A 56,277-nucleotide genomic window follows, 5' to 3' on the forward strand; every position below is an offset into this window, starting at 1 on the left:
GCGCGACGATCGTCCAGGCGGCGAGACCGACCGCGGTCCAGGCCATGGCGTGGGTGCGTTCGTAGGCGGAGCCGAGTCCGCTCATGCACAGACAGTAGGCCAGGCCCGCGATCAGGTTGTTGATCGCCAGCGAGCTGAGCCCGCTGAATCCGGCGATCCACGGCGAGGCGGCGATGTACAGGCCCGTCATCAGGGCCAGCGCCTCGACGATCTGGGCACTCGGAGTGCTGGTGACCCGCTCGAACCGCGAGCGCATCTCAGCGAGGTCGGGGTGGTGTTCGATTCTCGGTTGAGTGGTCATGGCGGGCTGCCTCCTATGAGAAGCTCCTTTTGCCCTTTTGCCCTTTATATTCCACTTACATGCCATTCGGGTCAACGCGAAAATCTCAGAGCACGCCGACCGCCCGCAGCGCGAGGACCTGGGCCGGGTTCGGCCGGATCGGACCGTAGAGGTAGCAGACGCCTCCGGTGCCGGAGACGACCTTGCCGGCCGCGTTGTGGCGCTTGGTCCGGAGCCAGTTGTTTTCAAACTGACGGCGTGCGTAGACGCGGCGCACGGCCGTGTTGTCGGCCGAGTTCGGGTCGTTGGCGATCACGTCGCCCGAGGCGGTGAAGCCGATGACGGTCATCAGATGGCCGGCCGTGCCGTAGCCCGCGCCCGTGAGTTCCTCGGCCGTGAAGGACTGCGAGGTGATGACCGGGACTCCGGCCCGCACCAGGGTCTCCAGGTCTGCGAGGGAGCCGAGGCGGGTGACGACGCCGGCCATCTGCCGGTAGGTGGCGGCGTAGGCGGCGTTGAAGGGCCAGTTTCCGCAGCCCTTGTACGCGGCGTCGTAGGTGGAGCGGGCGGCGTGGCAGACCTGAGGGTCCGCGTAGTCTTTCTTCACCCAGGCCACGGAGGAGGCGCTGGCCCTGCGGCCCCAGAACTCGATGATCATCTGCGAGGAGGTGGGGCTGCACCAGGCCTCGCCGCCGTTGTCGTACTCGGGGTACTGGCCCGCGTGCGTCTCCTGCGAGTACCGCGGCACCTTCAGCTCGTGGGCCCCGCCGGCGGTGGTGGAGGCCGGGACGGTGAACCGGTCCGGGACGTCCGAGGCCATGGCGCCGGCCAGCCACACCGTGGGACCGCGGCTGGCACCGGGCTTGCGGTACAGGGTCAGGCGCAGCCGCCAGTCCTTGATCCGCAGCCCGCTCGCGGGGGCGTCCACGGCCAGGGTGTCGGTCCAGACGGTGGACTTGCCGTCGGTCTGCCCGTCCACGGAGGTGCGCCGGATGTCCCCGTCGCCGGAGGCCCAGCGGCCCATCACGTACCAGGGGGTGGCGGCGCCGTCGGTGTAGGTGCCGCGCAGTTCGGCCTGGATCCAGGTGCCGGCCGGGGTGCGGGCGTTCCAGGAGGCGATGGCCTCCGTGGCGGGGACGGTCGAGGTGTGGACCGGGGAGGTCCAGGTGGCGTACTCCCAGGTGCTCTTCTTGGCGGTGTGCGGGTCCGTGTACTCGGTGCGGCCCGTCGGGGTCTTGATCTCCAGGCCGGGACGGGCGCCGCCGATGGCGGTGGTGCCCTGGTGCTGGCCGGCGGTCCAGTGGGCGTACGAGTACCAGAACCGGTTGTCCACCGTCTTACGGGTGGCTCCGGCGGTGGCCTGCCCCGGGCCGCCGGTGGCGGGCTTCGGCCCCGCGGCGGAGGCTCGGCCGCCGGGGACGGCGGCGGCGGTGGCTGCCGCCAGGGCTACCGCCAGGAGGGCGCGGCGGGGTGTGGGTGCGGTCATCGGCGTGGCCCCCAGGGGTCGGTGCGGCGGGTCGGCTCCCGCCCACCCTTCCAGTTCCCGCGTGCGGGGCCGTGAAGCCGGGGCGCCGTGTCGGGGTGACGGGGCGCGGGCCCCGCTCCCCGGGGCGGACCCTGCGGGGCTGTCCCCTACCCGCCCTTCCACCGTTCCCTGGGGCTCCGCCCCAGACCCCGCGCCTCAAACGCCGGCGAGGCTGAATTTTCCGGCGCAGCCGGAAAACCCAGCCCGTCCGGCGTTTGAGGACCGGGTCCGGGCGGAGCCCGGGGAACGGGCGAAGGACGGGTAGGGGACTCCGCCCCGCAGGGCCGGGCCCGCGCGCGGGGGCGGAGGTCATACGGTGGGGGCGTGGAACATCAGTCGCCGCTTCAGCCCCTCGTGAGCGAGATCCTCGCCCTGCCGCCCGCCCTCGGGCCCGTCCGCCTCGTCGGGATCGACGGGCACGCCGGGTCCGGGAAGAGCACCTTCGCCGGGGTGCTCGCCGAGGCCCTGGGCGGGGCTCCCGTCCTGCATCTGGACGACGTGGCCAGTCACGAGGAGCTGTTCGAGTGGGTCGGGCGGCTGCGCGCGCAGGTGCTGGAGCCGCTCGCCGCGGGGCGGGCCGCGCACTGGGCCCCGTACGACTGGGTCGAGCGGCGGTTCGGGCCGGAGCGGGTGCTGGAGCCCGGTCCGGTGCTGCTCGTCGAGGGGGTTGGTGCCGGGCGGCGCGCCCTGCGCCCGTACCTGGCGCGGCTGCTGTGGATGGAGACTCCGCGTGCGAAGTCCTGGGGGCGCGGGCGCAACCGGGACGGGCGCGAACTTTCCGACTTCTGGGACGGATGGGAGCGCGCGGAGCTCGCGCACTTCTCGGATGATCCTTCGCGCCCCTTCGCCGACACCCTGGTGCGGCAGAGCAGTACGGGATACGAGTGGACTTCCGGGGCGGCCGGGGCGGCGGGAACCGGCGTCGGCGTGACGGAGGGTGACGAGACCCCCCAGGCCTGAAGGGCGGGGGAAAGGCCCTCTCCGCGGGTGCCTCCCGGCCGCTTGACCCGGGGGCCGGGACGGCCTTACGTTCTGAAGAAGCGGCCCTCACCGGCCGCCGCGGACACGAAGCCCCCGATTGTTCCCCCGTGATCGGGGGCTTCGTTCTGTCCCCCAACCCCCCGCGCATCCCCGTCCGGCACTCCTCCGTCACGGCGTCGCACGGGGCACATCCCGGCCGTTTTCTCACCCTGCGTCACCGTGGACCGTCCGGATCCGCGCCCGGCAGGTCTTCGACGCACCCTACGTAAGGTGCGTAACCGCAGGTACGATGCACCCCTGATTTCATCGGCGCAGGAACAACTCGCGGATGCATCGCGGGGGTTGCTGGGCACCACGGGGGCAGGCTTGTGGGGGATGTGATGGACTTCGCCGCGCACGGAAGCAGCGCGCACGCCCCGGCCGAACTCGCCTGGCTGCGAGGAGTGGACGCCTGCACGATGGGCGCCTACCCGCAGGCCGAGGAAGAGTTCCGGGCGGCCGTACGACTCGATCCCGGGATGGCCGATGCCTGGCTGGGCCTGCACGCGCTCCGCGTCGACACCACCAACGCGTTATTGCGCATGTACGCCCACCGGGACCGGTTCGGGGAGCAGCGGGCCCGCCACCGGCGGACGCTGAACTCCTGGTACTGGCTGGGCTGGTGGGTGCAGCCGGTACTGGAGACCCGGCGGGACCTGTTGCTGGCGCACGCCTCGCACTGGCTGGACGGGCGCCACGTCCCCGAGCTGGACCAGGCGCTGGCGGCCCTGCCGCCCGTGGACACCGACCCCCAGGTGCGCTTCCTGCACGCCTGCCGGGCGTACTTGGTCAAGGACTGGGAGCAGTTGGTGCGCTCCACCGAATCACTGGTCGACGATCCGCTCCTGGGCATCGAGGCGGGCCTGTTCGGCGGGATGGCCCGGGTCCGGCTGGAGATGTACGGGCAGGCCGAGCCGCTGCTGGCGGCCTCGTTGATGCGCTGCCGCAGCGAGCAGCCCCAGCGCAAGGAGCTGCGGTACTGGCTGGCGCGGGCGCACGAGGGGACCGGGCGCAGCGCGGCGGCCCTGCCGCTGTACCGGGCGGTGCACCGGGTGGACCCGGCGTTCATGGACACGGCGGCCCGGCTGACGGCGATCGAGGACAGCGAGGACGCCGACGGCCTGGCCGGGTACGCGAGCGGCGCGGGCTACGAGGCCTTCGGCGGGCACGGACCGGCCCCGTCGGGCGGTGACTTCGCGGCGGTGGCGCTGGGCGGCGGCGGTCCGGTCCAGGGGATCGCCGCCGACGGGCAGCCGGATCCGGACCCGCTGACGGCGGCCGACCCTCCGGAACCGCGGCACGGCCCGGGGGCGCCGGGGCCCGGGTCGGGTCTGCCGGCCGGGGTGCGGCACAAGGCCTCGCTGCCCGCACAGCCGGGGCCGGTGGACCTGCCGGCCGGGCCGGCGGATCCGGCGGCGCTGGCCGAGGCGCTGGCGGAGCTGGAGCGGATGGTGGGCCTGGAGCCGGTCAAACGGCAGGTGAAGGCGCTCTCCGCGCAGCTGCACATGGCCAGGCTGCGGACGGGACAGGGGCTGCCGGTGCAGCCGCCGAAACGGCACTTCGTCTTCTCCGGGCCGTCGGGCACGGGGAAGACCACGGTGGCGCGGATCCTGGGCCGGGTCTTCTACGCGCTGGGCCTGCTCGGAGGCGACCATCTCGTGGAGGCCGGGCGCGCCGACCTGGTCGGCGAGTTCCTCGGGCAGACCGCGGTGAAGGCGAACGAGCTGATCGACTCGGCGATCGGCGGGGTGTTGTTCGTGGACGAGGCGTACAGCCTCTCCAACTCCGGCTACAGCAAGGGCGACGCGTACGGCGACGAGGCCCTGCAGGTGCTCCTGAAGCGGGCGGAGGACAACCGCGACCACCTGGTGGTGATCCTCGCGGGCTATCCGGCGGGGATGGACCGGCTGCTCGCCACGAATCCGGGGCTGTCCTCGCGGTTCACCACACGGGTGGACTTCCCCAGCTACCGGCCGCTGGAACTCACGTCGATCGGCGGGGTGCTGGCGGACGCCAACGGCGACCGGTGGGACGAGGAGGCGCTGGAGGAGCTGCGGAGCATCAGCGGGCACGTGGTGGAGCAGGGGTGGATCGACGAGCTGGGCAACGGGCGGTTCCTGCGCACGCTGTACGAGAAGAGCTGCGCGTACCGGGACCTGCGGCTCTCGGGCTTCGCCGGTGATCCGTCCCGGGAGGATCTGTCCACCCTGCGGCTGGCGGACCTGATGCAGGCGTACGGGGAGGTCCTGTCGGGCCGCGGACCGCAGGAGCGCCCGGAGCCCCCGCCGCTGTGAGGACGGCCCGGGGAATCTAGGGGATCTCCGGCGGCGGGCCGGAGCAGGCCGCGAAGGCGGAGAGGACCAGGAAGGCGACGGCCGCGGCGATCAGGAACCAGCCCGCCCAGAGGGGCCGTCCGCCGTACTGCTCGGCCCACCGCTCGTCCGCCCCGCCGTCGCCCAGCCTGCCCTGCAGCAGCGCCCGGACCCGGTCCGCGAACTCCGGGTCCGCCGCCGCGCGTTCCCTCACGACGGATTCGAGGGCCAGGGCCGCGGCCGGTGCGTGGGGTTCGCGCTCGAAGGCGGCGACGGCGCCGACCCGTTCGGCCGGCAGCCCGTCGAGGAGCACCTCGCGCAGCCGGCGCGCCACCGGGGAGGGTGCGTCGGGGTCCTCCCGCAACAGCTCCAGCGCCTCGCGGGCCGTGTCCCGGAAGTCCGGGTCCCCGTCGTCGTGTTCACCGGATCGCATGAACGCCCCCTCGCGCCGCTCCCGCCGCCTCCTCACGAGTATGGCGGCCCGACGCCGTGGCCGGACCCGTCGCGCGACGGGTCCGGCAGCGGGCGTCAGCCGGTGAGCGCCCCCTCCGAGCGGAGTTCGGACGTGCGGGCGTGCGGTGCCGTGCGGTGCGCGGGGTCGCGCACCTCGCCCACCAGCGTTTCCAGTACGTCCTCCATGGCGACCAGGCCGAGGACCCTGCCCGAGGGGTCGGCGACCTGCGCCAGGTGCGTCGCGTCGCGGCGCATCACCGTCAGGGCGTCGTCCAGCGGGAGGGTGGAGCAGACCGTGGTCATCCGGCGCCAGACCCGCTGGGGCACGGCCCGTTCCCGGTCTTCCAGGTCCAGGACGTCCTTCACGTGCAGGTAGCCCATGAAGGCACCGCTGTCGGCGCGGACGGGGAACCGGGAGTATCCGGTGCGGACCGTCAGCTGCTCGATCTGGCGCGGGGTGACGGCCGGTCCGACCGTGACCAGCCGGTCCGGGGCGAGGAGGACGTCGGTGACCGGGCGGCTGCCCAGTTCCAGCGCGTCCTCCAGGCGCTCCTGTTCGACCGGCTCCAGCAGGCCGGCCTGCCGGGAGTCCTTGAGCAGGCGGCCGAGCTGGGCGGAGGTGTAGACGGCCTCGACCTCGTCCTTGGGCTCCACCTTGAAGAGCCGCAGGATCAGCGTGGCGCAGGCGCCGAGGGCCGTGGTGACCGGTCCGCAGATCCGTGCGAAGGCGACCAGTCCGGGGCTGAACCACAGGGCCGTCTTCTCGGGGGCGGCCATGGCGAGGTTCTTGGGGACCATCTCGCCGATGACCAGGTGGAGGAAGATCACCGCGGTGAGGGCCACCGCGTAGCCCAGCGGATGGATCAGCCCCTCGGGCACGTGGGCGGCGTGGAAGAGGGGCTCCAGGAGCCGGGCCACGGTGGGTTCGGCCACGGCGCCGAGGGTGAGCGAGCACATGGTGATGCCGAACTGTGCGGCGGCCATCATGCGCGGCAGGTTCTCCAGGCCGTGGAGCACCTGGCGGGCCCGCTTGGAATCGGCGGCCAGGGGTTCGATCTGGCTGCGGCGGACGGAGACGAGGGCGAACTCGGCGCCGACGAAGAAGCCGTTGGCCAGGACGAGGAGCAGGGCGAACAGCAGTTGGAGCGCGTTCACCGGCCACCCACCTGCGCCAGCTCGGCGGGGGCGGCGGCGTCCGGGCCCAACCCGTAGGAGCCCTGCCCGTAGAAGCCCTGCCCGTCGGAGCCCGGTGTGCCGGGGCCCGCGGGAGCGGTGCGCACGAGGCGGACGCGCTCGGCGCGGTAGCGGCGGACCTGGCGCACGGAGAGCTTCCAGCCGGGGAGTTCGGCGCGGTCCCCGGGGGCGGGGATCCGGCCGAGCAGGTCGGCGACGAGGCCGGCGACGGTCTCGTACGGTCCTTCGGGGACCTCCAGGCCTATCCGGCGCAGGGTCTGCACGCGGCAGCTGCCGTCGGCCTCCCAGGAGGGGCGGCCGTCCTCGGCGGGTACGGCGGCCAGTTCGGGGCTGCCGTCCTCCGCGAGGTCGTGCTCGTCGCGGACTTCGCCGACGAGCTCCTCCACGATGTCCTCCAGGGTGACGACGCCGGCGGTGCCGCCGTACTCGTCGACGACCACCGCCATGGGCTGTTCGCTGCGCAGCCGTTCCAGCAGCGGCTGGACCGGCAGGGAGCCGGGGACCAGCAGGGGGGCCACGCAGATCCCGCTGACGCTGGTGCGGGCGCGCTCGGACTCGGGCACGGCGAGGGCGTCCTTGAGGTGGACGACCCCGGTGATCTCGTCGATGCGCTCGCGGTAGACGGGGAAGCGGGACAGGCCCGTGGCGCGGGTGAGGTTGAGCACGTCGGCCGCGGTGGCCGTGTGCTGGAGGGCGCTGACCTTGACCCGGGGGGTCATGACCAGCTGCGCCGTGAGCTCGCCCAGGGACAGGGTTCGTACGAAGAGGTCGGCGGTGTCCTGTTCCAGGGCTCCGGCCTGGGCCGAATGGCGGACCAGGGAGACCAGTTCGCCGGGGGTGCGGGCGGAGGCCATCTCTTCGGTGGGCTCCACGCCGAGCGCCCGGACGAGCCGGTTGGCGACGGCGTTGAGGCCCGCGATGACGGGCCGGAAGACCCGGGAGAAGACGTGCTGCGGGCCGGCCACGAAGCGGGCCACCTGGAGCGGCCGGGAGACGGCCCAGTTCTTCGGGACGAGCTCGCCGACGACCATCTGGACGGCGGAGGCGAGCAGCATGCCGATGACGACCGCCACGCCGGGTACGGCGCCCTTGGGGAGGCCGGTCGCTTCGATCGGCCCGGCCAGCAGGGCGGCGAGGGCGGGCTCGGCGAGCATGCCGACCACGAGGGAGGTGATGGTGATGCCGAGCTGGGTGCCGGAGAGCTGGAAGGACAGCTCCCTCAGGGCTGCGACGACCGTGCGGGCACGGCGGTCGCCCTCGGCCGCGGCGCGTTCGGCCTCGGGTCTCTCGACGGTGACGAGGCCGAATTCGGCTGCCACGAAGAAACCGTTGGCGAGGATCAGGGCGAATGCCGCCACGAGCAGAAGTAGCGGGATGGTCATGCCGCCGCCTCCGTGGGGAGGGCGGCGCGTGTACTACCGGACGATCCGTCCATTGCTGGAGGGAGTCACTCCTCGAGTCGCAGGTGCCCACGGGCCTCGGGGTCCCGGGGCCGGTGGGAGGGCGCACGGTCGCGCCCCCACACCAGGTTAGTCATTGAGATCGCCGCCGCAATGGGACGCAGCGACGAGGTCGGACGGGCTCAGTCGTTCTTTGAGCCGGTTCCGCGGGCTTCGGCCAGGGCGCGCAGGGCGCGCGCGTCGCCGATCGCCTGGGCCTTGGCGACCCCGGGCTGGATGCCCAGGGCGGGCAGGCTGGTGCCGTCGCTCAGGTCGAGGAACACCCAGGCGTCGCCGGGGCGGAGGTTGACGCGCACGATCTGCGCCCACTCCAGGCGGCGGGTGGTGGTGAGGTTGACGACCGTGACCCCGGTCTCGTCGGCGACCACCTTGGGGCGGCTGAGCAGGACGAGGACCGAGGAGAGCAGGACGGCGACGAAGACGAAGCTGATCCGCTCGCCCGGCTGCAGGCGCTCCAGCATCACGGCGATCGTCGTGATGGTGAGGAACATGGCGGCGCCCGCGCCCATCAGGACGGCCCGGGTACGGGTCGGCCGGAAGGTGACCGGCAGGGCGGGCGGTGCGGGCTGGGCGGTGGCGTCGGCCATGTTCGTCAGGTGCCTTCGGGTGGTGCCGGGTGGTGAGCCCGATGGTGAGGGATGCGCGTGCGGCGGGGTGCCGTCGTACGCGTCAGAGGCGGCAGGCGTGGATCGAGGTGGTGAGGATCGCGCGCGCGCCGAGCTCGTACAGGTCGTCCATGATCCGCTGGGCCTCCTTGGCGGGGACCATGGCGCGGACGGCGACCCAGCCCTCGTTGTGCAGCGGGGAGACGGTCGGCGACTCCAGGCCCGGGGTGAGGGCGACCGCGCGCTCCAGGTGCTCGGCGCGGCAGTCGTAGTCCATCATCACGTAGCTGCGGGCGACCAGGACGCCCTGGAGGCGGCGCAGGAACTGCTGGGCCCGGGGGTCCTCGGGGTCGGTGCCGTTGCCGCGGATGACGACGGCCTCGGAGGTCATGATCGGCTCGCCGATGACCTCCAGGCCGGCGTTGCGCAGGCTGGTGCCGGTCTCGACGACGTCGGCGATGATCTGGGCGACGCCGAGTTGGATGGCGGTCTCGACCGCACCGTCGAGGTGGACGACGGAGGCTTCGATGCCCTTGTCGGCGAGGTGCTTCGCGACGATTCCCTCGTACGAGGTCGCGATGGTCATCCCGTGGAAGTCCTCGGGGCCCTTCGCGGTGCCGGGGATGGTGGCGTAGCGGAAGGTGGAGCGGCCGAAGTTCAGCGGCAGGATCTCCTCGGCGCTGGCGCCGGAGTCGAGCAGCAGGTCGCGGCCGGTGATGCCGATGTCGAGCTTGCCGGAGGACACGTAGATCGCGATGTCCTTGGGGCGGAGGTAGAAGAACTCCACCTCGTTCTCGGGGTCGACGACCACGAGCTCCTTGGACTCCTTGCGCATCCGGTAGCCGGCCTCATGGAGCATCGCCGACGCCGGTCCGGAGAGTGAACCCTTGTTGGGGACGGCGATGCGCAGCATGGGGCTTCCTTTGGTGCGTAGGTGCGAAAGGGTGTGCTGGTACGGGTACCGGGCGCGCGGACGCCCCGGCAGTGTGTGCCGGGGCCCGCGCGGAACTGCTGGGGTCCGAGGACCGCGGCCTAGAGGTGCGCGTAGACGTCGTCGAGGGAGATCCCGCGCGCCACCATCATCACCTGGACGTGGTAGAGCAGCTGGGAGATTTCCTCGGCGGCGGCTTCCTTGCTCTCGTACTCGGCGGCCATCCAGACCTCGGCGGCCTCCTCGACGACCTTCTTGCCGATGGCATGGACGCCCTTGCCGACCAGCTCGGCGGTGCGGGAGGTGCTGGGGTCGCCGTTGGCGGCCTTGAGCTGGAGCTCGGTGAAGAGCTCTTCGAAACTCTTGGAGGGTGTGTTCGCCATGATGTCCCTAGGGTACGGGCTCACCCCGGTGCCCCAGCGCCTGGGTTCACCCCTTGGACTGGCGCCAGGGTTCGCTGACGGTCCGCAGGGTCATGGCGGTGGAGACGGCGGCGGTGACCGCTTCGTGCCCCTTGTCCTCGTTCGACCCCTCGAGCCCGGCGCGGTCCAGCGCCTGCTCGTCGTTGTCGCAGGTCAGTACGCCGAAGCCGACGGGGACTCCGGTGTCGATCGACACCTGTACCAGGCCCTGGGTGACGCCCTGGCAGACGTAGTCGAAGTGCGGGGTGCCGCCGCGGATGACCACGCCGAGGGCGACGATGGCATCGTAACCGCGACCTGCCAGTACCTTCGCCACGACCGGGAGCTCGAAGCTGCCCGGGACGCGCAGCAGGGTGGGCTCGTCGATCCCCAGCTCGTGCAGGGCCCGCAGGGCGCCGTCCACCAGGCCGTCCATGACCTTCTCGTGCCACTGGGCCGCGATCACTGCGACACGCAGGTCTCCGCAGTTCTTCACGCTCAGTTCGGGTGCGCCCTTGCCGCTCACAGCTCTGCTCCTCGGTGCGATTCGTGTGGTGTGGGGTGATGTCGTGTGGTGTGGGGTGGTGCTTGGGGGTGGTGCTACTGGTTCACCGGCTACCGGCTACTGGTTGCCGCAGGCGGACGTGGTCACTGCCCCTTCGAGCCAGGGCAGGTCGTGGCCCATCCGGTCCCGCTTGGTGCGGAGGTAGCGCAGGTTGTGCTCGCCCGCCTCCATGGGCATCGGCTCCCGGTCGGAAACCTTGATGCCGTGGCTGATGAGGGCTTCCGCCTTCTCGGGGTTGTTGGTCAGCAGCCGGACGCTGTGGACGCCGAGGTCGGCGAGCATCTGGGCGCCGGCCCCGTAGTCGCGGGCGTCGGCCGGCAGACCCAGTTCGAGGTTGGCGTCGAGGGTGTCGCGGCCGCGCTCCTGGAGCTCGTACGCGCGCAGCTTGGACAGCAGACCGATGCCGCGGCCTTCATGACCGCGCAGGTAGACGATCACACCGCGGCCGGCGGCCTGGACCCGCTCCATGGCGGTGTGCAGCTGGGGGCCGCAGTCGCAGCGCTGCGACTGGAAGATGTCCCCGGTCAGGCATTCGGAGTGCATGCGGACCAGGACGTCCTCGCCGTCGCCGATCTCGCCGTGGACGAGGGCGACGTGCTCGACGCCGTCGACGGTGGAGCGGAACCCGTACGCGGTGAAGTGGCCGAAGGAGGTCGGCAGGCTGACCTGGGCCTCGCGGCGCACGGTCGGCTCGGCGGAGCGGCGGTAGGCGATCAGGTCCTCGATGGAGATGATCGTCAGGCCGTGCTTGCGGGCGAAGGGGATCAGCTCGGGCAGTCGCAGCATCACCCCGTCCTCGCCGGCGATCTCCACGATGGCGCCGGCGGGGCGCAGGCCCGCGAGGCGGGCGAGGTCGACCGCGGCCTCGGTGTGGCCGTTGCGGACCAGGACGCCGCCGGGCTTGGCGCGCAGCGGGAAGATGTGCCCGGGGCGGACGAAGTCGGCGGGGCCCGAGACCCCGTCGGCCAGCAGCCGCAGGGTGGTGGCGCGGTCGGCGGCGGAGATGCCGGTGGTGACGCCGTGGGCGCCGCTCGCGTCGACCGACACGGTGAAGGCGGTCTGCATCGACTCGGTGTTGTGCTGGACCATCTGCGGGAGTTCGAGGCGCTCCAGCTCGTCGCCCTCCATCGGGGCGCAGATCAGGCCGCGGCACTCGCTCATCATGAACGCGATGATCTCGGGGGTGGCCTTCTCGGCCGCGATGACGAGGTCGCCCTCGTTCTCGCGGTCCTCGTCGTCGACGACGACCACGGGACGGCCGGCCGCGATGTCGCGGATGGCCTGCTCGACGGGGTCGAGGCGGAACGTCTCCAGCTCGACGTCGGGCACGGGCTTCAGGACAGGGTTCGGGGTCATGCCGTTGCTCCTTCCAGAGCCGGGGCGGTGGTGGTGGTGCGCGAACGCTGGTACCAGTCGTAGGCGCCCCAGACGACGAGGGCGAAGTACACGACGTAGACGAGGCCGGAGAAGGCCAGTCCGCTGTTGAAGGCGAGGGGGACGCCGACCAGGTCGACGAGGAGCCAGGCGAACCAGAACTCGACCAGGCCGCGGGCCTGGGCGACCATCGCGACGATGGTGCCGACGAAGATGTAGGCGTCGGCCCACGGGCTCCACGACAGGCTCGGGTAGAGGGTGAACAGTCCGCCGACGGCCAGGGTCCCGGCGGCCGCGCCGGCCAGCAGGAGCCCGCGCTCCTTCCAGGAGGCGGTGCGGACGGCGATGGAGCCGTCCTGGGCGTCCTGCTTGCCGCGCTGCCAGGCGCGCCAGCCCCACACGGCCACGCCGATGACGAGGAGCTGCTTGCCGACCCCGCCCGCGAGGTGGGCGGAGGCGTAGGCGCCGACGAGGATCAGGCCGGAGAGGAGCTGGGCGGGCCAGGTCCATATGGAGCGCCGCCAGCCGAGCGCGAGGGCGCCCAGGCCGATCAGGTTGCCGATCATGTCGGACCAGATGACCTTCTGGCCGAAGACCTCGAAGGCCTCGGTGTTGAGCCAGGTCAGGGCGCTCACTGGGCCGTCTCCTGAGGGTGCAGCGGGTCGACGCCGGCGGCCAGCAGCCGCTCCACGTACTTCGCCAGGACGTCGACCTCGAGGTTGACCGGGTCGCCGGGCTTCTTGATGCCCAGGGTGGTCAGCGCGAGGGTGGTGGGGATGAGGCTGATGGTGAACCAGTCGGCGGCGGCCTCGACCACGGTGAGGCTGACGCCGTCGACCGTGATGGAGCCCTTCTCGACCACGTAGCGGGAGAGGTTCGCCGGGAGGGCGACCTTGACGATCTCCCAGTGCTCGGAGGGGGTCCGCGAGAGGATCTCGCCGGTTCCGTCCACGTGCCCCTGGACCAGGTGGCCGCCGAGCCGTCCGCCGAGCGCCATCGGGCGCTCCAGGTTGACCCGGGAGCCCTGGGTGAGGGCGCCGAGGCTGGAGCGGTTCAGGGTCTCCTGCATGACGTCGGCGGTGAACTCGCCGTCACCGGTCTCCACGACCGTCAGGCAGACGCCGTTCACGGCGATGGAGTCGCCGTGCTTGGCGTCGTCGGTGACGACCGGGCCGCGCAGGCGGAAGCGGGAGGCTTCGGCGAGCTCCTCGACGGCGACGACCTCGCCCAGTTCTTCGACGATTCCGGTGAACACTCAGTGCTCCTTGAGGGCTGTGGGGGCGGTGGGGGCCGACGCGGGGACGGCGGTGACGCGGATGTCCGTGCCGATGCGGACGGTTTCGGTGATCCGGAGGCGGAGCGCATCGGCGAGGGTGCCGATGCCGGCGTCGGCGAGGGCGAGGGGGCCCGCGCCGAGGAGGACGGGGGCGAGGTAGCCGACGACCTTGTCGACGGCCCCGGCGGCGACGAAGGCGCCGGCCAGGGTGGGGCCGCCCTCGAGGAGGACGGAGCGGATGCCGCGTCCGTACAGCTCGCGCAGCAGGGCGTCCACGGAGATCCCGTACTTGTCGTACGGGAGCCGGGCCAGCTCCACTCCGGCGAGGTGGCGGGTGTCGGCATCCTCGGCGACGGCGATCAGGGTGGGCGCGGCCTCGTCCAGGACCCGGGCGGTGGGCCGGATCGTGGCGTGGGTGTCCAGGACCACGCGCAGCGGCTGGTCGGCGGCGGTGAAGCCGTCGATCCCGCGTACGGCGAGGTGCGGGTCGTCGGCGCGCAGGGTGCCGGATCCGACGACGACGGCGTCGGACTCGGCGCGCAGCCGGTGGACGTCGGCGCGGGACTCGGGGGAGCTGATCCAGCGGCTGGTGCCGTCGGCGGCCGCGATGCGGCCGTCGAGGGTCGCGGCGTACTTCCACAGGATGTACGGGCGGCCCAGGCGCACGGAGGTCAGCCAGGCGGCTTTGCCCGCCTCGGCCTCCTCGCAGAGCAGTCCGGCCGCGGTGTCGATCCCGGCGGCGCGCAGGGTGGCGCCGCCGCCGCTGGCCTGCGGGTTCGGGTCGGAGACCGCGTAGACCACGCGGGTGATCCCGGCGGCGATGAGTGCCTGCGCGCAGGGTCCCGTACGGCCGGTGTGGTTGCAGGGTTCGAGGGTGACGTAGGCGGTGCCGCCACGGGCTGCCGCGCCTGCCGCGTTCAGGGCGTGGATCTCGGCGTGCGGGCCGCCGGCCCGCTCGTGCCAGCCTTCGCCCACGATGGCGCCCGAGGCGTCGGTGATGACGCAGCCGACGACGGGGTTGGGGCTGGTGGAGCCGAGTCCGCGGGCGGCGAGCTCGATGGCTCGGCGCATGGCGCGGGTGCCCGCGTCGGGTGCTGCGTGCGCGGCGTGTGTCGCCACCGGGTCCTCCTGCCTCATCGGGCACGGACTCCGGGGCCTGTCGGGATACGACAGATGAAGCGGGTAGCACACGCGGGGACGCCGAAGCCGGAAAAACGGTCCGCTGGACGGCACGTCCCGAAGGATGTGCCCGTGGACCGCCGACGGCGGCGTACCGGTGACTGGCCCGCCGCGCACTGCCTCCCATCCGGACTTTAACCGTCGGTCCAGGAATTTCACCTGGTCAACCGGCCGCTGGCTGCGGACGGGTCGCGGACTATAACCGCCGGTTCGGAATTACACCGACCCCGGAGTGCGCTGCTACTGGTACTGAAGCCAGTGTGCCACGGTGATCGGCGGCCATACAGGTGAGTCAATGTGGCCTGGGTCACACATCCGGTCACTCTCGAGCGCGCCGATTGCGCCGTTCGGCCGATTCGCTCCTCTATGCACAGTCGCGGCTACGGAGGGGTGCGAGCCCTGACGGAACGCGCGCCGAGCCTTGCCGGAACGCGCACTTTGGTCCAGACCTATTGACGGGTTGGTCTAGTCCTCTTAACGTTCCCTTCATCTTCCCCGGGAGACAGCCCGTCAGATGTGCGCACGTCACGGGCCAACACGCACCACGTTTCAGCCTGTTGTGTCCTGCCATCCTCCCCTCCCCAGGAGGCACAATGCTGTCCCCCACCAAGACGAGGGCCATGCTCCTGACGTCCGGCGCCGCAATCGCCGGGCTGTTGGTCGCGGGGCTCTCGGCGGGCGTCTCGCACGCCGCCGACAACGAGTCCTGTCGCCCCGACGGTCTGTACAAGACCGCGGGCGTCGACGTCCCGTACTGCTCGGTCTACGACACCGAGGGCCGCGAGAAGATGGGCGCCGACCACCAGCGCCGCGTCATCGGCTACTTCACGGGCTGGCGCACGGGCAAGGACGGCACGCCCGCCTACCTGCCCAACAACATCCCGTGGTCCAAGGTCACCCACCTGAACTACGCCTTCGCCCACGTCGACGGCAACAACAAGATCTCGGTCGGCTCGGACAACGCGAACAACTCCGCCACCGGGATGACCTGGCCGGGCGTCGCGGGTGCCGAGATGGACCCCGCCCTCCCTTACAAGGGCAACTTCAATCTCCTGAACAAATTCAAGAAGCAGTACCCGAACGTCAAGACGCTGATCTCGGTCGGCGGCTGGGCGGAGACCGGCGGCTACTTCGGCGACGACGGCAACCGCGTCGCGTCGGGCGGCTTCTACTCGATGGCCACCAACGCCGACGGCTCGGTCAACACGGCCGGCATCAACACCTTCGCGGACTCCTCGGTCGAGTTCATCCGCAAGTACGGGTTCAACGGCGTCGACATCGACTACGAGTACCCGACCACGATGAAGGACGCGGGCAACCCGCTGGACTGGCAGCTGTCCAACGCCCGCCGGGCCGGACTGGTCCAGGGCTACGACGTCCTGATGAAGTCCCTGCGCGAGAAGCTCGACAAGGCCGGCGCCGCCGACGGCAAGCACTACCTGCTGACCGTCGCCGCCCCCTCCTCCGGCTACCTGCTGCGCGGCATGGAGACCTTCCAGATGCAGAAGTATCTGGACTACGTCAACATCATGTCCTACGACCTGCACGGCGCCTGGAACGAGTACGTCGGCCCCAACGCCTCGCTCTTCGACGACGGCAAGGACGCCGAGCTGGCGTCCGCCAACGTCTACGGCAGCTCGCAGTACGGAGGCATCGGTTACCTCAACACCGACTGGGCCTACCACTACTTCCGCGGCTCCATGCCGGCCGGCCGCATCAACATCGGCCTGCCCTACTACACCCGCGGCTTCAAGAACGTCCAGGGCGGCACCGACGGCCTGTGGGGCAAGGCGGCCGCGACCACCTGCCCGGCCGGCGCGGGTCTGACCAAGTGCGGTGACGGCGCGGTCGGCATCGACAACCTGTGGCACGACAAGGACACCAACGGGGTCGAGTCCCCCGCCGGTTCCAACCCGATGTGGCACGCCAAGAACCTCGAGAAGGGGATCGTCGGCGACTACGTCACCAAGTACGGCTTCCCGGCGAACACCACGCTGACCGGCACCTACGTCCGCAAGTACGACGCGAACCTGGTCGCCCCGTGGCTGTGGAACGCGCAGAAGAAGGTCTTCCTCTCCACGGAGGACGAGCAGTCGGTGGCGGCCAAGGCCGACTACGTGGTCAACCGCGGCATCGGCGGCACCATGGTCTGGGAGATGGCCGGCGACTACGGCTGGAACGCCGCGAAGGGCCAGTACGAGATCGGCGACACGCTGACCTCCGTGATGTACGACAAGTTCAAGGCGGCCACCCCGTACGGCGCCAAGAAGTCCAACACCGCGCTGCCGACCCAGGCCGTGGACATCAAGACGGAGTTCAACGAGTTCAAGCTCGGCGACTCCAACTACCCGATCACCCCGAAGCTCAAGATCACCAACAACACGAACGCGACGCTTCCGGGCGGCACGGAGTTCCAGTTCGACTACTCGACGGCGGCTCCGGCCAACGCCTCCGACCAGTCGGGCTTCGGCACCAAGGTGATCAAGAGCGACCACACCGGCAGCAACGTCGGCGGTCTGAAGGGCGACTTCCACCGGGTCTCGCTGAAGCTCCCGGCGTGGCAGACGCTCGCCCCGGGCGCCTCGGTCGACCTGGCCTTCAACTACTACCTGCCGGTCTCGACGCCCTCCAACTGGACGGTGAACATCTCCGGCACCACGTACGCGCTCGCCGGTGACCTGGCGCGCGGCACGACGGTGGTCCAGCCGGGCAGCACCACGCCGCCCACCACCCCGCCGACGACGCCGCCGACCACCCCGCCGACGACTCCCCCGACCACGCCGCCGACCACCCCGCCCACGACCCCTCCGGGCGGCACGTGCACCAACCCGGCGTACGTGGCGGGCACGATCTACAACAGCGGCAACGTCGTCTCGCACCAGGGCCGCAACTGGAAGGCCCAGTGGTGGACGCAGAACGAGACGCCCGGCACCACGGGCGAGTGGGGCGTCTGGAAGGACCAGGGCGCCTGCTGACAGCCCGCGCGGTGACCGCGTAGGTGAAGGAACGTGAGGACCCGGTGGCCCGGCGGCCACCGGGTCCTCGCGTTCCCGTTCCCGTTCCCGTTCCCGTTCCCGTTCCCGTTCCCGTTCCCCGGACGATCCGGTGATCTTGCCGGGTACCGCCGACTTCCGCGCGGAGCCGGCCGAGGGCGGCCGGCCGTCCCGGGTCAGGCCGTGAAGAGGACCGCCTGGGCCGACTCGCGGGCGGCGAGCCGCGCGCCCGTGAGCACCGCCGCGCCGCCAAGGGCCCCGGCGCGGACCTCGGTCGGGACGGGGCTCAGGGTGGTGAGGCGGCGGGCGACCCGGGCCGCCAGGGCGGGGCCTCCCGCGCAGCCGAGTTCCCCGCCGAGCACGACGCAGCCCGGGTCCAGGATCGCCGCGACGGCCGCCGCCCCGAGGGCGAGGCGCTCGGCCAGGGCGTCGAGGAACTCCGGCCCGGCCGCGCCCGCGACGGCCTCCTCGACCGGCCCGTCGTAGCCGTGGGACCGGGCGAGCGCGGCCACCGCGGACCGCCCGGTGAGCTGGTGGAAGCCGCCGTCGCAGTTCGTGGCCGACGGGAGGCCGCCCGTCCCGGGCACCGGCAGGAAGCCGATCTCGCCCGCTCCGCCGGAGGCACCCCGGCGCAGCCGCCCGTCCAGGACCACGGCGGCGCCGACCCCTTCGCCGAGCCAGAGCAGCACGAAGGAGTCCAGGTCCCGGGCCGCGCCGACCCGCTGTTCGGCCAGGGCGGCCAGGTTGGTCTCGTTCTCCACCACGACCACCGCGGGCAGCCGCCGCTGTACGGCAGCCACCAGGTCCCGGTGCCAGGCGGGCAGGCCGGCGGTGTCGCGGAGCTCCCCGGTGCCCGGGGCCACCAGCCCCGGCGCTCCGATCACCACCGTGTGGAGCCGGTCGGCGCCCGCTTCCCGGACGAGCTCCTCCAGCCGGTCCACCGCTTCCTCCACCGCGTCCACCGGCAGGGCCGCCTGGGCCAGCGGCCGGCCGAGGAGGTCGGCGACGACCGCCGTGGCGCTGTCCGTCCGGACGTCGAGCGCGGCGAGGTACGCCCGCCGCGCGACGATCCCGTAGAGCTTGGCGTTGGGTCCGCGCCGCTGTTCGCCGGATTCCCCGACGACCTCGATCAGTCCGGCGCCGGTGAGCCGTTCCACCAGGTCGGCCACGGAGGGCCGGGACAGGCCGGTCAGCTCCTTGAGCTGGGGCGCCGTCAGGGGTCCCTCCTCCTGGAGGAGTTCGAGGGCGAGCCGGTCGTTGATGGCCCGGGCCGTGCTCGGCGAGGCGGGGGACGGAGCGGAGGACGCGGCGCGGGCGGTGGCGGCGGTGGCGGTGGCGGTCAGGGCCTTGGCAAGGGTCACGACGCCCATCCTAGGAGTTCCGGGGGCTAACTATCAGGCAGGGTCCCTGATAGTTTACGAGTCATGACCGGGGAAACCGACCTCAGCCCGGCGCGACTGCGCCATGCCCGCTTCGCCATCGCCGGCGCCTTCTGCGCGCACGGCGCCGTCACCGGCTCCTTCGCGACCCGCATCCCCTGGATCCAGGACCACGCGCAGCTCAGCGCGGGAGCCCTGGGCCTGGCCCTCGCCTTCCCCGCGCTCGGCGCGGCCTTCACGATGCCGCTGGCCGGCCGCATCAACCACCGGTTCGGCGCACGCACCGCCCTGCGGATGCTGCTGTCCCTCTGGACGCTCGCCCTCGTCCTGCCGAGCCTGGCCCCGAACCTGTGGACGCTCTGCTTCGTGCTCTTCGTCTACGGAGCCACCGCCGGCATGTCGGACGTGGCGATGAACGCTCTGGGCGTGGAGACCGAGAACCGGCTCGGGCGCTCGATCATGTCCTCCCTGCACGGCATGTGGAGCGTGGGCGCCCTCATCGGCTCGGCCGCCGGCACGCTCGCCGCGCACTCCGGCGTCGACGCCCGACTGCACCACCTGGTGGCCGCGCTCACCCTGACGCTGGTCGCGCTGTTCGTCGTACGGCGCGTCCTGGACCTGCGGACCGACACCGGCGGGGAGGAGGCTCCGCCGCACTTCGCGCTGCCGCCGAAGTCCGCCCTGTTCATCGGCGCGATCGGCTTCTGCGCGGTGTTCGCGGAGGGTGCGAGCCTGGACTGGTCCGCGGTGTACCTGCGGGACGTGCTGGACACGGACGCCGGTCTCGCCGCCGCCTCGACCACGGCCTTCGCGCTGACGATGGCGCTCGCCCGGCTGGCCGGGGACAAGGTCGTGGACCGGTTCGGGGCCGTGCGCACGGTCCGCGCGGGCGGCGCACTGGCCACGGCGGGCGGGCTGCTCGTGGTCCTGGTCCACCATCCGGCCGCGGCCCTGGCCGGGTTCGGGCTGATCGGGCTCGGCATCGCGGTGGTGGTCCCGCTGGCCTTCGCGGCGGCCGCGCGCAGCGGGCCGGCCCCGGCGCAGGCCATCGCCGGTGTCGCGACGATCACGTACACCTCCGGGCTGGTCGCTCCCTCGGCGATCGGAGCGGTGGCCGACGCGACCTCGCTGGTGGTGTCGTTCGGGCTGGTCACGCTGCTGTCGTTCGCGCTGATCGCGGGGGCGACCGTACTGCGGCAGCGGCCGGTGACGGCCGGGGTCCCGGCCACCAACCGGGACGAACCTGCCCCTATCCGGCCGTAATATATCGCCTGGTCACCTACGACCTCGTAGCGTGGCCACGCTTCCGACGAACGACGCAGAACGAACGAAAAGCGGTGGAACATGGGCCTCGGCGTGCGCTGGACCCTGCACGGAGACGGGCGGACCCCCGCCCCCGGCGCGGTGGTGCGGCCGGACGAGCGGCTGTCGTGGCCGCGGACCGCCGGGCTGGGTGCCCAGCACGTCGTGGCGATGTTCGGGGCGAGCTTCGTGGCCCCGGTCCTGATGGGGCTGGACCCGAACCTCGCCATCATGATGTCGGGCGTCGCCACCGTCATCTTCCTGCTGGCGACCCGCGGACGGGTGCCCTCCTATCTGGGCTGCTCGCTCTCCTTTGTGGGGGTCGCGGCGGCGATCCGGGCGAGCGGCGGGGACAGCGCGACGGTCACGGGCGCGGTCTTCGTCGTCGGTGCGGCGCTGTTCCTGGCGGGACTGGCGGTCCAGCGGTTCGGGGCCCGGATCATCCACGCGGCGATGCCGCCGGTGGTGACGGGCGCGGTCGTGATGCTGATCGGCTTCAACCTGGCGCCGGTGACGGCGTCCACGTACTGGCCGCAGGACCAGTGGACGGCCCTGCTGACGATGCTGTTCACCGGGCTGGCCGTGGTCTGCCTGCGGGGCTTCTGGTCGCGGATCGCGATCTTCCTCGGCCTGATCTTCGGGTACGGCATCTCCTGGGTCTTCGACCTCGTCTTCGGCAAGATCCACTCGACGATGGGCGGCCCCGAGGCCGTGGACCACTGGCGGCTCGACCTGTCGGGGGTCGCCAAGGCCGACTGGATCGGGCTGCCGACCTTCCACGCGCCGCAGTTCGAATGGTCGGCGATCCTGATCGCGCTGCCGGTGGTCATCGCGCTGATCGCGGAGAACGCCGGACACATCAAGGCCGTCGGCGAGATGACGGGCGACCCGCTCGACGACAAGCTGGGCACGGCCATCGCGGCCGACGGCGCCGCGTCGATGCTGTCCACGGCGGTGGGCGGCCCGCCGAACACCACCTACTCCGAGAACATCGGCGTCATGGCCGCCACCCGCGTCTACTCCACGGCGGCCTACTGGGCTGCGGCCGGCTTCGCCCTCCTCTTCGGCCTGTGCCCGAAGTTCGGCGCGGTCGTCGCCGCGATCCCCGGCGGGGTGCTGGGCGGGATCACCGTGATCCTGTACGGCATGATCGGCCTGCTCGGCGCGCAGATCTGGATCAGCGGCCGGGTGGACCTGCGCAATCCGCTGAACCTGGTGCCGGCCGCGGCGGGCATCATCATCGGCGTCGGCGGGGTCAAGCTGAACATCACCGACAGCTTCGAGCTCGGCGGGATCGCGCTCGGCACGATCGTCGTGATCACGGGCTACCACGCCCTGCGGTACTTCGCGCCGGCGCACCTGAAGCAGCAGGAACCGCTGCTGGACTCGGGCACGTCCGCGTACGACGAAACGGCCGCCGGGGAGCCCGGGGACAAGCGGGGTTGACGGAGTTTCGCCCGAACCGGGGAAGCGTACGGCCAAGTTCCCCTGATCCCGGCCCGCGGCTGCGACGCTGCGTCCCATGGTCCCCATGGAATCGGTGCTGGCGCGGATGCGCGCCCTGGACGAGCGGCTCCCCGAGCGGGACGGCGTCGCCGTCTTCAACCGGGTGTACCTCACGGTGACGCAGACCCTGCACGAGGGGATCGCGCACGGCGCGTTCCCCTCGCCCCGCCGGGCGGAGGCGCTCAGCGTCCGCTTCGCCGAGCGCTACCTGACCGCGGTGGAGGCCGACCGGGCCCCGGCGTGCTGGCGGCCGCTCCTCCAGTACCGCCGCCACCCCGGGATCCGGCCGCTCCAGCACGCGCTGGCCGGGATCAACGCGCACATCGGCCACGACCTGGCCCTGGCGGTGGTCGCCACCTGCCGCTCGCTCGACTGCGAACCGGCCGCGCTCGAGGCGGACTTCGACCGGGTCGGAGACACCCTGGTCTCCCTGGAGGAGCACATCCGGGAGGATCTGATGCCGGGCCCGGACCTGCTGGAGATCGCGGACCCGCTGACGCACCTGCTGGGCGCCTGGAGCCTGGACCGGGCCCGCGCGGGGGCCTGGGCGTCGGCCCGCCTGCTCTGGTCGCTGCGCCGCTCCCCCGACCTGGCGGAGGAGTTCACCGAGTCCCTCGACGCGGGCGTCGGCCTGGTCGGCCGCTGCCTGCTGACTCCGACGGGCTGAAGCCCGGGCGGCGCGGGCCGGGCACATCCGAAAGGGACGGCCTAGCCTGGTGGCATGGCAACGGTGCAGGCCGGCGGGGTCGAGGTCGCCTACACGCGCACGGGGCACGGCCCTCCCCTGGTCCTCGTGCACGGAGCAGGCCTGGACGGCCGCATGTGGCAGCCGCAGCTGGCGGACCTGGACGACGAGTTCACCGTGGTGGCCTGGGACGAGCCGGGCACGGGGCGTTCCTCCGATCTGCCGGCGGGCTTCGGCCTGAGGGACTTCGCGCACTGCCTCGCCGCCGTGATCGAGGCACTGCGGCTCGGCACGGCCCACGTGGCCGGGCTCTCCTGGGGCGGAACGGTCGTACTGGAGCTGTACCGCCACCGTCCGGAGCTGGTCAGGACCCTGCTCCTGGTCGACACGTACGCGGGGTGGAAGGGCTCGCTGCCGCCGGAGGAGGTGGCGGCCCGGGTCGAGGGGGCCGAGCGGATGCTCGCGGCGCCCCGGGAGCAGTTCGATCCGACACTGCCGGGGCTGTTCGCCGGTGACCCTCCCGCCGCGTTCGTGCCCTTGCTCGACACCATGGCGGGCGAGGTGCGGCCGGAGACCATGGGAGCGGAGCTGTTCATGATGGCCGAGGCCGACCAGCGCGACCTGCTGCCCACGATCGCGGTGCCGACCCTGCTCCTCTGGGGGGAGCTCGACGTGCGGTCGCCCTTGAGCGTCGCCCATGCGTTCGAGGACGCGATCCCGGACGCCGAGCTCGTGGTGCTCCCCGGCGCGGGGCACGTCAGCAACCTCGAGACACCGGAGCCGTTCAACCACGCCGTCCGCACGTTCTGCCGCGCCCACGCGTGAGCGCGGCGACGCGGAGTGGGACAGGCCCGGCGCGGTGAGCCCTCCGCTGCTGACCCGGGCGGACCGGGCGGCGGGGCCCCGGGCATGAGGACGGGCCGCCCCCGTGCTCGCGCGCACGGGGGCGGCCCGGGTCACGGGGCCGGGAGGGTCAGTCCTCCGGGAGTTCGACCGGGGCTATCTCGTCGTAGACGTCGCCCGGGCCGGGGTTGGTGGAGTCCGTGGAGCCGCCGAGGTGGTGCATGACGCCCCAGACGGCGTTGAGGGCCGTCTGGACCGCGCCCTCCGCCCAGCCCGCCGTCCAGGAGATGTCATCGCCCGCGAGGAAGATGCCGCGCTTGTCCTCGGGGAGGCGGTCCTGCATGAAGTGGGTGAACAGGCGGCGCTGGTAGCGGTAGTGGCCCGGCAGGTTGGCCTTGAACGCGCCCATGAAGTAGGGCTCGTTCTCCCAGGACACGGTCACCGGGTTGCCGATGATGTGGCGGCGGATGTCGACCTTGGGGTAGATCTCGCCGAGGGACTTCAGCATGACCTCCATCCGCTCGTTCGCGGACAGCGGCAGCCACTTCAGGCTGTCGTCGCACCAGGTGTAGGAGAGGCAGATGACGGCCGGCTTGTCGGGGCCGTTGTCCAGGAGGTACGTGCCGCGGGTCATGCGGTCCGTGAGGGTCATCGACATGACGTCGCGGCCCGTCTCCTCGTCCTTGTCCAGCCAGAAGGGGCGGTCCACCGGGATGAAGAGCTTCGAGGACTCCATGTAGTGAGTGCGCTCGATCGCCGTCCAGTGGTCGATCGGGAAGAGCGTGTCGTCGCACGCGATCTTCGAGAGCAGCATCCAGGACTGGGCCGTGAAGATCGCGGCGCGGTACGTGCGGATGTCGCCGGTGGAGTCCGTGACCGTGATGCGGTTGCCCGCCGTGCGGTGCAGGCGGGTGACCGCCGGACGCGGGGCGCCCCCGTGCAGGGAGGAGAGGGAGGTGCCCTGGGCCCAGTGCACGATCTTCTCCGGCTCGCGGTCCCACATGCGCAGCGGGAGCTGCTGTGAGCCGCCCACGATGCCGCGGTGGTGGTCGTCGGCCTCGGTGTAGACGACGCGCAGGATCTCGAGGATCGAGTTCGGGAAGTCGGTGTCCCAGCCGCCCGTGCCGAAGCCGACCTGGCCGAAGATCTCGCGCTTGCGGAAGGACTTGAAGGCCTCGGACTTGCAGAGGAACCCGTAGAAGGTCTCGTCGTCGAGCTTCTCGACGAGCTTCGCCCAGATCTCCCGGATGCGCGGAACGTCCCGCTCGCGCATAGCGGTGTTCATGTCGGAGAAGTCGGCGCCCTCGTCCAGGCAGGCGTTCCACGCGGCGGACACGTCGCGGTAGACCTGCGGGAGGTCGGCGATGGTCTCGGCGTAGTGGGTCTCGCCCTTGAGGTCGACCACCGTCGAGGGGGTGGCCTCGGCGAGCGGGTTCGGGAAGGGCTCGGTGACCAGGCCGACGAGGTCGATGTAGTGCTGGAGGGCCGTGGAGGACGGCGGGAAGCGCATGGCGCCCATCTCCGCGGTCAGCTCCTCGGTGCCCGCGCCCTCGAAGCCCACCGTGCGCAGCCGGCCGCCGATCTGGTCGGCCTCGTAGACGACGGGCTTGAGGCCCATCTTCATCAGCTCGTACGCGGAGATGATGCCGGACAGCCCGCCGCCGATGACGGCGACCTCGGTGCCGTGCTCGGTCGCCGGTATCTGGCCGAGGCCCGCCGGGTGGGCCAGGAAGTCGTCGTACGCGTAGGGGAAGTCCGGGCCGAACATCGTGATCGGCATCTGACCGTCGCTGTGCGGGACGGCGGTGGTGGGCACCGTGGACGTCATGGGGTACGACTCCTAGCGGGGTGGGGCAGGGGGGAAGGGCAAGCGGGGGGGAGGGCGCCGGCGGGCGAGGGCCGCGGGGCCGCGGTCAGACGAGCGAGGCGTACAGACCGGGGCGGCGGTCGCGCAGGTACGGGTTGGTCTCGCGCGAGACGCGCAGCAGCTCGGGGTCGGCCTCGCCGAACACCAGCTCCTCGCCGCGGCCGGCCCGGGTCCGGGTGACCCCGTCGGGGCTCGCCAGGCAGCTGAGGCCGACGAACTCGAACTCGCCTTCCGGTCCGGTGCGGTTGACGTACGCGATGTACATCTGGTTCTCGAAGGCCCGTACGGGGACCAGCTGTTCGGCGACGAACTGGAACGGGTGCATCTGCGCGGTCGGCACCAGGAGGAGGTCGGTGCCGGCGAGCGCGTGCGCCCGGACGTTCTCGGGGAACTCCACGTCGTAGCAGATCATCACGCCGACGCGGAGGCCGCCGAGGTCCGCCTGGACCACCGGGATGTCGCCCGGGGTGAAGGCGGCCTGCTCGAAGCAGCCGAAGAGGTGGGTCTTGCGGTAGTTCGCGAGCCGTTCCCCGTCGGGGCCGACGAGCTGCGCCGCGTTGTAGACGGCGTCCCCGTCCCGCTCGGGGTAGCCGTAGAGCACGGCCACCCCGTGGCGGCGGGCGATCTCGCCGATCGCGCGGGCGGACATGCCGTCGGCCGGTTCGGCGAGCCGGGCGATGTCCTCGATCTCCAGCGCGTAGCCGGTCAGGAACATCTCCGAGGTCACGAGGAGCCCGGCCCCCGCCTGTGCGGCGCGTGCCGCGGCCTCTTCGAGCGCCTTCAGGTTGTCGGCGGTGTCGCCGAGCCGTCCGGAACTCTGGAGGAGGGCGGTGCGCAGCGGGGGCATGGGCGTACCTCTGTGGCAGGAGGGGTGGGGGTCCATAAACGGTACGTTCGCGCGTTCGACCGGGACAAGCCGTGACCGTTGCGCTCCGCGCATCGATTCGTTGCGTGTTGGCGGGAGGAAGCGGCGATTCGTTGCGCGAAGGCCCTGCGAACGGTCCGAAGGCTCGTTTCGGGTGGTCTACGGGGCCGGGCGGAAGGCCGGGTGCACGCTCAGCCTGCGCAGGTCTTCCAGGATGTCGGGCGCGTGGTTCGAGACCACCCGGCCGCTCCAGCCGTCGCAGAGGGCGGGGACCGTGAGCGTGCCGTCGTGGTCGTGGCCGGCGGCCTCGTAGGCGCGGCGGAGCGCGTCGTGCCCCGCCGGGTCGGAGCCGGGCCGCAGGACGGTCAGGGCCACGGTGTCCCGCAGGCCCAGGTCGGCGAAGGCGGCGGTGACGCCGAGGCAGCTCGGACAGTCGTCGGCGGCGACGTACAGCCGGTACCGGTGCGGCACGGGCGAGAACCCGGTCCCGATGCGTCCGCGGAGGACGGCGGCCGCGGCCGGGGCCGGGGCGAGGCTCCGGGCGGGCGCCGGGACGTGGCTCTGGGAAGGCGCCGGGACAGGGGTCTGGACGTGCGCCCGGTCAGGGGTCTGGACGTGCGTCTGGACATGGGTCTGGACATGGGTCTGGGGCATGGCTCTCCTCGGTCTGTGTGCGTACGCGCGTGCTCGGCGGGGCCTCAGGAGGCCGGGGCCGTGGCACTGCAGACGCGGAGGAGATCTATGTGCAGCCGGCGGGTGAGCCAGGAGCGGCGCAGCGGGGTGGTGACGGAGGAGGGTGTGGTGCCGGAGGGTGCGGTGAGCTGGTCCACCGGGCCCCCCTTCCTGTCCGCCACCCCCATTAGGCTGGCGTTCGCAGTCTCATGGCACCGCCAGGGGCCGTCAAGACCGCCCGCACGAGTCCGTACAACTGCTCGTACGGGTGCCCGTACAGCGGCCCGCACACGTGACCGTACGCGTGCCTGCGCCCGATGGAAGGAAGCTCCCCCTCATGTCCCGTGAGTCCCGGCCCGGTGCGGTCCTCGACAATCCCGTCTGGGCCGCGCTCGACGGCCCGCACCGGGGCTTCGCCGAGACCGGCCCCGCCGGGCTCGCCGCCCGTTACCCGGCCGGGGTGTCGCCCTTCGCCGCGCTCTGCGACCCGGAGGATCCGCGGGCCTGGGCGGACCTGGCCGAGCTCGCCGGGCCCGGCCAGGAGGTCTGGGTGACCGGGCTGCCGACCCCGCCCGCGGGCTGGGAGACCCTGATGTCGATACCGGGCGTACAGCTGGACGGCCGGGCGGTACGGGGCAAGGAGGAGCCGGAGGCGGTCCTGCTGGGGCCGGCCGACGTGCCCGAGATGCTGGAGCTGGTCGAGCTGACCCGGCCGGGCCCGTTCGGGGAGCGCACCGTCGAGCTGGGCACGTACCTCGGGATCCGCCGCGGCGGCCGGCTCGTCGCGATGGCGGGCGAGCGGATGCGGCCGCCGGGCTGGTCGGAGATCAGCGCCGTCTGCACGCACCCCGGCCACCGGGGCGAGGGGCTCGCCGGGCGGCTGATCCGCGCGGTCGCGGCCGCCGTGGAGGAGCGCGGGGACTCCCCGTTCCTGCACGCCGCGGCGGAGAACACCGGGGCCGTGGGGCTGTACCTCTCGATGGGGTTCACCCTGCGCCGCGAGCCGGTCTTCATCGGGCTTCGCACGCCCGACACGAAGGCTTAACACGGATTGACATTCCATCCGTTGTGGCCCGGTCCCTCCTGATCTAGCGTCGGAAGCACGACCGGGGACCGACGAGCGAAGGGGGTGGGCCGGCATGACCGTACGAACCGCCGCTGCCGCCCTCACCCCGCGCCGTGCCGTCCGTCTGCACTCCCGCGCGCACATCGACCTGCTGCGCGTCGCCGGCTCCCTCTGTCGTTCCTGATCAGCGTTTCGCGATCCGCTCCGTCCTTCGCCGCGCCGCCCGATCAGGAGGCAGTTCCGCCATGCCCGTGCACCCTTCCCCCTCCCCGGCCCCCTCCCCGCCGTCCCGTCCCGCGCTCCACCTCGCCGTGGCCCTCGACGGCGCCGGCTGGCATCCCGCCGCCTGGCGCGAACCGGGTGCGGACGCCGACCGGCTCTTCACCGCCGGCTACTGGGCCGCGCTCGTCGCCGAGGCCGAGGCCGGGCTGCTGGACTTCGTCACCTTCGAGGACTCGCTGAGCCTGCAGTCCACCGATCCGGCCGGGCCCGACGGCCGCACCGATCTGGTGCGGGGCCGGCTCGACGCGGTGCTGGTCGCCGCCCGGGTGGCGCCGCTGAGCCGGCACATCGGGCTGGTGCCGAGCGTGGTGGCCACCCACACGGAGCCGTTCCACGTCTCCAAGGCGCTCGCGACCCTGGACTACGTGAGCCGCGGGCGCGCCGGGCTGCGCATCCAGATCTCCGAACGGCCCGACGAGGTACGCCACTTCGGGCGTCGTACGGCGCCACTGGACCCGGCCGAGCTGTACGGGGAGGCCGCCGACCACGTCGAGGTGGTGCGGCGGCTGTGGGACAGCTGGGAGGACGACGCCGAGATCCGCGACGTGGCCACCGGACGGTTCATCGACCGCGCCAAGCTGCACTACATCGACTTCGAGGGCCCCCGGTTCAGCGTGAAGGGCCCCTCGATCACCCCGCGGCCGCCGCAGGGGCTGCCCCCGGTGAGCGCGCTGGCCTCGGACGCCGCCGTGTACCCCTTCCTCGCCCGGTCGGCCGACATCGGCTACGTGCCCGCGCACGATGCCGGCGAGATCCGCGCCGCCGTGGCCGCGCTCCCCGGCACCCCGCACCTGTTCGGCGAGCTGACGGTCTTCCTCGACGAGCAGCCGGCCGCGGCGGAGCGGCGGCTCCAGCGGCTGGACGCCGCGCACGGGGCCGCGTACACGAGTGACGCCCCCGTCTTCGCGGGGACTCCGGCGCACCTCGCCGACCTGCTGCTGGAGCGGCGGGAGGCCGGGCTGACCGGCTTCCGGCTGCGGCCGGGGGTGCTCGCCCACGACCTGCCGGCGATCACCCGTGGCCTGGTGCCGGAGCTCCAGCGGCGCGGGGCGTTCCGGCGGGCCTACGAGGCCTCCTCGCTCCGCGGCCTGCTGGGGCTGCCGCGCCCGGCGAACCGGTACGCCGCCGGCCGGCCGGCTCCCGCCGCTTCCCCCGCCTCCACTGCTTCCTCCCCCGCCGCCTGATCGCCAGGAAGGACCGACAGCACCCATGAGCAAGCCGCTCAAGCAGATCCATCTCGCGGCGCACTTCCCCGGGGTCAACAGCACGACCGTGTGGAGCGACCCGGCCGCCGGGAGCCAGATCGACTTCGATTCCTTCGTCCATTTCGCGCGGACCGCCGAGCGCGCGAAGTTCGATTTCCTCTTCCTCGCCGAGGGCCTGCGCCTGCGCGAACAGGGCGGCGAGATCTACGACCTGGACGTGGTGGGCCGCCCGGACACCTTCACCGTGCTGGCGGCGCTCGCCGCCGTCACCGAACACCTCGGGCTGACCGGCACCATCAATTCCACCTTCAACGAACCGTACGAGGTGGCCCGCCAGTTCGCCTCCCTCGACCACCTGTCGGGCGGCCGGGCCGCCTGGAACGTGGTCACCTCCTGGGACGCCTTCACCGGGGAGAACTTCCGGCGCGGCGGTTTCCTGCCGCGCGAGGAACGCTACGAGCGGGCAAGGGAGTTCCTGGACACCGCCCACGAGCTCTTCGACTCCTGGGACGGCGGCGAGATCCTCGCCGACCCGGTCTCCGGGGAGTTCCTGCGGGACGCGGGCCCCGGCGCCTTCGCCCACCGGGGCGAGCAGTTCGACATCTCCGGGCACTTCAACGTGCCGCGCAGCCCCCAGGGCCGGCCGGTGATCTTCCAGGCGGGCGATTCGGACGAGGGGCGGGAGTTCGCCGCGGCCTCCGCGGACGCCATCTTCGGCCGGTACGGCACGCTGGACGAGGGCCGCGCCTTCTACGCGGACGTCAAGGGGCGCCTGTCCCGGTACGGGCGCACCCCCGACGAGCTGAAGATCCTCCCGGCGGCGACCTTCGTGCTCGGCGACACGGACGCGGAGGCGCGGGAGCTGGCCCACGAGGTGCGGCGCCTGCAGGTCAGCGGGGCGACCGCGATCAAGTACCTGGAACACGTGTGGAACCGGGACCTGTCGGGCTACGACCCGGACGGGCCGCTGCCGGACGTGGATCCCGAGCCCGGGGAGAACACCATCGCGCTGGGCCGGGCGAGCGTGCGGATGAACCGCGATCCGGTGGCCGTCGCGCGGGAGTGGCGGGAGCGGGCGGCCGCCGGGGGCCTGTCGATCCGGGAGCTGGTGATCGAGACGACCGCCCGGCAGTCCTTCGTGGGCTCGCCGCTGACCGTCGCCCAGGCCATCGACGCCCTGGTCCAGGCGGACGCGGCCGACGGATTCATCCTGGTCCCGCACCTGACCCCGGGCGGGCTCGACGCCTTCGCGGACACCGTCGTCCCGCTGCTCCAGGAGCGCGGGGTGTTCCGCCGGGAGTACGACGGCCCGACGCTGCGCGACCACCTGGGGCTGGCCGCGCCCCGCGCGCTCGCCCCCGTGCGCGGCTGACCCCGGCCCCCGCAGGACCCCATCCGAAGCCCGTCCCACAGAAGGGGGAACACCATGCCCGGTATCCCGCTCGGGGTCCTCGACCTCGTCCCGATCCCGTCCGGCTCCACGGCGGCCGAGGCCCTGCGCGGCAGCGTCGACCTGGCCCGGCAGACCGAACGGTTCGGCTACGTCCGCTACTGGTTCGCCGAGCACCACCTGAATCCGGGGGTCGCGGGGACCTCGCCCGCCGTCGTGCTGGCGCTGACCGCCTCGGCCACCTCCACGATCCGGATCGGCTCGGGGGCGGTCCAGCTCGGGCACCGCACGGCCCTGTCGACGGTCGAGGAGTTCGGCCTGCTGGACGCGGTGCACCCGGGGCGGATCGACCTGGGCCTGGGGCGCTCGGCGGGCGGCCCGCCGGCGCGCCGTGCCGGGGCCGAGCCGCCGGTGGCGTACACCACGGCGAACGGCCTGTGCATACCGAAGCCCTTCTCCTTCGCCCACCTGCGCGACCATCCGCGGATCGCGCTCCAGCAGCGGCTGTTGCAGCTGCCGGGGGCCACGGCGCAGGAGTACTCCGAGCAAGTGGGCGACGTACTGGCCCTGTTGCGCGGGGAGTACCGCTCGCCGGACGGGGTGGAAGCGCATGCCGTGCCCGGGGAGGGCGCCGAGGTGCAGGTGTGGGTGCTGGGGAGCAGCGCGGGGGTGAGCGCGGAGACGGCCGGTGCCAACGGGCTCCGGTTCGCGGCGAACTACCACGTCAGCCCGGCGAGCGTGCTGGAGGCGGCCGAGGCCTACCGGGCGGCCTTCAAGCCCTCGGCCGGGCCGGGCGGGCTGGACCGGCCGCACCTGACCGTGTCCGCCGATGTCGTGGTGGCCCCGGACGACGCCGAGGCGCAGGAGCTGGCCGCCGGGTACGCGCCGTGGGTGCACAGCATCCGGTCCGGTGAGGGTGCGATCCCCTTCCCTTCGCCGGAGGAGGCCCGCGCGCTGACCCGGGGCTGGTCCGCGGCGGAGCACGCGCTGGTCGCGGACCGGGTGGAGACCCAGTTCGCCGGTTCGCCGGCCACCGTCGCCGACCAGCTGGAGCGGCTGCGGGACGCGACCGGTGCGGACGAGCTGCTGATCACCACGATCACGCACGGGCACGCCGACCGGGTGCGCTCGTACCGGCTGCTCGCCGGGGAGTGGGCGCGGCGGGGGCATCTGCACTGGTAGGCCGGGCCGTTGCCGGGATGTCCGCGGGCGGGTTTGGCACGGAGCGGAGCGGTCACACGCGGGGAGGACAGTCTGCGACCTCACCGCGAAGGGAACCGTCATGAACCGCAGCCCCTCCAGGACGGCCACGTCCACCGCGTCCACCCCGTCCACCGCACCTCCCGCGGCTCCCCGCGTCCCGGCGGCCCGCGTGGCCCGGCTGCCCGGGTCCGCCGGACACCACTGGCAGTGGCAGTCGCGGGCCGCCTGCCGCGAGCTCGGCTCGACGCGGTTCTTCCATCCCGCGGACGAGCGGGGCGAGGACCGGGAGCAGCGCGACGAGGCCGCGAAGCAGGTCTGCGCCGGATGCCCGGTGCGCGCGGCGTGCCTGGAGCACGCCCTGCGCACGCGGGAGCCGTACGGGGTGTGGGGCGGTCTGACCGAGGAGGAGCGCCGCGAGCTGCTGCGCAAGCGCGGGAAGCGGGCGGCGGGGACGGCGGGGACCCCTACGCAGGCGCGCCGGAGGTGAAACGGCGCAGGAGCGGGGAGAGGACGAGGACGGACTTGGTGCGCTCCACGAAGGGCTCGCCCGCGATCCGCTCCAGGACCCGCTCGAAGTGCCGCATGTCCGAGGCGAAGATCTGGACGAGGGCGTCCGCGTCGCCGGTGACGGTCGACGCGGACACCACCTCGGGGTAGCGCTCCAGCCCCCGCCGGATGTCGTCCGGCGAGGTGTTGTGGCGGCAGTACATCTCGATGAAGCCCTCGGTCTCCCAGCCCATCGAGGCGGGGTCCACGCGGACGGTGAAGCCGGTGATGGCTCCTTCGGCGCGCAGCCGGTCCACACGCCGTTTGACGGCGGGGGCCGAGAGTCCGACCTCGGAGCCGATGTCCGCGAAGGAGCGGCGGGCGTCCTTGGCCAGGGCGTGCACGATGCGTTCGTCGAGATCGTTCAGTCGCACTACGGGTGGATCACTTCTCTGCTGCGGCCGGTTCTGCAGTGGCCAGTCGGGAGCGGCGGATGCCGTACTGGAAGTAGACCACGAGGCCAACGGCCATCCAGCCACCGAAGACGATCCAGGTGGCGGTGTCCAGGCTGAACATCATGTAGCCGCAGGCGAGCAGGCCCAGGATCGGCGTGATCGGGAAGAGCGCCACCTTGAAGGTGCGCGGCATGTCCGGGCGGGTCTTGCGCAGGATCACGACGGCGACGTTGACGAGGCCGAAGGCGAAGAGGGTGCCGATGCTGGTGGCGTCCGCCAGCTTGCCGAGCGGGATGAAGGCCGCGAGCGTTCCGCAGAAGAGGGAGACGATCACCACGTTGGCGCGGGGGGCGCCGCTCTTCGCGTCGACCCGGGCGAAGACCTTGGGCACGAGGCCGTCGCGGGACATGGCGAAGAGGATGCGGGTCTGGCCGTAGAGGACGGCGAAGACGACGGAGGCGATGGCCACGACGGCGCCGGCGGCCAGGACGACACCCCAGAAGGTGTGGCCGGAGACGTCGGTCATGATCTGGGCGAGCGCGGCCTCGGTGCCCTCGAAGTCCTGCCACGGCATGGCGCCGACGGCGACGAAGGCGACGAGGACGTAGAGCACGGTCACGATCAGCAGCGAGAGCATGATCGCGCGGGGCAGGTCGCGCTTGGGGTTCTTCGCCTCTTCACCGGCGGTGGAGGCGGCGTCGAAGCCGATGTACGAGAAGAAGAGCGTGGCGGCGCCGGCGCTGATGCCGGTGATGCCGAGCGGCGCGAGCGGGGCGTAGTTGCCGGCCTTGATGCCCATGAAGCCGATGCCGATGAAGAGCAGCAGGGTGACGATCTTCACGCCGACCATGATCGAGTTGATCCGGGCGCTCTCCTTGGCGCCGCGCATCAGGAAGACCATGGCGAGCAGGACGACGACCAGCGCCGGCAGGTTGATGAAGCCGCCTTCACCCAGCGGGGCCGAGACGCCGTCGGGGATGGTGACGCCTATGGTCCCGTCGAGGAGCTCGTTCAGGTACTCGCCCCAGCCGACGGCGACGGCCGCGACGGAGACCCCGTACTCCAGGACCAGGCACCAGCCGCAGACCCAGGCGACGAGCTCGCCCATGGTGGCGTACGAGTACGAGTACGAGGATCCGGAGACCGGCACCGATCCGGCCAGCTCCGCGTAGGAGAGGGCCGAGAACAGGGCGGTCAGGCCCGCGATGACGAAGGAGATCGTGACGGCGGGGCCGGCCTTGGGGGCCGCGGTGCCCAGGACGACGAAGATGCCGGTGCCGAGCGTCGCGCCGATGCTGATCATGGTCAGCTGCCACATGGTGAGCGAGCGGCGCAGGATGCCGCCCTCACCCTGGCCGCCCTCGGCGACCAGCTGCTCCACCGGCTTGCGGCGCAGGAGCGGGTGGGCGGGCTTGCGCGGCGCCTGGGGGGCGGGGGCGAGCGGGGGCGCCTGGCCGTGGTCGAGCACGAGGGGACTCCTTTGTCACTGCGGGTGGGGTTGAGGCGTCGACCGCAGCGGTCCGGAGCAGGAGCAGGCCGAGAGGGCCTGGGCATGGGGGACCGCCGAGCAGGCGGTCCACGCCACTCCACGTACAGCGAGTGAGCCTACGAGCTGAGTGATACCGCCCGTAATGCACCATCCTTGCACATAGGCGACTGATCGTTGCGCGGATCCGTCCTGGATGGTCCTTTGTTGCGCGGGGATGATCGATCAATGCGCGGACGATCCCGACCCACATTCTTGACACTTCGTCAGATCTGCCGCAGCGTGCCGCCATGGACCTGGACGTGCTCTACGAGATCGACGTGCCGCGGCCCTGGCGGGGAGCCCACCCGCACGGCCAGCGGGCCGCTGAGCAGCGCGCCTACCGGGAGGCGGTGGAACAGATCCGGCTCGCCGACCGGATGGGCTTCCGTACCGTCTGGGCGGTCGAACACCACTTCCGCGAGGGCCGCTCGCACTGCCCGGCCCCCGAGGTGCTCCTCGGGCACCTGGCCGGACTCACCGAGCGGATCCGGCTGGGCTTCGGCGTGACCCTGACCCCCTTCGCCTTCACCCCGCCGCAGCGCATCGCGGAGAAGGTCGCCACCGTCGACGTGCTCTCCGGCGGCCGGGTCGAGTGGGGCACCGGCCGGTCCACGCCCATGGAGCAGGCGGCCTTCGGGGTGGACCGGGAGAAGTCCCGCGACGACTGGCGCGAGGCCATCGAGATCGTGACCGGAATGTGGCGCGAGGAGTACTTCGCGTACGAGTCGGAGCGTTTCGCCTTCCCCCGCCGCATGGTCACCCCCAAGCCGGTGCAGGATCCGCACCCGCCCGCCTGGATGGCGGCCACCTCCCCCGGCTCCGCGGAGGTCGCGGGCGCGCACGGCCTCGGGCTGCTGTCCTTCTCGATCATGCAGCCGCTGGAGGCGATGGCCGCCCAGGTGGCCGCCTACCGGGCCGCTGCCGCCGCCCCGAGCCCCCTCACCGACGTCACCACGGACCGGGTCGCCGCCTACACCCTGGTCCACGCCACCCCGCCGCGCACCGACCCGGGTCCCCGGGTCTGGGAGTCGGTCGCCTGGTGGTACTCCAACCTGGCGCAGTTCACCCTGGAGTGGGAGCTGCCACACCTGGGCCCCGAGGAGCGGGAGCGGACCTTCCCGCTGCTCGCGCCGATCCTCGAAGGGAACGTACCCGTACGGGAGTTCAGCGACGGGGACATGATCCTCATCGGGGACGCGGAGACGATCGTTGCCAAGGCCAAGCGGTACGCGGACCTCGGCGTCGACCAGCTCATCTGCTACGTCCAGTGGGGGTACCTGGAGCACCGGGAGATCCTGCGGACCCTGGAGATCCTGGGCAAGGAAGTCATCCCGGAACTGGCCCGGTACACGCCGCGGAAGGCCTCCGCGTGAGCGACGGGCCCGACACGATCACCGACGGCTCCCCCGACGTCCCCTCCGTCCCCGACGTCCCCTCCGCCCCCTCCGCCCCCGACACCTCGCCCGTCCCCGACTACGCCGCCCTGCTCCGGCTCGACGGCCGGGCCCTGGTCCTGCTCGGCGCGGGCAACGGCATCGGCCGCCAGACCGCACACGCGCTCGCCGCGGGCGGAGCCCGCGTGCTGTGCGTGGACGCGGACGAGGAGCGGGCCCGGGCGGTCGCCGCCGAGACCGGGGGCGTCCCGTACGTCGCCGACGTCACGCGGCGCGAGGCCGTACGGGAGCTCTTCGCCGCGGCGCCGGAGCTGCTCGGGGGGCGCCCGGTCGGCGGGGTCGTCGACATCGTCGGCATGGCCCGGTACGCCGCGCTGCCCGAGCTGGACGACGAGGACTGGGACTGGCACTTCGACCTGGTGCTGCGGCACGCCTGGCTGGCCGTCCAGTACGGCGGCGAGGCCGTCGCCGCGGCCGGCGGCGGACCGCTGGTCTTCGTCGCCTCCGTCTCCGGGCTCACCGCCGCCCCGCTGCACGCCGCGTACGGGGCCGCGAAGGCCGGCCTGATCTCCTTGGTGCGCTCGGCGGCGGTAGAGCTGGGCCCGCGCGGGGTACGGGTCAACGCGGTGGCACCGGGGGTGGTGTGGACCCCGCGGGTGGCCGCCCTGCTGGGTCCCGAGGGGCGCAGGCTGAACGCGGCGAACGCCCCGCTGGGCCGGGTCGCGGAGACCCGGGACATCGCGGCCGCGCTGTACTTCCTGGCTTCGCCGCAGTCCTCGTACATGACGGGCCAGACGCTGGTCGTGGACGGCGGCGTCGGCGTGAAGTTCCCGTACCCGACGGTCGGAGGCGCACGATGAGCACACGGGAAGCCGGGCCGGACACAGGCTCGGACATAGGCGCGGAGGCCGGGCCGTGGCTGGACGCGGGGCCCTTCCTGCGCGGCGTTGCCTGGCTGGACGGGGGCCGGCCCGTGCGGGCCGATCCGGCCGACACCATGCGGCTGCCCTGGGACACCGGCGAGCGGGCCACCCTGCCCATCGGGGTGCGCCTGGAGTTCACCGCGCCGGGCACCCGGGCGGTGGACATCCACTACCGGGCGACCGTGCCCGGCCCCACCGACGCGCTGCGCGACCTCGCGCACGGGTTCGCCCTGTGGGACCGGCACGGGGTGGTCGCCGAGCTGTACACCGAGCCGGCCTCCGAGGCCGTCGTACGCCTCGAACTGCCGGGCGGCGCCGGACCGTTCACCATCCACCCGCCCGAGACCCAGTCCCCGCTGATCCTCGGCCTGCGCGGGATCGGCGGCCCGCTCGCCCCCGCACCGCCCGCCACCCGCTGGGTGGTGCACGGCGACTCCATCACCGAGGGCTGGTGGTCCACCCGGCCCGCGCACGGCTGGCCCGCGGTGGCCGGGCGGACGCTCGGCTGGGACACCGTCAACCTCGGCTACGCGGGCGCCGCGCGCGGGGAGCTGGCCTGCGCCGAGCAGCTCGCCGGACTCCCCGCGGACGTCCTCACCCTCGCCTTCGGCACCAACTGCTGGTCCCGCGTGCCCTTTTCGGCCCCCCTGCTGTACGAGACCACCCGCGCCTTCCTCGAACTGGTCCGCCAGGGTCACCCCCGGACACCGCTGCTCCTCCTCTCCCCCGTGCTGCGCCCGGACGCGGAGCGCACCCCGAACAAGCTGGGCGCCACCCTGGGCGCCCTGCGCGACGCGATGGAGCGCGCCACCCGGGAGCGGATCGCCGCCGGGGACGAGCGGCTGGTGCTGCTGCCGGGGCGGGAGCTGCTGGGCCCCGAGCACTTGGCGGACGGGCTGCATCCCAACGACGCCGGACACCGCACGCTCGGCCTCGCTGTGGCCACGGCCATGAAGCGGGCCGGGTTCGACCTGGGGTGAGTGAAACAGCCCACATCGGAGGAATTGAACAGACCGGCCCCGCGAGGGCGTGTCCTGCACAAGTTGCCGCCGCTCCACTCCGCTCCGCTCCGCTCGGACGGACGGATGGATGGATGCGACGGCGCAGGCAAGGACACACACGTGGGAGAGATCACGATGGGCATCAAGCGCGGAACCACCCTGGCGGCCGTGGCGGTCGTCGTCGCACTCACCGCGACCGCGTGCGGCGGGAGCGACCCGGCGGGCGACAACGCCAAGCCGGCCGGAGCGGTCGCCGCTCCCTCCCAGGCCCCGTCCTCGGGCGACGGCGACGGCTACGGCTCGGGCTCCGACGCCGACACGGCCGGCGCCGCCAAGCCCGGCGGCCAGCTGGCCATCGCCCAGGACGAGAAGCTCGGCTCCGTCCTCGCGGACAGCGCGGGCTTCACCCTCTACCGCTTCGACAAGGACACCGCGAAGCCGTCCAAGTCCTCCTGCGACGGGGACTGCGCGAAGGTCTGGCCGGTGGTCGCGGCCGGCGACGCCACCGCCGCGGCGGGCATGGACCCGGCGCTGCTGGGCGAGGTGGTCCGTACCGACGGCAGCAAGCAGCTGACGGTGGCGGGCTGGCCCGTGTACCGGTACAGCAAGGACACCAAGGCGGGCGACACCAACGGGCAGGGCGTCGGCGGCACCTGGTTCGCGGCGGCTCCCGACGGCAAGAAGGCGGCGAAGGCGGCCCCCGCACCCGGCGGCTCCGGCCAGGCCACCGGCGCACTGACCGTGGCCAAGGACCCGAAGCTCGGCGACCACATCGTCGACGGCAACGGGATGACCGTCTACCGGTTCAAGCCCGACACCGCGTGGCCCATGGTCTCCAAGTGCGAGGGCGACTGCGTGGCCAAGTGGCCGGTCGTGCCGCCGGTGGACCAGGCGAACGCCAAGGGGATCATCGAGAAGAACTACCTGGTGCTCGACCGCCCCGACGGCAAGAAGCAGCAGACGGTGAACTGCTGGCCCGTCTACACCTTCACCGGTGACAAGAAGGCCGGCGACATCAACGGGCAGGGCGTCGGCGGCACCTGGTACGCGGTCGCCCCCGACGGCAAGCTCATCACCGTCCAGTAGACCGGTCCTCCGGACCAACCGACCGCGCGGCCCCCGCCTCCCCTCCCCCCGGGGCGGGGGCCGCGCACCGTTTCGCCCCGGCCGGGCGGAACCTAGACTCCGCATCATGCTGCGCGTACTGGCCGTCGACGACGAGAAGCCCCTGCTCGAAGAGCTCCTCTACCTGCTGCGCTCGGACCCCCGGGTGCTCAGCGCCGAAGGCGCCTCGGACGCCACCGAGGCGCTGCGCCGGATCACCCGGGCACTGGAGAGCGGCCCGGACGGGGCCGACGTCATCGACGTGGTCTTCCTCGACATCCACATGGCGGGGCTGACCGGACTGGACATCGCCCGGCTGCTGGCCGGGTTCGCGCGGCCGCCGCTGATCGTGTTCGTGACCGCGCACGAGGGGTTCGCCGTACAGGCCTTCGACCTCAAGGCCGTGGACTACGTGCTCAAGCCCGTCCGGCCGGAGCGGCTGGCCGAGGCCGTGCGGCGGGCCTGCGCGCAGTCCGGCCGGTCCGGTGAGCAGCCCCCGGCGGCCGGGCCCGAGGCCGTGCCCGCCGTACCGGTGGCCCGCGCGGCCGCCCCCGAGGCCGTCGGGGCGCCCGTCGCGGCGGTCGCCGCGTCCGCAGCGTCCGCCGCCGCCCGCGGCGCGGACCGCGCGCCCGAGCAGATCGCCGTCGAACTGGGCGGCGTCACCCGCTTCGTGGCGATCGCGGACATCGCGTACGTGGAGGCCCAGGGCGACTACGCCCGGCTGCACACCGACGAGGGCAGCCACCTGGTACGGATTCCACTGTCCACCCTGGAGGAGCGGTGGGCGGCCCGCGGATTCGTCCGCATTCACCGCCGCCACCTGGTCGCACTGGCCCGCATCGACGAACTGCGCCTGGACGCGGGCACCACCACGGTCCGCGTCGGCGTGGCCGAACTCCAGGTGAGCCGCAGGCACACACGGGAGCTCCGGGACCTACTGATGCGCCAGGCGATGGGCTGAACCACCCCCGACGCGGGGCGCAGCCCCAGGGGGTCCGGGGCGCAGCCTCGGGGAACGGGCGAAGGGTGGGTAGGGGACAGCCCCGCAGGGCGCGCGCCGACCGTCCGGCGCGGCGGCGGACCGTTCACCGTGCGGGCAGGGACGTACGGCGATCCGCCCGGGCCGTCGGCCGCAGCACCGGCCGGACCGGCCACCCGCACGGACCCCCGCGGGTATCGTGGATCTTCGGCCCCGGGAGGAGGCAGATGTCCGAAATCCAGGCGCTGCTCGACGCGCTGACCGGACTGCCCCGCACCCGGCCGGCCGGTCCCGCCGAGGCGGAGGTGCTGCTGGCCCGTCTGCGGAGCGCGGCCGCGCGCTGGGCCGACGTCCTGTACGAGGCCCACGAGGGCGCGTACGGCCACCTGCCGCCCCGGGCCGAGGCGGCCCTGACGCTGGCCTTCCGGCGCGCCGAGGAATCGTACGTGGAGCTGGAGATCGCCCTGCGGGACTGCGCGGAGCACCGCGATCCCGCCCGCTGAGCCGGATCCGGCCTGACCTGCGAGAGGGCCTGTCGCCTGGTCCGGGGGCGTGCGTAGACTCCCGGAGCCCCGGCAGACGGCCGGGACCCGACACCCGCGCCGGGCCGCGCCGCGCGCCCGCGCCCCAGCCGAAGGACCCGCCGGTGAACCAGACGTACGCGCTGACCGCGGTTGCCGTCGTCGTCCTGGTCACGGTGCTGGTCGGCGCGCTGGGCCTGCGGATCTCCCGGACCACCTCGGACTTCTACGTGGCTTCGCGCACGGTCGGCCCGCGGCTCAACGCGGCGGCCATCGGCGGCGAGTACCTCTCGGCGGCCTCCTTCCTCGGCGTGGCCGGGCTGGTGCTGCTCCAGGGGCCGCAGATGCTCTGGTACCCGGTGGGCTACACCGCCGGGTACCTGGTGCTGCTGGTGCTGGTCGCGGCCCCGCTGCGGCGCTCGGGGGCGTACACCCTGCCCGACTTCGCCGAGGCCCGGCTCGAATCGCAGGCGGTGCGCCGGATCGCGGTGCTGTTCGTGCTCGGCGTCGGCTGGCTGTACCTGCTGCCGCAGCTCCAGGGCGCGGGCCTGACCCTGGAGATCCTGACCGGGGCCCCGCACTGGGTGGGCGGGGTGGTCGTCGCCTGCGTGGTGACGGCGGCGGTGGCGGCCGGCGGGATGCGGTCCATCACCTTCGTGCAGGCCTTCCAGTACTGGCTGAAGCTCACCGCCCTGCTGGTGCCCGCGTTCTTCCTGCTGGCCGCCTGGGCGGGGGACGGCGCCCCGCGCGCCTCCTTCGACGCCCCGGCGGTGTTCCGCGAGCACACCGCCGTCACGCTGGCCGAGGACGTACGGCTGTCCCTGGACGCGCCGCTGACGGTGACGGTGACCGGCCAGGTGGACGGGCGGGCGTACGCGGGGCAGCCCGTGACCCTCGGCGCCGGGCAGCATTCCGTACGGGCGCACGCGCGGCTGGAGTTCGCCCCGGACTCCGCGGTGCCGCAAGGCCGGGCGGAGGCCGGACCCGGCGTGTCGAGCTGGTCGGAGCCGCTGTCCGGGGACCGTCCCGAGCTGCGGCTGTACGCGACGTACGGGCTGATCCTGGCCACCTTCCTCGGGACCATGGGGCTGCCGCACGTGGCGGTGCGCTTCTACACGAGCCCGAACGGGCGGGCGGCGCGGCGCACCACGCTGGTGGTCCTCGGCCTGGTCGGTGCCTTCTACCTGCTGCCGCCGGTGTACGGGGCGCTGGGCCGGATCTACGCCCCGGAGCTGGCCCTGACCGGGGAGGCGGACGCGGTGGTGCTGGTGCTGCCGGCCCGGGTGGTGGGCGGGGTCGCCGGGGAGCTGCTGGGGGCGTTGCTGGCGGGGGGCGCGTTCGCGGCGTTCCTGTCCACGGCTTCGGGGCTGACGATGGCGGTGGCGGGGGTGCTGCACCAGGACGTGCTGCCTTCGCGCGGGGTGCGGAGCTTCCGGGTCGCGGTGCTGGTCGCGATCCTGGTGCCGCTGGCCGGGAGCGTGGCGGTGACGGAGGTGCCGGTGGCGGACGCGGTGGGGCTGGCCTTCGCGGTGTCGGCGTCGTCCTTCTGTCCGCTGCTGGTGCTGGGGATCTGGTGGCGCGGGCTGACGCCGCCGGGGGCGGTGGCCGGGCTGGTGACGGGGGGCGGGGCGGCCTTGAGCGCGGTGCTGGCGACGCGGGCCGGGCTGGCTCCGGCGGGGTGGGCGAACACGCTGCTGGCATGGCCGGCGGTGTGGTCCGTCCCGCTCGGCTTCCTGACGATGGTGCTGGTGTCGCTGGGCACGCGCGGGCGGATCCCGGCGGGGACGGCGGCGACGCTGGCGCGGCTGCACCTGCCGGAGGACGTGGCGGAGTCGGCCCCCGCGGGCGGCGGAGTCGGGGGCGCGGCTGTCGCGCCCGCCGGAAAGGACGATGCTCGGTGATCGGAGCACCGCTCTCGACGAAGGGCGGCACACCATGAACGGAGCACTGCTCTCGGTGCTCGTCGCGGCCGGCGGGGCACTGCTGCTCGGCCTCGGCTGGGCGGGAGGCCGGTGGCACGCCCGGCAGGGCGAGCGCGCCCTCGGCCTCGACCTCGGCACCCCCGTCGAACGGGCCACCTTCCACACCCTGCACACCGCCTCCCTCGCCGCTCCCCCGCTGCGCGCCGGCCTCACCGAGGACGCCGCCCGCAAGGCCGCCCGGCGCCTGCGCTCCCTCCTTGGGACCGAGGCCCTGTGCCTGACGGACCGCGAGAGCGTCCTCGCCTGGGACGGCCCGGGCGCCGACCACCACGAGCGCCGTGCGATGGCCCGGGTCGCGGTGATGCTGGACTCGGGGCGCAGCCAGAGCGTGCGCACCGAGTGCGAGCGGCCCGACTGCCCCCTCAAGTGGGCCGTGTTCGCCCCGCTGACCGGCGAGGACGGGATGCTGGGCGCGCTGGTGGCCTACGGGTCACGGGAGTCGGCGGTGCTGGTGCGGGCCGCCACCGAGGTGGCGCGCTGGGTGTCCGTGCAGCTGGAGCTGTCCGAGCTGGACCGTTCGCGGACCCGGCTGATGGAGGCCGAGATCAAGGCGCTGCGCGCGCAGATCTCCCCGCACTTCGTCTTCAACTCCCTGGCGGCGATAGCCTCGTTCGTGCGCACCGATCCGGAGCGGGCCCGGGACCTGCTGCTGGAGTTCGCGGACTTCACCCGCTACTCCTTCCGCCGGCACGGGGAGTTCACCACGCTGGCCGAGGAGTTGCGGTCCATCGAGCAGTACCTGGCGCTGGCCGGGGCCCGGTTCGGGGAGCGGCTCAAGCTGACCTTGCAGGTGGCGCCCGAGGTGCTGCCGGTGGCGCTGCCCTTCCTGTGCCTGCAGCCGCTGGTGGAGAACGCGGTGAAGCACGGGCTGGAGGACTCCACCGAGGAGTGCCGGATCACCATCGCGGCCCGGGACGCGGGCGCGGAGGCGCTGATCACGATCGAGGACAACGGCGTCGGGATGGATCCGTCCCTGCTGCGCCGGATCCTGGCCGGGGAGCAGCCGGGCGCCTCCTCGGGCATCGGGCTGCCCAATGTGGACGAGCGGCTGCGGCAGGTCTACGGGGACGGCCACGGGCTCGTCATCGAAACGGGTGTGGGCGCGGGCATGAAGATAACGGTCCGGATTCCCAAATACCGTGCGGGGGTGCACAGTTCGGCCCCACCTGGCCGAATTCCCCGGCGCTGACCGGACCGTGAGCTGCCATCCTGGAGGGGGCGCGAACGACCGGAGGGATCGCCGACGTGCGGGTCGGGCGAGAACAGCACCGCGACGAGTGCCGTGATGCGTTGCGGACGTGGGTGCGGGCAGGTGCGGAGGGCGGCGGAGCCTGCCTGGTCGTGGAGGGAGAGCCGGGCGCGGGCCGCACCGCCTTCCTGCGCGAGGCGCTGACCGAGGCGGCCGCACTCGGCTGCCGGGTCCGGTACGGGGCCGCCGAGGCGCTGGGCACCGGACTTCCGCTGCGCGCGGCGCTGGACTGCCTGCATCCGGCCGGCCCCGGGCGGGCCCGGGCGCTGGCCCTGCTGCGGGAGGCGGCCCGGTCGGCCGAACCGGGCGGGGCGCTGCTGGCGGCCGTGGACCTGCTGGCGGCCGATGTGGAGGAGTGGTGTGCGCGGCGGCCGCTGCTCCTGGCCCTGGACGACCTCCAGTGGGCGGATCCGGCCTCCCTGCTGCTGTGGCGCCACCTGGCGCGCGCTGCGCAGCGGCTGCCGCTGCTGCTGCTGGCGTCCCGGCGGCGGCTGCCCCGGCGGGCGGACGTGGAGGAGCTGTGCGCCTCCCTGGGCGGCGGGCCGGGCGGGCGGACGCTCCGGCTGGAGCCGCTGACGGGGGCGGAGTCGGCCGCGCTGGTGCGGGAGGTGCTGGGCGCGGCGCCCGGTCCCCGGCTGCGCGAGGCCGCCGGGCACGCGGGCGGCAATCCCCGGCTGCTGCGGGAGCTGCTCGCGCACTGGTCCGGGATCATCGAAGTCCGCGCGGACTCCGCCGAACTGACGCTCCCGGTCGGGGACTTGCCGCCGCCCCCGGAGACGGCGACCCGGGAGCTGAGCCGGCTCCCCCCGGCGGCCCTGGCCACGCTCCGGCACGCCGCCCTGCTCGGACCGGCCTTCACGGCGCGCGAGCTGGCTCTCGTACGGACGCTGCCGGTCCCGGAGCTGCTCGCGGACCTGGAGACCCCCCTGCTGACCGGCGTACTGGAACCGGGCCCCCTGCCCGGCGGGCTCCCGGCCGGTGGTGAGGCCTTGCGGTTCCGGCAGCCGGCCGTGCGGCTGGCGCTGTACGCGGAGCTGCCGCGGGCCGCCCGCAGCGTCCTCCACCAGGACGCCGCGCGGGCCTTCGCCGAGGCCGGGCTCGATCCCGTCCGGACGGCGGGGCAGTTGCTGGCGGGCGGGGCGCTGGACCCGTGGGCGGTGCGGTGGACGGCGGAGTCGGCGCAGGCCCTGATCGCGGTGGCGCCCGAAACGGCGGCCGCGCTGCTGGGCCGCGCCGTGGAACAGGGCGCGGCCCGGCAGCCCGACCGGGCCGGGGATCCGTACCGGGAGGCCCTGGAGGACGGGCTCGCCGACGCCGCGCTGATGCTGCGCCGGCCGGAGTCGGTGGAACTGCTCCGCACCCTGCGGGAACGAACGCAGGATCCCGGACGGCGGGCCGCCCTCGCCTTCAAACTGGTGTCGGCGCTGATGATCCAGGGAGACATGGCCCGCTCCCTGAAGGTCACCGAGGAGGCCCTGGCCGAGGAGGCATCGACGGAGGAGGTGCCGACCCAGGAGCTCTCCGCCGAGGCAACGTCGACCAAGGAGCCCTCGGCCCAGCAGGCATCGACCGAGGCGGCGTCGACCAAGGAGGCATCGGCCGAGGCGGCGTCGGCCAAGGAGGCGCCAGCCGGGCAACTATCCGCCCAGGCGGCGTCGGCCCAGCCGGTGTCGACCGAAGCGGCGCCGACCAAGGAGCCCTCGGCCCAGGAGGCATCGACCGAGGCAGCGTTGACCAAGGGGGCGCCAGCCGTGCAGGCATCCGCCCAGGAGGCACCGGCCCAGCCGGTGTCGACCGAAGCGGCGTCGACCAAGGAGGCGCCAGCCGTGCAGGCATCGACCGAGGCGGCGTCGACCAACAAGGTGCCGGCCGGGCAGGCATCCGCCCAAGAGGCATCACCCGGGCATGCGCCCCCCGGGGCCGTCGGCCGTGCTGCCATGCGGTTGCGGCTGGAGGCGTGTCGGGTGTTGGCGCTGGCCGATCTGCACCGGCCGGAGGAGGCGTACGTGCTGGCCGGACCGCTGGTCGCGCGGGCGCGGCAGCTGGGCGATCCGCTGTGCGGGGCGGAGGCCGAACACGCCATGGCCTTCGCGCTGTTCCACCTGAACCGGGGCCGGGAGTCGCTGCGCCACGTGGCGGCCGGGATCGCGCACGCCCGCCGGAGCCCGGCCGCCAATGACATGCGGCTGCTGTTGCTCTCCAACCAGGCCGAGGGGCACCTGCGGTTCGACGAGCCGCACGCCGCCGCGGCCGCGCTGCGGGAGGCCCGGGAGCTGGCGGCCCGCACCGGTTCGACGGGCCGGCTCGTGGTGACGGAGGCCCTGCTGGCCGATCTCCGCTACCGGCTCGGCGACTGGGACGCCGCGCTGGCCGGCCTCGCCCGGGCGGAGGGCATGCCCGTCTCGGACGGCTGGCTGCCGGTGCTGACCCACGGGCTGCGCGCCCTGATCCTGGGCCACCGGGGCGAACGGGACGCCGCCCGGGCGGAGTTGGCCGAGCTGGGCCCGGACGCGTACGAGCCGCCCGCGGCCCGTCGGCACACCGCGCACGTCCTGCTGGCCCGCGCCCTGCTGGCGGAGCGCGACGGGAACCCCCGCGAGGCGCTGGAGGCGTTGCTGCCCGCCTTGGAGGACGGTGTGGACGAGGCGGTGGCCTTCGACCGTCCCTGGGCGCTGTCGGAGGCCGTCCGGCTCGCGCTGGAGGACCGGGACACCGAGGCGGCCCGGTCGGCGGTGGCCGCCTGCGCGCGCACGGCGGCGGCCCTGCCGGAGCAGCCGGGTCCGGCGCTGGCGCTGCTGCGCTGCCGCGGGCTGTTCGCGCAGGACCCGGAGCTGCTGGCGGAGACGGCGGCGCTGGCGCGGGGCGGGCTGGTGGCGGGCCAGACCCTGGAGGACCTGGCGGTGGCGCGGGCCTGGCACGGGGACCTGCCGGGCGCGCGGTCGGCGCTGACCGGCGCGGTGGCCTCGTACGAGCTCCTCGGTGCCCGGTGGGACATCGCCCGGGCCGACGGACGGCTGCGGAGCCTGGGTGTGCGGCGGGGCAGCCGGGCTGCGCGGCGCAGGCCCGCGCGGGGGTGGGAGGCGCTGACTCCGGCGGAGCTGAAGGTGGCGGTGCTGGTAGCGCGGGGCCGGACGAACCCGGAGATCGCCTCGGCGCTGTTCCTGTCCCGCCGGACCGTGCAGACCCATGTCTCGCACATCCTGGCGAAGCTGGAGGTCCGCTCACGCGCGGAGGTGGCCGTCATCGTAGCCGGGCAGGAGGGCGCGCAGGGCCCGCAGGGCGTAGTACGTACGGGATTTGACCGTGCCGGCGGGTACTCCGAGCTCTTCGGCGGCCTCGCAGACGCTGGCCCCGCGGAAGTAGATGAGCAGGAGCACGGCCCGGTGATCGGGGCTGAGTAGGCGCAGGGCTTCGCGGACGTCGAGGACGGCGACCGACCGCTCGGTGCGGTCCTCGTCGGCCGGCGACTGCTCCAGCCCGTCGGGGCCGACCTCGGCCGGGCGGGACAGGCGGGCCCGGCGGGCGTCGATGGCCACCCGCCGGGCGACGGTGTACAGCCAGGGCCGCATGGAGGCGTGGGCGCCGCTCTCCAGGGCTTCGGGGTGCTTCCATGCGCGGAACAGGGTCTCCTGGACGAGGTCCTCGGCGCGGTGGCGGTCACCGAAGGTGAGTCCGAGGAGGAATCCGTGGAGCGCCTTGCCGTGTTCCCTCTCCAGCCGGGCGAGGGCGTGCGCATCGGTGCGGCGGCGGCTGACCGTGACGGTGCCGGCGGTCGCGAACATGGGCGACATGGGCTACCCCTTCCGGGTCGGGATGCGGCTCGGTGTGCACCGAGCGTGCCGGACCGCGCGCGTGGAGTTATCCGCCGCCTGACGTAACCCACCGCACCCTGCGCCCACCGGTCGTCCCCCGTCGGTGAACGGTCGTCCCCCGTCCGGCCGACGAGGTGGGCGGCGGCGGGCGCGGCGGTACGCGAACGGCCCCGCAGCCGTCCGGGCGGACGGCGGCGGGGCCGCGAGAAAGGGGCCGCGAGGAAGGGGCCGGGGGGCTCAGTCCTGGGACGGGGACGGGGTCAGCACCACGAAGTCGGCGTTCGACGGGTCGAGGCAGACGGCCAGCCGGCCGACGCCCTCGGCGTCCGCGGGCCCCATCTGCACGCTGCCGCCGCGCGCCGTGACCTCGGCGACCGCCGCGTCACAGTCGGTGACGTGGAAGACCGGGTGCCAGTACGGCCGTCCGCCCGCCACGGCGAGGTCCTCGGCGGTGAGTTCCATGAGTCCGCCCTGCATGCGTCCCTCGGGCTGCCCGGCAGGGGTGATCAGGGTGTACGTGCCCTCGCCGCCCGGCATCTGCATATCGCCGAACTGCCAGCCGAAGACGCCGCCGTAGAACTCCCGGGCGGCCGTGGCGTCGCTCGTGTACAGCTCGGTCCAGGACAGGGAGCCCGGCTGGTCCACGAGGTCGACGCCCTTGTTCTCCCCGGGCTGCCAGACGGCGAACTGTCCCCCCAGCGGGTCGCTGTACTGCGCCATCGTGCCCCACTCGTCGAGCTTCCTCGGCTCGACCCGGACGGTGCCGCCGGCGCCCTGGACGGCGCGGGTCGTGGCCTCGGCGTCGGGGACGCTGTAGTAGATCATCCAGGCCGGGCGGGCGCCCTCCTCGGTGAGCTTGCCCAGTCCGGCGACGATCTTGCCGTCCTTGCGGAACATGCCGCCTTCGCCGCCTTCGCCGCCTTCCCCCTCTCCCATGGACTCGTAGTCCCACCCGAGGACGGCTCCGTAGAAGGCCGCGGCGGCCGGGACGTCGGGTGCGCCGAGGTCCAGCCAGCAGGGGGAGCCGGGGACGAAGTCAGTGGTGATCATGACGACTGCCTTTCGCGGGTCGAGTACGACCAGCCTGGCACCGGACACCTGCCCCCGCCCGTCGGTCCCCGGGCGGGGCGGGCGACACCGCTGTGACGGCCGTACGTCCCCGAAGGCCCGGGCTCACTCGGACGGGCCGCGGACAGCACTGCGCCGGGGCCCCCACGGGGACCCCGGCGCAGTGGTGACGAAGCGACTAGCTCCAGCTGGCGTGCAGCGGCTTGCCCTCGGCGTAGCCCGCCGCGGACTGGATGCCGACGACGGCCTTCTCCTCGAACTCCGCGAGGGAGGCCGCACCGGCGTAGGTGCAGGAGGAGCGGACGCCCGCGATGATCGAGTCGATCAGGTCCTCGACGCCGGGACGGGCCGGGTCCAGGAACATCCGCGAGGTGGAGATGCCCTCCTCGAAGAGACCCTTGCGGGCGCGGTCGTAGGAGGACTCCTCCGAGGTGCGGTTCTGGACCGCGCGGGCGGAGGCCATGCCGAAGGACTCCTTGTACAGGCGGCCGTCGGCCGCCTGCTGCAGGTCGCCCGGGGACTCGTACGTACCGGCGAACCAGGAGCCGATCATGACGTTCGACGCACCGGCGGCCAGCGCCATCGCCACGTCGCGCGGGTGACGGACGCCGCCGTCGGCCCAGACGTGCTTGCCGTACTTCTTCGCCTCGGCCGCGCACTCCAGCACCGCGGAGAACTGCGGGCGGCCCACACCGGTCATCATGCGGGTAGTGCACATGGCGCCCGGGCCCACACCGACCTTGATGATGTCGGCGCCGGCGTCGATCAGGTCCTTGACGCCCTCGGCGGCGACGATGTTGCCGGCCACGATCGGGACCTGCGGGTCGAGGGCGCGGACGGCCTTGATCGCGTTGATCATCGATTCCTGGTGGCCGTGCGCGGTGTCGATGACGAGCGTGTCCACGCCCGCGTCGAGCAGCTGCTTGGCCTTGGCCACGAAGTCGCCGTTGATGCCGACGGCGGCGGCGATGCGCAGCTTGCCGTTGGCGTCGGTGGCGGGGGTGTACAGGGTCGCGCGGAGCGCGGCCTTGCGGGTGAGGATGCCGACGAGCTTGCCGTCCTTGTCGACGGCGGGGGCCAGCTTGCGGTGGCCCGCGTCGAGCTTGGTGAAGGCCTCGCGGGGGTCGATGTCGGCGTCGATGAGCAGGAGCTCCTTCGACATGACCTCGGAGAGCTGGGTGAAGCGGTCCACGCCGGTCAGGTCGTGGTCGGTGACGACGCCCACCGGGCGGCCGTCGGCGTCGACGACGACGCCGGCGCCGTGCGCGCGCTTGGGCAGCAGGGACAGCGCGTCGGCGACGGTCTGGGTGGGGGCCAGCGTGATCGGGGTGTCGAGCACGAGGTGGCGGGTCTTCACCCAGGAGATCACGTCGGTGACGACGTCGATCGGGATGTCCTGCGGGATGACGACGATGCCGCCGCGGCGGGCGACCGTCTCGGCCATCCGGCGGCCGGCGATGGCGGTCATGTTGGCCACGACCAGCGGAATGGTGGTGCCGGTGCCGTCAGGCGCGGAAAGGTCGACGCCCTGGCGGGAACCGACCGCGGAGCGGCTCGGCACCATGAATACGTCGTCGTACGTCAGGTCGTACGGCGGCTTCAGGTCATTGAGAAAACGCACGTGCTGAACATCCCAGTCGTTCGGAGGTGACCCCGACAGGGCAGTCGAGGAACGCACGTACTTCATTCTCACACGACCTGGAGTTCACACCGCCCCGGCGAAACGTCCATGACATGTGGGGCCGGATGGTCGCTTCCTACGGGACCTTCGTCCTCCGGTCGGGCGTCGGCGGGGCCGCCCGGCCGTGGACGGCGCCCTTGCTCCAGGCCAGCGGGAGAATCGTTCCCGCGTACCGCACGGCCGTGAACTCGGCGGCGATGGCGAGCGCGGTTTCCTCGGGGGTCGCCCCGCCGAGGTCCAGGCCGATCGGTGAGCGCAGCCGGGCCAGCGCGGCCGCCGGCACGCCCTCCGCCCGCAGCCGCCGCGCCCGCTCCTCGTGGGTGCGGCGCGAGCCCATGGCTCCCACGTACCCGAGCGGCAGCCGCAGCGCGAGCGTCAGCAGCGGGACGTCGAACTTGGCGTCGTGGGTGAGGACGCACACGGCCGTACGGGAATCCAGGCGGCCCGCTTCCCACTCCGCGGCCAGGTGCCGGTGCGGCCAGTCCACGACCACCTCGTCCGCGTCGGGGAACCGGGCGGGTGTGACGAAGACGGGCCGGGCGTCGCACACCGTGACCCGGTAGCCCAGGAAGGCGCCGATGCGGGTGAGGGCGGCGGCGAAGTCGATGGCCCCGTAGACCAGCAGCCGGGGCCGCTCGGCGGCCGATTCGACGAGCAGGGTCAGCGGCTGCCCGCAGAGCCCGCCGGCCGTGCCCAGCTCGGCGGTGCCGGTGCGGCCGGCGGCGAGCCAGCCCCGGACTCGCTCGGCGGCGGCCCGGTCCAGCTCGGCGCCCCCGCCGAGGCGGCCCTCGTACGAACCGTCGGCGTGCACGGCGATGGCCCGGCCGAGCTGCTCCGGCGCCCCGCGGACCACCCGGCCCAGTGCGGAGCGGGCTCCGCGGCAGGCCGCGTCGAGCACGGCGCCGATGACGGGCCGCACGGGGTCCTGCCGGCGCACCGGGGTGATCAGGACGTCGAGGACTCCCCCGCAGGTCAGCCCCACCGCGAAGGCGTCGTCGTCGCTGTATCCGAAGCGGTGCACGCTGCTCTGCCCGGAGGTGATCGCCTCCAGGCACAGCTCGTGCACGGCGGATTCGACGCAGCCCCCGGAGAGGGAGCCGAGCGCGGTGCCCCCGGTGTCGACGGCCAGGGAGGCGCCCGGGCCGCGCGGTGCGCTGCCGCTGACGGAGACCACCGTGGCCACCGCGAAGTCCCGTCCTGCGGCGCACCACGCGCGTAGCTCTTCGGCGATGTCGAGCATCAGCGGATGTACTCGCGGCGCGGGCTCTGCCCGGGGATGACCGGTCTCGGCGGCAGCGTCGGAGGGCCGGCGGCGTGGGCTGCGACCGTACGGGTGGGGGCGGTCCGGGCGGGGCCGGGGTACGGCTCGGGCGGGGACGGGTGGGTTCCCCGTCCGCGCGCGCCCAGCAGCATCGCGGCGTGGGCGACGCTGGCGAGGGTGGCGTGGTGGTGCCAGCCGCGGAAGGAGCGGCCTTCGAAATCGCGGATCCCGGCGGGTTCGCAGACCTCGGTGAAATCGAGCGCGACCCGGTCGGTGAGTTTGGCGAGGAGGAACAGCTGCGCCAGCGGCCGGTCTCCGATGTTGGTGATCCAGAACTCCGAGGGCAGCAGGGCGGCCTCGGTCCAGGCCCCGACGAGCAGCAGCGGGGTGGGCGGCGCCGGTACGAGGCGGTCCTCGCCGGGGGTGGCGAAGATCGCGGCCGAGGTGAGCAGGGTGACCGCTCCCTCGGCGCGGCCGTGCCGGGTCCATTCGACGACGCGGCGCTGGGAGCGCAGGGAGTCGATGAGCTCGCGGGCCGGCGCGGTGTGCGGGCCGGGTTTGTGCCGGCCCGCCCCGCCGAAGGAGACGGGCAGGGTGCCGTCCACTTTGAATACGAAGGGGATGTCCTGCATGGCGAACGACTCGATGCACTGCGGCAGTTCACTGTTGGAGACTTCCATCACCACGGGCCTGCGCTGGAGTTGCCAGGTGGCGGCCATCCGCTGGACCGCGTGTACCGCGTCCTGGGCGGGGGTGAGCGAGCGGGCCGTGTCGGGGATCCCGGCCCGCCGGCGGCGCAGGAGTTCCGCCGTCCAGGGCCCGGGCAGGGTGAGGGTCCATTCGACGGGGAAGCCGGCATCGCTGGAGGCGAGCCAGATCCCGCTGGCCTGCTGACAGTTGGCGGTGCGGCCCAGCTGGGGTACGAACTGCCGCCCCACACCGACCGATCGGTCGCCTGCCTTCTCGATGACCATGGGCTGCACCACCCAGGCCAGCGGGCGCTGCGCGGTGCGTTCGAGGTGCTGGGCGAGGGAGCGGCGTACGGGGGTCCAGTCCCAGGGGGACTTGCTGATGAACTGCTGGAGGCTCTGCTCGACGGAACTGGCCCCGGTTCCGGCGATGTTACGAATTGTTTTCTTGCCGTTGGTCCGCACGAGGCCGTTCAGGTATACGCGGGCCCAGTTTCGCTGGTCCCGCCGGGGTAACGACTCGAAGAAGAGCGAGATCAGAACATCGATCAATTCGGAGATTTCCTTCGTGGATTCCTCCGGCAGGACTACGCGAGCCATCTGGGCCTCCCCCGCGACCAGCTAGATCCATTACCCTACTTGACCGCGGATAACGGCCGTAGGTCCCGGCGGCTACTTCCTGAGGTCGCTGGCAGTTTCGAGCCGCTCTTCCTCTACCACGAGGGGGATGGGGATCTGGTTCGCCGCATAGTAGAGCGCGATCAGGAAGTGTGCGACGAGAGTGAGCGGAGCGGAGACGAAGGCCAGGACGACGGTCAAAGGGTAGGCGATCGCACCCAGACCGAAGCGGACCCTGGTGGCTCGGGCGCCGGCCTTGTCCACCTGATCGTGGAAGAGGTGTCCGACCCGGGTGACGTACCACCAGAAGGCCAGGAACGCCAAGGCGTAGGCCACGGTGAGCAGACTGTAGAGGACGGCCGCCGCATTGGCCGACCCGCCTTCTTCCATGAGGTGTTCGGCGAGCACGTTGGTCGTGTACGGGACCACCGAGACGACCATCAGCACCAGGAGGTTCAGGAACAGCAAAGGACGGTCGACGCGCTTGATGTGACTGAAGATGGTGTGGTGGTTCACCCACATCACGCCGATGATGAGGAAGCTCACCACATAGGCCGCATAGTGCGGCCACTGCTCGCGCACTCCGTGCCAGAAGTCGGATCCGGTTTCTTCCGGAACTTTCAATTCCAGGACAAGGATGGTGATGATGACCGCGAATACGCCATCACTGAATGCCTCGACCCGGCCGGTTTCCGTTTCCATGACCTCCCCTTCACGCTTCTTGCATATATCTACGGCTGTCGCACATACGGGGAGGGCGCGCATCCCCACCCTCCCCGCACACGCTACCCAGATTTCTCCAATCAGCCGCCGAATCCGGCAGTCTGGCGCCAGATCCGGCCATCGCGGACGACGAGCGTCCCGAACGCGTGCTCCGGTTCGCCGTTCAGGTTCATGATCGCCCGGTAGAAGATGGTGTCGTCGGTCTCGACGTACTCCTGGAGCTCCACGAGGGTGGGCTTCACCGTCAGGTACCCGGTGAACGTCTCGCGCACCGCGTCGATGCCGACGGAGACGCCCTCGAAGCGCAACAGCACGGCGTCGTCGGTGTAGTTCTTCATGACCGCCTCGATGTCCAGGGCGGCGAGCGCGTCCATCTGCCGGACGAACACCGGGTGCAGCGTGGAGATGTCGTACTTGGGCATGTCGACTCCCTTTCAGCTCTTCGATGGGGTTGTAGCGGTGGGAACCATGGGGTCGGCCGGCACTGCGCAGGACGGATCGGTCCCGGCCAGCGGCAGCCGGACGGTCATCCGGGTCTCCCCCGGGCGCGAGCGGGCCGTGATCGAGCCGTGGTGGCGCTGGGTCACGATGCGGTAGCTGAGGTGCAGGCCGAGGCCCGTGCCCTTGCCCACGTCCTTGGTCGTGTAGAAGGGTTCGAAGATCCTCGGCAGGGATTCCTCGGGGATGCCCGAGCCGGTGTCGGCGATCTCCACCACCAGGCAGACGCCTTCGACCCGGGCGCGCAGGGTGAGGGTTCCGGCGCCTTCCATGGCGGCCGCGGCGTTGTCGACCAGGTTGGTCCACACCTGGTTCAACTCACTCGGATAGCCCGTCAGTTCGGGCAGGTCCGGGTCGTACGAGCGCACGATCCCGATCCCCGCGAGCTTGGCACGCAGCACGACCAGCGTGTTCTCCAGCCCTTCGGTCACGGCGAAGCGCTGCTCGGGGGCCCGGTCGAGATTGGCGTAATCCCGGGTGGCCGACACGAGTTGGGAGATCCGCGGACCGGCCGCCCGCAGCTCGGCGGCGAGCGAACGGATCTCCAGGAGGGCCGCCAGGTGGTCCAGGGCCGCGGGCAGGGCCCGCTCGCCGACCCCCTCCAGCCGCTCCAGCAGCCCGCCCAGGTCCAGTCCGAGGTCCGAGACCCCGGAGCCGAGCAGCCCCGCCCGCTCCGCACCCGCGTCCTCGGCCCAGTCGGCGATCTCCTCCTCCGCGTCCGCCTGGGCCAGCGGATCGGTGACCACCGGCGGCGCCGCCTTGTCCAGCTCCTCCGCGAGCTGGTCGAAGACGGAGCGCTCGGCACCGGTGGCGGCCGCGCCCCAGGCCTGGGCGGTGCGCGTGAGCTGGTCCAGGGCGGGCGCCAGTTCCTGCGCGGCCCGGGCCACGGCGGCGGCGGGATTGTTCAGCTCGTGCGCGAGGCCGGCCGCGAGGGTGCCCAGCGCTTCGACGGTGGCCCGTTTGCGGGCCTGGACCTCGGAGGACTTGATGCGCCAGGCCAGTACGGGGATCAGTACGGCGGCCACCCCGTGGCAGCGGGTCAGCATCTCGAAGAAGACCGGCTTCGCGTACGCCACCACGGTGGTGGCCGGACCGCTCGCCGCGGCCGTGGCCACGTACGCCCCGTCCGTCAGCAGCGGCAGCTCGCCGGTGAACCGGTGCGCTGCCGAGGGTTTGCCGTCGTGCTCCTCGGCGGCCGCGCTCTCCTCCTCGGTGGAGTGCCGGGTCAGGACCTCCTCGCGCCCGTCGACCACCTTGGTGACCACCAGGCCCCCGGAGAGCAGCACGTGGAAACCCGTGGCCTCCTCCCCGTCCCGGAAGAGGACCTCGCCGTCGGCGAGCACCCGGGGTTCGGAGACCGAGACCAGCCAGTCCAGCTGCTCCTCGGTGAGGCCCTCGAAGATCTCCAGCCCGCGCAGGGCGGTGCGCAGCGCGGGCGCGCCCGGGATCCCGCTCATGCGGTACTCCCCTGCGTCCTGTTCCGGGCCGCCAGCCGCAGGGTGGCCAGCAGGGCGAGCGCGCACACCGCGGCGACGGTGGCCATGAAGCCGACCGAGGTGCGGTGCAGCCCGTGGATGTTGGTGAGCAGTCCGGCGAGCACCGCAGGCACGCTCATCGCGAGGTACGCGAACACGTACACCGCGGCGGTCAGTTCGCCCCGGTGCGCGGGTTCGGCCAGTGCGCTCAGCGCGCGGAAGGAACCGAGGAAGGCGGCGCCCCAGCCGGCTCCGAGCACGGCGGTGGCCACGAGGAACACGGGGGCCGAGCCGAGCCCGAGCGCGAGGAGCACCAGGGCCAGCCCACCGAGGAGGCCGAGCAGGCCGAGGACGGCGGTGCGCAGCGCCTCGGTGCGGCCCAGCAGGAGCTGCGCGGCAGTGGCGGCGCCGGCGAGGAGGGCCACGGTGGCGCCGCCGACGAGGTAGTTGGCGCTCTGGAGCAGGGAGAGGGCCAGGTGCGGGCCGAGGGAGAGGTAGAAGCCGCCGACCGACCAGACGGCCACGATGGTCAGGATCAGCACGGCGAAGCGGCCGCGTACGGGGGCGGGGATGTGGATCCGGTGCGGGGTGATCTTGAACCGGCTCCCGCCCGGTCCGCCGACGCCCGGTCCGCCGCTGCCGCCCGGTCCGCCACCGCCCGCCCGCCCCGGGGCGCTCTCCGCCATCCGGGCCACGCCGGCCAGCGAGACGGCGAAGGCCCCCACGAGCAGCAGGTAGGTCAGGACGGTCGGAGCGGGCGCGTACTGCACCAGCAGCCCGGCACCGATGCCACCGAGCCCGATGCCCACGGTCGGCCCGGCGCTGTTGACCTGGGCGCCGAGCGCGGGCCGGGAGCGCGGGGCGAGTTCCAGCAGGGCGGCGCCCATGGCCCCGGTGGCCAGGCCCACCGCGAGCCCCTGCACGGCGCGGGCGGCGAGCAGCAGGCCGAGCCCCCGGGCCGAGGCGAACAGCCCCATGGAGACGATCGCGAGGACCA

The 56,277-nt window shown here is 72.9% G+C and carries 50 protein-coding genes, 1 pseudogene and 1 riboswitch (2 of these 52 running past the window's edge); of the genes and pseudogenes, 22 read left to right on the plus strand and 29 right to left on the minus strand.

All coding sequences use genetic code 11. The annotated features are described in order from the left end of the window. Window positions 1–301, minus strand: the 5' portion of a protein-coding gene (locus ACFRU2_RS09290; RefSeq protein ID WP_382969758.1) for an SPW repeat protein. The gene continues 125 nt to the left of window position 1, outside the view; the window shows 301 of its 426 coding nt (coding positions 1–301); its start codon is at window positions 299–301; its stop codon lies off the left edge, out of view. An 85-nt stretch (window positions 302–386) separates the two neighbouring features. Next, window positions 387–1,766: a peptidase C39 family protein gene (locus ACFRU2_RS09295; protein WP_382969761.1), complete on the minus strand. Its 1,380-nt coding sequence runs from the start codon at window positions 1,764–1,766 to the stop codon at window positions 387–389. Between the two features lie 363 nt (window positions 1,767–2,129). Here ACFRU2_RS09295 and ACFRU2_RS09300 point away from each other — a divergent pair, with 363 nt between their 5' ends. Further along, window positions 2,130–2,765, plus strand: coding sequence for a uridine kinase (locus ACFRU2_RS09300; protein ID WP_382969763.1), 636 nt, complete (start codon window positions 2,130–2,132; stop codon window positions 2,763–2,765). A 401-nt stretch (window positions 2,766–3,166) separates the two neighbouring features. Continuing rightward, window positions 3,167–5,119, plus strand: a complete 1,953-nt coding sequence (locus ACFRU2_RS09305) for an AAA family ATPase (protein WP_382969765.1) — start codon at window positions 3,167–3,169, stop codon at window positions 5,117–5,119. A gap of 16 nt (window positions 5,120–5,135) precedes the next feature. Here ACFRU2_RS09305 and ACFRU2_RS09310 read toward each other — a convergent pair whose 3' ends face one another. The 11 genes from ACFRU2_RS09310 to ribD all read right to left on the minus strand — a co-directional run bounded on the left by ACFRU2_RS09310 (window position 5,136) and on the right by ribD (window position 14,533). After that, on the minus strand, window positions 5,136–5,570 hold the full coding sequence (locus tag ACFRU2_RS09310; protein WP_382969768.1) for a hypothetical protein: 435 nt from the start codon (window positions 5,568–5,570) through the stop codon (window positions 5,136–5,138). Window positions 5,571–5,665: 95 nt separating this feature from the next. Then, window positions 5,666–6,745, minus strand: a complete 1,080-nt coding sequence (locus tag ACFRU2_RS09315) for a hemolysin family protein (RefSeq protein ID WP_382969770.1) — start codon at window positions 6,743–6,745, stop codon at window positions 5,666–5,668. Then, window positions 6,742–8,166, minus strand: coding sequence for a hemolysin family protein (locus tag ACFRU2_RS09320; protein ID WP_382969773.1), 1,425 nt, complete (start codon window positions 8,164–8,166; stop codon window positions 6,742–6,744). The genes ACFRU2_RS09315 and ACFRU2_RS09320 overlap by 4 nt, the downstream gene beginning before the upstream one ends. A gap of 200 nt (window positions 8,167–8,366) precedes the next feature. Next, a complete protein-coding gene (locus tag ACFRU2_RS09325) occupies window positions 8,367–8,831 on the minus strand; it encodes a PH domain-containing protein (protein ID WP_382969776.1) in 465 nt (154 codons plus the stop codon). Between the two features lie 82 nt (window positions 8,832–8,913). After that, entirely contained in the window at window positions 8,914–9,762 is an 849-nt protein-coding gene (hisG, locus tag ACFRU2_RS09330) for an ATP phosphoribosyltransferase (protein WP_250741529.1), read from the minus strand. A gap of 119 nt (window positions 9,763–9,881) precedes the next feature. Beyond that, a complete protein-coding gene (locus ACFRU2_RS09335) occupies window positions 9,882–10,163 on the minus strand; it encodes a phosphoribosyl-ATP diphosphatase (RefSeq protein ID WP_250741528.1) in 282 nt (93 codons plus the stop codon). A 46-nt stretch (window positions 10,164–10,209) separates the two neighbouring features. After that, a complete protein-coding gene (gene ribH, locus ACFRU2_RS09340) occupies window positions 10,210–10,707 on the minus strand; it encodes a 6,7-dimethyl-8-ribityllumazine synthase (protein WP_250741527.1) in 498 nt (165 codons plus the stop codon). Between the two features lie 96 nt (window positions 10,708–10,803). Continuing rightward, entirely contained in the window at window positions 10,804–12,102 is a 1,299-nt protein-coding gene (locus ACFRU2_RS09345; RefSeq protein ID WP_382969781.1) for a bifunctional 3,4-dihydroxy-2-butanone-4-phosphate synthase/GTP cyclohydrolase II, read from the minus strand. Further along, window positions 12,099–12,755 (minus strand): nicotinamide riboside transporter PnuC, encoded by a 657-nt coding sequence (locus tag ACFRU2_RS09350; protein ID WP_382969785.1) that lies wholly within the window; start codon window positions 12,753–12,755, stop codon window positions 12,099–12,101. Before ACFRU2_RS09350 ends, ACFRU2_RS09345 begins: the two co-directional genes overlap by 4 nt. Then, complete coding sequence (locus ACFRU2_RS09355; RefSeq protein WP_382969787.1) at window positions 12,752–13,375, minus strand: riboflavin synthase; 624 nt, start codon at window positions 13,373–13,375, stop codon at window positions 12,752–12,754. Before ACFRU2_RS09355 ends, ACFRU2_RS09350 begins: the two co-directional genes overlap by 4 nt. Further along, window positions 13,376–14,533, minus strand: a complete 1,158-nt coding sequence (ribD, locus tag ACFRU2_RS09360; protein ID WP_382969790.1) for a bifunctional diaminohydroxyphosphoribosylaminopyrimidine deaminase/5-amino-6-(5-phosphoribosylamino)uracil reductase RibD — start codon at window positions 14,531–14,533, stop codon at window positions 13,376–13,378. It lies immediately after the preceding gene. Window positions 14,534–14,684: 151 nt separating this feature from the next. Then, window positions 14,685–14,815: riboswitch (FMN riboswitch) on the minus strand. Window positions 14,816–15,168: 353 nt separating this feature from the next. On the opposite strand from ribD, the gene ACFRU2_RS09365 reads away from it, so the two are divergent. After that, window positions 15,169–17,550, plus strand: coding sequence for a chitinase C-terminal domain-containing protein (locus tag ACFRU2_RS09365; RefSeq protein ID WP_382969792.1), 2,382 nt, complete (start codon window positions 15,169–15,171; stop codon window positions 17,548–17,550). A 194-nt stretch (window positions 17,551–17,744) separates the two neighbouring features. Here the strand turns inward: ACFRU2_RS09365 and ACFRU2_RS09370 are convergent, their stop codons facing one another. Beyond that, window positions 17,745–18,938 (minus strand): ROK family transcriptional regulator, encoded by a 1,194-nt coding sequence (locus ACFRU2_RS09370; RefSeq protein WP_382969795.1) that lies wholly within the window; start codon window positions 18,936–18,938, stop codon window positions 17,745–17,747. A gap of 54 nt (window positions 18,939–18,992) precedes the next feature. Between ACFRU2_RS09370 and ACFRU2_RS09375 the strand changes: the two genes are divergently transcribed. From ACFRU2_RS09375 to ACFRU2_RS09390, 4 genes are all read left to right on the plus strand, one after another. Further along, entirely contained in the window at window positions 18,993–20,210 is a 1,218-nt protein-coding gene (locus ACFRU2_RS09375) for an MFS transporter (protein WP_382969798.1), read from the plus strand. An 81-nt stretch (window positions 20,211–20,291) separates the two neighbouring features. Beyond that, window positions 20,292–21,695 carry a uracil-xanthine permease family protein gene (locus ACFRU2_RS09380; RefSeq protein ID WP_382969800.1) on the plus strand — a complete coding sequence of 468 codons (1,404 nt, stop codon included), beginning with the start codon at window positions 20,292–20,294 and terminating at the stop codon, window positions 21,693–21,695. Between the two features lie 85 nt (window positions 21,696–21,780). Further along, the gene (locus tag ACFRU2_RS09385) at window positions 21,781–22,422 is read left to right on the plus strand and encodes a DUF5995 family protein (protein ID WP_382970805.1); all 642 of its coding nucleotides are present in this window, start codon (window positions 21,781–21,783) and stop codon (window positions 22,420–22,422) included. Window positions 22,423–22,476: 54 nt separating this feature from the next. Further along, a complete protein-coding gene (locus ACFRU2_RS09390; RefSeq protein WP_382969802.1) occupies window positions 22,477–23,265 on the plus strand; it encodes an alpha/beta fold hydrolase in 789 nt (262 codons plus the stop codon). 148 nt (window positions 23,266–23,413) lie between these two features. On the opposite strand, the gene ACFRU2_RS09395 is transcribed toward ACFRU2_RS09390, so the two are convergent. The 4 genes from ACFRU2_RS09395 to ACFRU2_RS09410 all read right to left on the minus strand — a co-directional run bounded on the left by ACFRU2_RS09395 (window position 23,414) and on the right by ACFRU2_RS09410 (window position 26,869). After that, window positions 23,414–25,111 carry a flavin monoamine oxidase family protein gene (locus ACFRU2_RS09395; RefSeq protein ID WP_382969805.1) on the minus strand — a complete coding sequence of 566 codons (1,698 nt, stop codon included), beginning with the start codon at window positions 25,109–25,111 and terminating at the stop codon, window positions 23,414–23,416. A gap of 85 nt (window positions 25,112–25,196) precedes the next feature. Then, on the minus strand, window positions 25,197–25,997 hold the full coding sequence (locus ACFRU2_RS09400; RefSeq protein WP_382969807.1) for a carbon-nitrogen hydrolase family protein: 801 nt from the start codon (window positions 25,995–25,997) through the stop codon (window positions 25,197–25,199). A 177-nt stretch (window positions 25,998–26,174) separates the two neighbouring features. Further along, a complete protein-coding gene (locus ACFRU2_RS09405; RefSeq protein ID WP_382969810.1) occupies window positions 26,175–26,669 on the minus strand; it encodes a hypothetical protein in 495 nt (164 codons plus the stop codon). 44 nt (window positions 26,670–26,713) lie between these two features. Further along, the gene (locus ACFRU2_RS09410; protein ID WP_382969813.1) at window positions 26,714–26,869 is read right to left on the minus strand and encodes a hypothetical protein; all 156 of its coding nucleotides are present in this window, start codon (window positions 26,867–26,869) and stop codon (window positions 26,714–26,716) included. 155 nt (window positions 26,870–27,024) lie between these two features. Here ACFRU2_RS09410 and ACFRU2_RS09415 point away from each other — a divergent pair, with 155 nt between their 5' ends. The 6 genes from ACFRU2_RS09415 (at window position 27,025) to ACFRU2_RS09440 (ending at window position 32,320) form a co-directional block, all read left to right on the plus strand. After that, on the plus strand, window positions 27,025–27,732 hold the full coding sequence (locus ACFRU2_RS09415) for a GNAT family N-acetyltransferase (RefSeq protein ID WP_382969816.1): 708 nt from the start codon (window positions 27,025–27,027) through the stop codon (window positions 27,730–27,732). A 94-nt stretch (window positions 27,733–27,826) separates the two neighbouring features. Continuing rightward, window positions 27,827–27,937: a putative leader peptide gene (locus ACFRU2_RS09420; RefSeq protein ID WP_351439380.1), complete on the plus strand. Its 111-nt coding sequence runs from the start codon at window positions 27,827–27,829 to the stop codon at window positions 27,935–27,937. A 61-nt stretch (window positions 27,938–27,998) separates the two neighbouring features. Continuing rightward, entirely contained in the window at window positions 27,999–29,219 is a 1,221-nt protein-coding gene (locus ACFRU2_RS09425; protein WP_382969819.1) for an LLM class flavin-dependent oxidoreductase, read from the plus strand. Between the two features lie 25 nt (window positions 29,220–29,244). Next, window positions 29,245–30,612 (plus strand): NtaA/DmoA family FMN-dependent monooxygenase, encoded by a 1,368-nt coding sequence (locus ACFRU2_RS09430; RefSeq protein ID WP_382969822.1) that lies wholly within the window; start codon window positions 29,245–29,247, stop codon window positions 30,610–30,612. A 54-nt stretch (window positions 30,613–30,666) separates the two neighbouring features. Beyond that, window positions 30,667–31,812 (plus strand): LLM class flavin-dependent oxidoreductase, encoded by a 1,146-nt coding sequence (locus ACFRU2_RS09435; protein ID WP_382969824.1) that lies wholly within the window; start codon window positions 30,667–30,669, stop codon window positions 31,810–31,812. A 100-nt stretch (window positions 31,813–31,912) separates the two neighbouring features. Next, window positions 31,913–32,320, plus strand: a complete 408-nt coding sequence (locus ACFRU2_RS09440) for a WhiB family transcriptional regulator (protein WP_382969827.1) — start codon at window positions 31,913–31,915, stop codon at window positions 32,318–32,320. Here the strand turns inward: ACFRU2_RS09440 and ACFRU2_RS09445 are convergent. Both ACFRU2_RS09445 and ACFRU2_RS09450 read right to left on the minus strand, forming a co-directional pair. After that, complete coding sequence (locus ACFRU2_RS09445; protein WP_243334460.1) at window positions 32,298–32,753, minus strand: Lrp/AsnC family transcriptional regulator; 456 nt, start codon at window positions 32,751–32,753, stop codon at window positions 32,298–32,300. The two genes, ACFRU2_RS09440 and ACFRU2_RS09445, sit on opposite strands and share 23 nt — an antisense overlap. 10 nt (window positions 32,754–32,763) lie before the next feature. Continuing rightward, complete coding sequence (locus ACFRU2_RS09450) at window positions 32,764–34,242, minus strand: amino acid permease (protein ID WP_382969831.1); 1,479 nt, start codon at window positions 34,240–34,242, stop codon at window positions 32,764–32,766. 308 nt (window positions 34,243–34,550) lie between these two features. Here ACFRU2_RS09450 and ACFRU2_RS09455 point away from each other — a divergent pair, with 308 nt between their 5' ends. The 9 genes and pseudogenes from ACFRU2_RS09455 to ACFRU2_RS09495 all read left to right on the plus strand — a co-directional run. Continuing rightward, the gene (locus ACFRU2_RS09455; RefSeq protein ID WP_382969834.1) at window positions 34,551–35,675 is read left to right on the plus strand and encodes an LLM class flavin-dependent oxidoreductase; all 1,125 of its coding nucleotides are present in this window, start codon (window positions 34,551–34,553) and stop codon (window positions 35,673–35,675) included. Then, complete coding sequence (locus tag ACFRU2_RS09460) at window positions 35,672–36,556, plus strand: SDR family NAD(P)-dependent oxidoreductase (protein ID WP_382969836.1); 885 nt, start codon at window positions 35,672–35,674, stop codon at window positions 36,554–36,556. The genes ACFRU2_RS09455 and ACFRU2_RS09460 overlap by 4 nt, the downstream gene beginning before the upstream one ends. Then, a complete protein-coding gene (locus ACFRU2_RS09465; RefSeq protein ID WP_382969839.1) occupies window positions 36,553–37,599 on the plus strand; it encodes a GDSL-type esterase/lipase family protein in 1,047 nt (348 codons plus the stop codon). The genes ACFRU2_RS09460 and ACFRU2_RS09465 overlap by 4 nt, the downstream gene beginning before the upstream one ends. A 156-nt stretch (window positions 37,600–37,755) precedes the next feature. Continuing rightward, the gene (locus ACFRU2_RS09470; protein ID WP_382970808.1) at window positions 37,756–38,706 is read left to right on the plus strand and encodes an SCO0930 family lipoprotein; all 951 of its coding nucleotides are present in this window, start codon (window positions 37,756–37,758) and stop codon (window positions 38,704–38,706) included. Between the two features lie 106 nt (window positions 38,707–38,812). Further along, window positions 38,813–39,685, plus strand: coding sequence for a LytR/AlgR family response regulator transcription factor (locus tag ACFRU2_RS09475; RefSeq protein ID WP_382969842.1), 873 nt, complete (start codon window positions 38,813–38,815; stop codon window positions 39,683–39,685). 245 nt (window positions 39,686–39,930) lie between these two features. Next, window positions 39,931–40,206: a hypothetical protein gene (locus ACFRU2_RS09480; RefSeq protein WP_250741408.1), complete on the plus strand. Its 276-nt coding sequence runs from the start codon at window positions 39,931–39,933 to the stop codon at window positions 40,204–40,206. Between the two features lie 143 nt (window positions 40,207–40,349). Further along, window positions 40,350–42,125: a cation acetate symporter gene (locus tag ACFRU2_RS09485; protein WP_382969845.1), complete on the plus strand. Its 1,776-nt coding sequence runs from the start codon at window positions 40,350–40,352 to the stop codon at window positions 42,123–42,125. Between the two features lie 34 nt (window positions 42,126–42,159). After that, window positions 42,160–43,395 (plus strand): sensor histidine kinase, encoded by a 1,236-nt coding sequence (locus tag ACFRU2_RS09490; protein ID WP_382969848.1) that lies wholly within the window; start codon window positions 42,160–42,162, stop codon window positions 43,393–43,395. A gap of 56 nt (window positions 43,396–43,451) precedes the next feature. Next, a pseudogene (locus ACFRU2_RS09495) lies at window positions 43,452–46,640 on the plus strand (AAA family ATPase); the annotation flags it as partial. Between the two features lie 36 nt (window positions 46,641–46,676). Here the strand turns inward: ACFRU2_RS09495 and ACFRU2_RS09500 are convergent. The 9 genes from ACFRU2_RS09500 to ACFRU2_RS09540 form a co-directional block, all read right to left on the minus strand. Beyond that, window positions 46,677–47,246, minus strand: a complete 570-nt coding sequence (locus ACFRU2_RS09500; RefSeq protein ID WP_382969851.1) for a sigma-70 family RNA polymerase sigma factor — start codon at window positions 47,244–47,246, stop codon at window positions 46,677–46,679. A gap of 258 nt (window positions 47,247–47,504) precedes the next feature. Further along, the gene (locus ACFRU2_RS09505; protein ID WP_382969853.1) at window positions 47,505–48,317 is read right to left on the minus strand and encodes a VOC family protein; all 813 of its coding nucleotides are present in this window, start codon (window positions 48,315–48,317) and stop codon (window positions 47,505–47,507) included. Window positions 48,318–48,513: 196 nt separating this feature from the next. Beyond that, window positions 48,514–49,956 carry a GuaB1 family IMP dehydrogenase-related protein gene (locus tag ACFRU2_RS09510; protein ID WP_382969855.1) on the minus strand — a complete coding sequence of 481 codons (1,443 nt, stop codon included), beginning with the start codon at window positions 49,954–49,956 and terminating at the stop codon, window positions 48,514–48,516. Window positions 49,957–50,092: 136 nt separating this feature from the next. Continuing rightward, the gene (locus tag ACFRU2_RS09515) at window positions 50,093–51,256 is read right to left on the minus strand and encodes an XdhC family protein (RefSeq protein ID WP_382969858.1); all 1,164 of its coding nucleotides are present in this window, start codon (window positions 51,254–51,256) and stop codon (window positions 50,093–50,095) included. Next, the gene (locus tag ACFRU2_RS09520) at window positions 51,256–52,566 is read right to left on the minus strand and encodes an IS701 family transposase (RefSeq protein ID WP_382969861.1); all 1,311 of its coding nucleotides are present in this window, start codon (window positions 52,564–52,566) and stop codon (window positions 51,256–51,258) included. Before ACFRU2_RS09520 ends, ACFRU2_RS09515 begins: the two co-directional genes overlap by 1 nt. Window positions 52,567–52,638: 72 nt before the next feature. Further along, window positions 52,639–53,286 carry a TMEM175 family protein gene (locus ACFRU2_RS09525; RefSeq protein ID WP_250741394.1) on the minus strand — a complete coding sequence of 216 codons (648 nt, stop codon included), beginning with the start codon at window positions 53,284–53,286 and terminating at the stop codon, window positions 52,639–52,641. 101 nt (window positions 53,287–53,387) lie between these two features. Next, window positions 53,388–53,729: a nuclear transport factor 2 family protein gene (locus tag ACFRU2_RS09530; RefSeq protein WP_243334431.1), complete on the minus strand. Its 342-nt coding sequence runs from the start codon at window positions 53,727–53,729 to the stop codon at window positions 53,388–53,390. 12 nt (window positions 53,730–53,741) lie between these two features. Next, window positions 53,742–55,262 (minus strand): ATP-binding protein, encoded by a 1,521-nt coding sequence (locus ACFRU2_RS09535; RefSeq protein WP_382969864.1) that lies wholly within the window; start codon window positions 55,260–55,262, stop codon window positions 53,742–53,744. Next, window positions 55,259–56,277 carry the 3' portion of an MFS transporter gene (locus ACFRU2_RS09540; RefSeq protein ID WP_382969867.1) on the minus strand. Its footprint extends 307 nt past the window's final position, so 1,019 of the gene's 1,326 nt are visible here — the last part of the coding sequence; its start codon lies beyond the right edge, outside the window — the gene reads right to left on this strand; the stop codon is at window positions 55,259–55,261. Before ACFRU2_RS09540 ends, ACFRU2_RS09535 begins: the two co-directional genes overlap by 4 nt.

Source organism: Streptomyces sp. NPDC056883 (assembly GCF_042788835.1).
Taxonomy (GTDB): domain Bacteria; phylum Actinomycetota; class Actinomycetes; order Streptomycetales; family Streptomycetaceae; genus Streptomyces; species Streptomyces stoeckheimensis.

What these genes read in the sequence shown, in the direction of transcription:
- ACFRU2_RS09295 (WP_382969761.1), bottom strand. Translation starts at nt 1,766, where the DNA reads ATGACCGCACCCACACCCCGCCGCGCCCTCCTGGCGGTAGCCCTGGCG.
- ACFRU2_RS09305 (WP_382969765.1), top strand. Translation starts at nt 3,167, where the DNA reads ATGGACTTCGCCGCGCACGGAAGCAGCGCGCACGCCCCGGCCGAACTC.
- ACFRU2_RS09310 (WP_382969768.1), bottom strand. Translation starts at nt 5,570, where the DNA reads ATGCGATCCGGTGAACACGACGACGGGGACCCGGACTTCCGGGACACG.
- ACFRU2_RS09320 (WP_382969773.1), bottom strand. Translation starts at nt 8,166, where the DNA reads ATGACCATCCCGCTACTTCTGCTCGTGGCGGCATTCGCCCTGATCCTC.
- ACFRU2_RS09325 (WP_382969776.1), bottom strand. Translation starts at nt 8,831, where the DNA reads ATGGCCGACGCCACCGCCCAGCCCGCACCGCCCGCCCTGCCGGTCACC.
- hisG (WP_250741529.1), bottom strand. Translation starts at nt 9,762, where the DNA reads ATGCTGCGCATCGCCGTCCCCAACAAGGGTTCACTCTCCGGACCGGCG.
- ACFRU2_RS09335 (WP_250741528.1), bottom strand. Translation starts at nt 10,163, where the DNA reads ATGGCGAACACACCCTCCAAGAGTTTCGAAGAGCTCTTCACCGAGCTC.
- ACFRU2_RS09345 (WP_382969781.1), bottom strand. Translation starts at nt 12,102, where the DNA reads ATGACCCCGAACCCTGTCCTGAAGCCCGTGCCCGACGTCGAGCTGGAG.
- ribD (WP_382969790.1), bottom strand. Translation starts at nt 14,533, where the DNA reads ATGAGGCAGGAGGACCCGGTGGCGACACACGCCGCGCACGCAGCACCC.
- ACFRU2_RS09365 (WP_382969792.1), top strand. Translation starts at nt 15,169, where the DNA reads ATGCTGTCCCCCACCAAGACGAGGGCCATGCTCCTGACGTCCGGCGCC.
- ACFRU2_RS09370 (WP_382969795.1), bottom strand. Translation starts at nt 18,938, where the DNA reads ATGGGCGTCGTGACCCTTGCCAAGGCCCTGACCGCCACCGCCACCGCC.
- ACFRU2_RS09375 (WP_382969798.1), top strand. Translation starts at nt 18,993, where the DNA reads ATGACCGGGGAAACCGACCTCAGCCCGGCGCGACTGCGCCATGCCCGC.
- ACFRU2_RS09380 (WP_382969800.1), top strand. Translation starts at nt 20,292, where the DNA reads ATGGGCCTCGGCGTGCGCTGGACCCTGCACGGAGACGGGCGGACCCCC.
- ACFRU2_RS09385 (WP_382970805.1), top strand. Translation starts at nt 21,781, where the DNA reads ATGGAATCGGTGCTGGCGCGGATGCGCGCCCTGGACGAGCGGCTCCCC.
- ACFRU2_RS09390 (WP_382969802.1), top strand. Translation starts at nt 22,477, where the DNA reads ATGGCAACGGTGCAGGCCGGCGGGGTCGAGGTCGCCTACACGCGCACG.
- ACFRU2_RS09395 (WP_382969805.1), bottom strand. Translation starts at nt 25,111, where the DNA reads ATGACGTCCACGGTGCCCACCACCGCCGTCCCGCACAGCGACGGTCAG.
- ACFRU2_RS09400 (WP_382969807.1), bottom strand. Translation starts at nt 25,997, where the DNA reads ATGCCCCCGCTGCGCACCGCCCTCCTCCAGAGTTCCGGACGGCTCGGC.
- ACFRU2_RS09405 (WP_382969810.1), bottom strand. Translation starts at nt 26,669, where the DNA reads ATGCCCCAGACCCATGTCCAGACCCATGTCCAGACGCACGTCCAGACC.
- ACFRU2_RS09415 (WP_382969816.1), top strand. Translation starts at nt 27,025, where the DNA reads ATGTCCCGTGAGTCCCGGCCCGGTGCGGTCCTCGACAATCCCGTCTGG.
- ACFRU2_RS09420 (WP_351439380.1), top strand. Translation starts at nt 27,827, where the DNA reads ATGACCGTACGAACCGCCGCTGCCGCCCTCACCCCGCGCCGTGCCGTC.
- ACFRU2_RS09425 (WP_382969819.1), top strand. Translation starts at nt 27,999, where the DNA reads ATGCCCGTGCACCCTTCCCCCTCCCCGGCCCCCTCCCCGCCGTCCCGT.
- ACFRU2_RS09430 (WP_382969822.1), top strand. Translation starts at nt 29,245, where the DNA reads ATGAGCAAGCCGCTCAAGCAGATCCATCTCGCGGCGCACTTCCCCGGG.
- ACFRU2_RS09435 (WP_382969824.1), top strand. Translation starts at nt 30,667, where the DNA reads ATGCCCGGTATCCCGCTCGGGGTCCTCGACCTCGTCCCGATCCCGTCC.
- ACFRU2_RS09440 (WP_382969827.1), top strand. Translation starts at nt 31,913, where the DNA reads ATGAACCGCAGCCCCTCCAGGACGGCCACGTCCACCGCGTCCACCCCG.
- ACFRU2_RS09455 (WP_382969834.1), top strand. Translation starts at nt 34,551, where the DNA reads ATGGACCTGGACGTGCTCTACGAGATCGACGTGCCGCGGCCCTGGCGG.
- ACFRU2_RS09465 (WP_382969839.1), top strand. Translation starts at nt 36,553, where the DNA reads ATGAGCACACGGGAAGCCGGGCCGGACACAGGCTCGGACATAGGCGCG.
- ACFRU2_RS09470 (WP_382970808.1), top strand. Translation starts at nt 37,756, where the DNA reads ATGGGCATCAAGCGCGGAACCACCCTGGCGGCCGTGGCGGTCGTCGTC.
- ACFRU2_RS09475 (WP_382969842.1), top strand. Translation starts at nt 38,813, where the DNA reads ATGCTGCGCGTACTGGCCGTCGACGACGAGAAGCCCCTGCTCGAAGAG.
- ACFRU2_RS09480 (WP_250741408.1), top strand. Translation starts at nt 39,931, where the DNA reads ATGTCCGAAATCCAGGCGCTGCTCGACGCGCTGACCGGACTGCCCCGC.
- ACFRU2_RS09490 (WP_382969848.1), top strand. Translation starts at nt 42,160, where the DNA reads ATGAACGGAGCACTGCTCTCGGTGCTCGTCGCGGCCGGCGGGGCACTG.
- ACFRU2_RS09500 (WP_382969851.1), bottom strand. Translation starts at nt 47,246, where the DNA reads ATGTCGCCCATGTTCGCGACCGCCGGCACCGTCACGGTCAGCCGCCGC.
- ACFRU2_RS09505 (WP_382969853.1), bottom strand. Translation starts at nt 48,317, where the DNA reads ATGATCACCACTGACTTCGTCCCCGGCTCCCCCTGCTGGCTGGACCTC.
- ACFRU2_RS09515 (WP_382969858.1), bottom strand. Translation starts at nt 51,256, where the DNA reads ATGCTCGACATCGCCGAAGAGCTACGCGCGTGGTGCGCCGCAGGACGG.
- ACFRU2_RS09520 (WP_382969861.1), bottom strand. Translation starts at nt 52,566, where the DNA reads ATGGCTCGCGTAGTCCTGCCGGAGGAATCCACGAAGGAAATCTCCGAA.
- ACFRU2_RS09525 (WP_250741394.1), bottom strand. Translation starts at nt 53,286, where the DNA reads ATGGAAACGGAAACCGGCCGGGTCGAGGCATTCAGTGATGGCGTATTC.
- ACFRU2_RS09530 (WP_243334431.1), bottom strand. Translation starts at nt 53,729, where the DNA reads ATGCCCAAGTACGACATCTCCACGCTGCACCCGGTGTTCGTCCGGCAG.
- ACFRU2_RS09535 (WP_382969864.1), bottom strand. Translation starts at nt 55,262, where the DNA reads ATGAGCGGGATCCCGGGCGCGCCCGCGCTGCGCACCGCCCTGCGCGGG.